The organism is Actinoallomurus sp. NBC_01490, from assembly GCF_036227085.1.
GTDB classification, from domain to species: Bacteria; Actinomycetota; Actinomycetes; order Streptosporangiales; family Streptosporangiaceae; genus Actinoallomurus; species Actinoallomurus oryzae.
Window position 1 is genome coordinate 1,244,399 of sequence record NZ_CP109433.1, and the last position, 57,671, is coordinate 1,302,069.

The following is a 57,671-nucleotide window of genomic DNA, read 5'->3' on the forward strand; positions in this document are numbered from 1 at the left end:
GCGTGGCGCCTGGGCGCCGGCCGCGCCCGCAAGGAGGACCCGGTGTCGCACGCGGCGGGCATCACGTTGCACGCGAAGCCGGGCGACCGCGTCCGCGAGGGCGAGCCGCTGCTGACCCTGCACGCGGACACGGCCGACCGCTTCGGCCGGGCTTTGGAGGCGTTGGAGGGCGCGTACGAGGTCGGCGAGGCGTTCACCCCGCCCCCACTGATCATCGACCGCATCGCTTGAGAACCTGAGCGCGCCCCCGCCCCGTCGCGGTATCGATCTGGAGAATGCTCAGGTGACCCGTTTCCGCGTCGCCGCATACGTGATCAGACACCGCTCCGTCTCCGAACTCCTGGTCTTCGACCACGTCGGCCTGCCGCAGGCGGGCACCCAGGTGCCCGCGGGCGGTGTCCGTCCGGGTGAGGAGCTGGAGCAAGCCGTATTGCGCGAGGTCGCCGAGGAGACCGGCCTGCTCACCACCTCGGTGATCAGGCCGATCCTCGTGGAGGACAAGCCCCATCCCGACACTCATCAGCCGCGCCGGACCACCTACTTCCACCTTCGGGCGCCCGCGGACACGGCCGACGCATGGCAGCACACCGTCGGCGGCGGTGGAGACGACGCCGGTCTGACGTTCGCCTGCCGTTTCCTGCCACTGCCGCTCGAACGACCGCTGACGGACGATCAGGACGCATGGCTGGGTCATATCGATCCCCGGTGGAGGACCCCGACCGGCGACCGTCGATAACTTGTGGATAACTCCGCCCTCCGGACCGCTGTGGCGGGGGACAAGGCACTCCACAGTCTGTGGATAACTTGTCGCGCGGGAGAGCGGCCGAGGATGCGGGATACGGCCGTTCAGCCTGGTGGTCAGGGCTTTCGCGTGGCTTTCCCCAGGGCTTCGGTAATCAACAGGCTGCGCTGGGAACTGTGGATGAAGGTGGTGATGTCCCCTGTCCCGAGGCCTTCTGTCGCCGGCGGGGAGACTGATCGGCGCCCATCCGGCCTGCCTGCGGGTAATGTGCGACACGTGACCAACCGGCCTTCGCTCGATGACATCCGGCGGGCCCCCAAGGTGCTGCTCCACGATCACCTGGACGGGGGGCTCCGCCCGGCGACCATCGCCGAACTCGCCCGTGAGACGGGCTACGACAGGCTGCCCGCCACCGACCCGGACAACCTGCGCGCCTGGTTCGCCGAGGCGTCCGACTCCGGCTCGCTGGAGCGCTACCTGGAGACCTTCGACCACACCGTCGGCGTGATGCAGACCGCCGAGGCGCTGACCCGGGTCGCGTACGAGTGCGCCGAGGACCTGGCGCGCGACGGGGTCGTGTACGCCGAGGTCCGCTACGCCCCCGAACAGCACACGCGCGGCGTGGGCGGCGACGGGTCGCGCGGGCTGTCGCTGGAGCAGGTCGTCGAGGCCGTGCTCAAGGGCTTCGCCGACGGCGGCCGTGACTTCGGCGTCCGCGTCGGCGTGCTGCTGACCGCCATGCGTCACCAGGCGCGCAGCATGGAGATCGCCGAGCTCGCGGTCCGCTACCGCGACGCCGGGGTGGTCGGCTTCGACATCGCCGGCGCGGAGGCGGGATACCCACCCACCCGGCACCTCGACGCCTTCGAGTACCTCCAGCGCGAGAACGCCCACTTCACCATCCACGCGGGCGAGGCGTTCGGGCTTCCGTCGATCTGGCAGGCCATCCAGTGGTGCGGCGCCGACCGGCTCGGTCACGGCGTCCGCATCATCGACGACGTCACCGACCGCGACGGCGAGCGGCCACAGCTCGGCCGGCTCGCCGCGTACGTGCGCGACAAGCGCATCCCCCTGGAGATGTGTCCCAGCTCCAACGTGCAGACCGGCGCCGCCAAGTCGATCGCCGCCCACCCCATCGGGCCGCTGCGGCGTCTCTACTTCCGCGTCACGGTCAACACCGACAACCGGCTGATGAGCGGCACCACGCTGTCGGAGGAGTTCGCCAAGCTGGTCGAGGCGTTCGACTACGGCTGGGACGACCTGCAGTGGTTCACGGTGAACGCCATGAAGTCGGCGTTCATCGGCTTCGACGAGAGGCTGGAGCTCATCAACGGCGTCATCAAACCCGGATTCGCGCAGCTGAAGTGGCGTTCGCACTCATGAGCGCCGGCGTGTTCCCCAAGGCGGCGCCCGGCGCCCGTACGTTCCGTTCCGGCGGCATCCGGTTCTGCGGCTGGGCCTGGATGGTGTTCGCCGTCCTCAACCTCGCCGACCTGGCCTGGCGGGGCCGCGACATCGCGTCGGCGGTGGCCGCCGCGGTGATGCTGCTGGGCTGCGGCATCGCCTACGCCGTCGCCCTGCGCCCGCGCATCGTCGCCGACGACGAGGCCGTCCGCTTCCACAACCTGCTGCGCGACCTCCACCTGCCGTGGGGGACGGTCGACCGCTTCGAGGGCGGCGACGCGGTCTACGCGTACGTCGGCGAGGAGCGGCACCGCGCCTTCGTACTGCAAACCTCCCCGCGTGCACGGGCCAAACAGGAACTGAAGGCCCGGCGCGAGGACAAGAAGCTGCCCGAGCCCGTAGCCGAGTACATGCGCGGCCGCACGGCCACCGACTTCACCGTAGAGCAACTCCGCGAACTGGCCGCCGAACACAAAGACGCCGAACACACCCCGGTGACCTCAACCTGGGCATGGCCCGCAATCATCGCCCTGGCCGCCCCAGCCATCCTGACCGCGGTAACCATCATCATCGCCTCAACCTGACACAAGACGACAAAAGGCGAGGAAGCCCTTCCCCCGCCCGCGCCAAAAGGCCGTCCTCAGGGGCAAAAAGAAAGGCCATCCTCCGGCAGCAACCCGTAGGGGACATGGGAGGCGTAGCCCTTCACATCGGCCGTGCCAGCAGGCCGTCCTGGAAGGAAAAAAGAAAGGCCCCTCTTCGGGCAGAAACCCGTGGGGGCGTGGGAGGCGTAGCTCTTCACATCGGCCGCGTCAGTAGGCCAGCCTTTCTGGACAAAAAGAAAGGCCATCCTCCGGCAGCAACCCGTAGGGGGAATGGGGGGCGTAGCCCTTCACATCGGCCGTGCCAGCAGGCTGTCCTGGAAGGAAAAAAGAAAGGCCCCTCTTCGGGCAGCAACCCGTGGGGGCGTGGGAGGCGTAGCTCTTCACATCGGCCGCGTCAGTAGGCCAGCCTTTCTGGACGAAAAGAAAGCCCGCCTCCTCCGACAGTAACCCGTAGGGGGAATGGGGGGCGTAGCCCTTCACATCGGCCGTGCCAGCAGGCTGTCCTGGAAGGAAAAAAGAAAGGCCCCTCTTCGGGCAGCAACCCGTGGGGGGCGTGGGGGGCGAAGCCCCTCACATGGGGGGTTCCAGGGGGTCGCCCCCTGGGCTAGCACGAAGAGCGGGCCCCACGGCCCTGCACCAGCAGGGCATAGGCCCCCGGCCCCGCGAGCGGACGACGGGATTCGAACCCGCGACCCTCACCTTGGCAAGGTGATGCTCTACCAACTGAGCCACGTCCGCGTGACCCCGTAAGAATACCGGATCCTCAGACGAGTCCGGCGTCATGGGCGAGCAAAGCGACCTGAACCCTGTTGTTCAGATCCAGCTTGGTGAGCAGCCGTGAGACGTGCGCCTTGACGGTCGCGACGCTCATGTACAGGTCGGCGCCGATCTGCGCGTTCGACTTGCCCTGCCCGATGGCGACCACGACCTCGCGTTCCCGCTCGCTGAGCTGGTCGAGCAGCGCCAGCGCGGGGCTGCGCCGCACCTCGGTGACCTGCGCGATCAGTCGTCGCGTGACGCTCGGGGACAGGATCGGATCGCCGGCCGCGACCTTGCGGATGGCGTTGATGATGTCGGCCGGCGGGGTGTCCTTCAGCAGGAAGCCGCCGGCCCCCGCCCGCAGGGCCCGTACGACGTGCTCGTCCGCGTCGAACGTCGTCAAGATGATGATCTCCGGCGCGTCGTCGCGGCGCCGTACCTGCTCGGTGGCGGCCAGCCCGTCCACCCTCGGCATCCGGATGTCCATGAGCACCACGTCGGGCGCGTGCTCGGCCACCAGCGCGCCGACCTTGTCACCGTCGTCGGCCTCGCCGACGATCTGCAGATCCTCGGCCCCGGCGAGCATCATCGACAGCCCCGTACGGACCAGGGCGTCATCATCAACGATCAGAACGCGGATGGTCACGCCGCACAGACTAGTGCCGTGTCAGTCAACGTTTGCCTCGTTGGGGAGGCGGGGTTGGCTGATCCTCGCTGTGGTGGGCGAGCGACTCCCCACTTTTGGTGGGACGGGCTACGGTCGGCCAGGGGACCCCGGGTGCGGTGCCGTGATGGGGGATCGCCTGGGGTCACGCCGGGACCGGCCGGCACCGGGGAGGTGCCGTCCGGCTCGACGGTGCGTGATCACCACCGGGAAGGGATTGCCGGTGGTGGTGGTGCCGCCCGGTCCATGCCGGGCGATGTTGGCGCCGCCGACCAGGTCGCGGTGCCTGTTGAACCCGCAACGAGTGCAGGTGAAGTTCCGGTTCTTGGGTTTTGGGACCCGCCGGTGGCAGGTGGGGCAGGTCGAGGAGGTGCCCCGCTCATCCACCAGCACCAGGTCGATCCCGGCTTGTTCGGCCTTGTCGGTCAGGCATCGGATCAGGTGCCCGATCCGCCAGGCCTGGACTCGTTGGTTGTGCCTTCGCCCCGCTTTGAGGGTCAGGACGCCGCGCGGGTCACCGACCGCCAGTGTGCCGATCCGGCGTGCGACGGCCCAGTCGATGACGGTTTTGGCGGCCTCGTGCTGGGCTTGGCGGACCCGACGTTTGTGGGCGGGCTTCGAGTTTGCGTTGCCGGGCCCGCAGTCTCCGCCATCGGCGTGACCCGGCCTGGCCCGGTTTGGGTGCCCGCTGCGCCATCGTGCGCTGCCGGTGTTTGGTGTCACGCAGGTGGAGATGGGTTTCGGCGCGGATGGCCCGTCCCGACACCACCAGGCCCTCCCCGTCCGGCCCGGCCACCGCGAACGGGTGAATCACCCCCGGGTCGACTCCCGCCACACGGTGTGGGTCTGGCTCCTGGCCCGATGGATAGGTCGTGACGGGGACTTCGGCGGTGACATCGACGAACAACCGGCCGCCCTCGTACACCAACGTGACCGACCGCACCTGCTCGGGCGGGTAGGGGACCGGCCGGGCCAACCGCACCCACAACGGCAAGTTCCCGCGACCGGTCGGGAGCCGTAGCCGCCGACCGTCGAGGGTGAATGTGCCGTGGTAGTACCGCACCGGCATCAACCGGCGTTTCCGCCGCGGGTACCGTGCCGTTTCCTCGCCGTCTTTGCGGCGTTTGGCCGTGGCGAACCAGGCGTCGCTGCAGCGCCGCAGCACCGACCGTGCCCCGACCGAGTCCAACTCCCCGAACGTGCCCGGCCCCGCCGCCGACAGCTCCCGGCACAACGCCTGATAACCCACAATCGGCGGCAGCTCCCGCTGCCGCCGCCAGCGGTTCATATCCAGCACACACGCCCCGGCCGAGATCCGCAGACCGACACGGGCGGTCCGCAGCAACACCTGCCCAACACCATCGTCACGTCGAGGCACCAGATGATTACAACAGGCGCATACGACAAATCCCGGCCCTCCAAGCCACCGCACAAACTCAACAGCCGACTCGCGCACCGACAGGGCAAACGTTGCCTGCTTACGGCAGGTACTAGTCGTGTCCTCGGCCGATCAGCCCCTTTCGCCCGATCCGGGGAACGGCCCTTTCACTCCGGCGGTTCAGGAGGCGGGCCAGGGGAGCCAGGCGCGGACGCGGAAGTCGCCCTGGTGCGTACGGCCGTGTTCGAGGCGGCCGCCGGCCAGCGTCGCGCGTTCGGTGAGGCCGATCAGGCCCGCTCCCGCGCCCGGGATCTCCGGGGCGGCCTTCACCAGCGGGTTGCACACCTCGACCGTCAGGCCGGTGCCGGCCGCCCCGTCCACCATCACCTGAACGGCCGCGCCGGGCGCGTGCTTGCGGGCGTTGGTCAGCCCCTCCTGCACCGTGCGGTACGCGCTGCGGCCGATGTTGGCCGGGACCATCGTCACGTCGCGGATGCGGTTCTCCCAGCGCACGGCCATGCCGGCGCGGCGTGACTCGTCGATCAGGGCGGGCAGGTCGGTGAGGCTGGGCTGCGGGCGTTCGGGCGCGGCGTCGCTCGCGTCGTCGCGGAGAACGCCGATCACCTCCCGCAGGTCCTGGAGCGCCTGGTGCGCGCTGGCCCGGATCACCCCGGCCGCCTGCGCGATCTCCTCCGAGGGCGCGTCGGGGCGGAACTCCAGCGCGCCCGCGTGCACGCTGAGCAGCGAGATCCGGTGGGCGAGCACGTCGTGCATCTCCCGTGCGATGCGGGCGCGCTCCTGGTGGCGGGCCTGTTCGACGCGGAGCTGCTGCTCGGACTCGGCCCGTACGGCGCGGTCGCGCAGCGACAGGACGAGCTGCCGCCGCGCCCGGACGAACATGCCCCAGGCGACGACGGCGCCGATGACGATGACCGTCCACAGGACGCCGACCCAGTACGACTCTCTCGGATCGGGATAGAACGCCGAGTAGATCGCGCCGCTGACGAAGTGTGCGGCGGCGACCAGCGCGACCGTACGGAACCGCCGGTGGACGGCGACGGTGAACACCAGGATGGCCCCCGCGCCGGTCGAGGTCGTCGAGACGGTTCCCAGCAGCGCGAGGACGAGCGCGATGGGCACCGGCCAGCGCCGGCGCCACCAGAGCAGCAGGCACGCCACCGCGCCGAGGGCGACGTCGGGAAGCCGCGGCGGATGGTGGGCCGGGTGGGGCCCGTGCCCGGTGATGTACAGCATGAAGGCACCGAAGCCGGACGCCAGCAGGAAGCAGAGGACGTCGATCACCCAGTCACGGGCGGACCGGCGCACGCGGTCCTCGCCGCTTGCCAGCAGTGCGGGAAGCAGCCAGGGGTATTCCGGCCGGGGGGCCTCGGTGCCGCTCATGGTCCCCTACGGTAAGCGGGCCGCCGGGCTGCGCCTAGCGACCAAAGTAGGCGCTCGGTTAGCCGGGAGTAGCAGCCGCTGGCCTGCGCGGACGCGCTCCGGACGACCCGGCCGGAAGCCCGCGCGCCGGCGTTCGCCGAACGCCTCTCAGAGACCGCCCGAAACCCCATGCCCCGCCTCGCCGCGTCGACGCCTGGACGGGAGGAGGGTTCCGGGCGGTCGGTCAGAGCCCGAGGGCGTCCGCCACGGCCTCGCGGAGGGCGGTCAGGTCCGCGGCGGCCTTCGTACGGGCCTCGTCCGCCGAGGACGTCACCGGGACGACGACCTCCAGGTAGCACTTGAGCTTCGGCTCGGTGCCCGACGGCCGGACGATCACGCGTCCGCCGCCGGACAGGCGCAGCCGTACCACGTCCGCCGGGGGCAGACCGTCGAGGCCCTCCGCCAGGTCGTCGATCTCGGTCACCGTACGGCCCGCGAGTTCGCCCGGCGGTGACTTCCGTAGCCGCACCATCGCGTCCGTGATGACCGACAGGTCCTCCACCCGTACGGACAACTGTGCCGTCGCGTGCAGGCCGTACCGCCGCGCCTGGTCGTCCAGCAGGTCCAGCAGCGTACGGCCCGACTCTTTGGCCGAGGCGGCCATCGCGGCCACCGTGAGGGCCGCGCCGACGCCGTCCTTGTCGTGTACGGGCACGCCGTCGTCGCCGCCGACCGAGTAGCCCAGCGCCTCTTCGTAGCCGTAGACGAGCCGGTCGCGGTCGGTGCCGGCCTTCATGATCCATTTGAAGCCGGTCAGCGTCTCGGCGTACCGGACGCCGTGCTCGGCCGCGATCTTGCGCAGCAGGGACGAGGACACGATCGTCGTGGCCACGAGCCGGTCGGGCCCGTCGGTGTGCCGCAGGACGTACTCCGCGAGCAGCCCGCCGACCTCGTCTCCGGTCAGCATCCGCCCGCCGGCCGCGACCGCGCACCGGTCGGCGTCCGGGTCGTTGGCGATCACCAGGTCGCGGCCCTTGCCGAGGGCGAGCGCCAGGTCCATGGCGCCGGGCTCCTCAGGGTTCGGGAAGGCCACGGTCGGGAAGTCCGGGTCGGGGACGGCCTGTTCGGCGACGACGCTCGGCTCCGGGAAGCCGCACCAGGCGAACGCCCGGCTCAGCACTTCGCCGCCCACGCCGTGCAGCGGGGTGTACGCGGCCGTCACGTCGCGCGCCGTGCCGAGGGGCAGCCGGGCCAGCGACCGCAGGTACGCCTCCACGATCGTCTCGTCCAGCACCCGCCGGCCGGTGTCCCGCGGCAGCTCGTCCACCCGGCCGACCGCGTCGATCGCCGTGGAGATCTCCCGATCGAGCGGCGGGATGATCTGCGCGCCGTCCTCCCAGTAGACCTTGTAGCCGTTGTCCTGCGGCGGGTTGTGGCTGGCCGTGACCATGATCCCGGCGGCGCAGCCCAGGTGGCGGACGGCGTACGCGAGGACCGGCGTCGGCAGCGGCCGGGGCATCAGGTGCACGGTGATCCCCGCGCCCGACAGCACGGCCGCGGAGTCCTCGGCGAACACGTCGGACTTGTGCCGCGCGTCGTAGCCGATCACGACCGAGACGCCGCCGGAGGACTCTCGGAGGTCGTCGCGAGAGGTCAGCACCGCGGCGAGGCCAGCCGCGGCGCGCATGACCGTCACGCGGTTCATGCGGTTCGGACCGGCACCCAGCGCGCCGCGGAGCCCCGCCGTGCCGAACTCCAGCTTCGCCCCGAACCGCTCGGCCAGCGCCGCCGGGTCGTCGAGCAACGCCCGCAGCTCCGCCCGCGTCTCCGGGTCGGGATCCTGATCCAGCCAGGCTTCGGCCCGCGCCCTGTCGCCGCCGTGCATGTGCGTCTCCCTCACAGGCCGCGGATGAGTTTTCCGAGGAGTTCGCCCATGCGTGTGGCGGAGGCCCGGCCGGCGGCCAGGACCTCCGCGTGGTCCAGCGGCTTTCCGGCGAGCCCGGCGGCGATGTTGGTCACGAGCGAGATCCCCAGAACCGCCGCGCCGCCTTCCCGCGCCGCGATCGTCTCCGGGACGGTCGACATGCCGACGAGGTCCGCGCCGAGCGTCCGCAGCATCCGGATCTCGGCCGGCGTCTCGTACGAGGGGCCGGGCAGCGCGGCGTACACGCCCTCGTCGAGGCTCGGGTCGATCTCCTTGGCGAGGGTCCGCAGGGCGGGTGAGTAGGCGTCGGTGAGGTCGATGAAGTTCGGCCCGGCGATGGGATTGTGGCCGGTGAGGTTCAGGTGGTCGGAGATGAGCACCGGATCGCCGACCTTCTGCCGCTCGGGCCGCATGCCCCCAGCCGCGTTGGTCAGCACGACCGTCTTCACGCCCGCCGCGAGGGCCGTACGGACGCCGTGGGCGACCGCCGCGGGCCCGTGGCCCTCGTACAGGTGCGTGCGGCCGAGGAAGACCAGAGCGGTCTTGTCACCGATCTCGACGAGGCGGATCCGCCCGTAGTGCCCCGGCACCGCCGGCGGCGCGAACCCGGGCAGCTCGGTCATGTTCACCTCGGCCGCGGGCGCACCCAGCGCGTCGGCGGCGGGAACCCAGCCCGAACCCATGACGAGGGCGACGTCGAACGCGTCGGCGGAGATGTGACGGCGCAGCCCGTCGGCTGCCCAGCGGGCGAGATCGTAGGCGTCGTTGCTCACAGCCGCCAAGATTACCCAGGTCTGGCCCGTTTCCGATCAGTCGCCGAGGGACTTGCAGGGCCGGGTGCGGAGTTCTTTGACGTAGTCGTCCGGAGCCCCGGCCTTCTCCGCCGCGTCGGCGAGAATACCCAGGTAGCGGGCGGAGGGCAGGCCGCCCTCGTAGTCGTCGAGGACATAGAGCCACGCGAGCACGTCGCCGTCGAGCGTGGCGATGCGGACGCGGATCTTGCGGTAGACGCCGAGCGCGGCGCCCTCCCACTCGTCCAGCGCCTGTTCGTCGAACTCCGGCACGTCGTACAGCACCACGAAGACGTGCTCGCCGGAGGCCTCGACCACGGTGGCCAGGGCGCCCTCGAAGCCGACGTCCTCGCCCCCGAAGGTCAGCCGCCAGTCCTGGAGCCAGCCGGTGGTGCGCAGGGGCGAGTGCGGAGCCCGCTCCGCCATCTGGTCGGGATCCATGTTGGAGGCGTACGCCGCATACAAGGCCACGATCGCCCAGGGTACGGCCTTGACGGGCGTCGCGGCACGTTAACTCCCGGAGTGCGGGAGAATGAAGCATGTGAGTACACGCATAGCCATCATCGGAGGGGGCCCGGGCGGCTACGAGGCCGCGCTCGTCGCCGCGCAGCTCGGCGCCGATGTGACCGTCATCGAACGCGACGGCCCCGGCGGTGCTTGCGTGCTGACCGACTGTGTGCCCTCCAAGACACTCATCGCGACATCCACCCGCATGGCGACTCTCTCGGAGTCCGCCTCGCTGGGCGTCCGGTTCTCCGGAGGTGCCGACGGCGTCGTCGGCGGCCTCGAGGTCGACCTCCCACTCGTCAACAAGCGCGTCCGTGAGCTCGCCTGGGCACAGTCCGCCGACATCGAGGACCGGGTCTCCGCCGAGGGCGTCCGGATCGTCCACGGCGCCGCCCGCCTCGTCGACCCGCAGATCGTCGCCGTCGGCGACGAGCGGATCCAGGCCGACGTCGTCCTCATCGCCACCGGCGCGACCCCGCGCGTGCTGCCGGGGTCCGAGCCCGACGGCGAGCGCATCCTCAACTGGCGCCAGCTGTACGAACTGCCGGAGCTCCCCGAGCACCTGATCGTCGTCGGCTCCGGTGTGACCGGCGCCGAGTTCGCCGGCGCGTACCTCGCTCTCGGGTCCCGGGTGACGCTTGTCTCCTCCCGTGACCACGTGCTGCCCAACGAGGACGAGGACGCCGCCCGCGTGCTCGAGGACGTCTTCCAGCGCCGCGGCATGGAGCTGCTGGCCCGTTCGCGGGCGGCGGGCGTCCGTCGCGTCGGCGACGGCGTCGAGGTGACGCTGACCGACGGCCGCAAGGTCGAGGGCTCGCACTGCCTCATGACGGTCGGCATGGTGCCCAACACCAAGGGCCTGGGCCTGGAGGAGGCCGGCGTACACCTCGACGACCGTGGCTTCGTCCAGGTCGACAAGGTCTCCCGCACGTCGGCGGCCCACGTGTACGCCGCGGGCGACTGCACCGGCGTCCTGATGCTCGCCTCGGTCGCCGCGATGCAGGGCCGGATCGCCATGTGGCACGCCCTCGGCGAGGCGGTGCAGCCGCTGAAGCTCGGCTGGGTGGCCGCCAACATCTTCACCGATCCCGAGGTCGCCGCGGTCGGCGTCACGCAGGCCCAGATCGACTCGGGCGAGGTGCCGGCCCGCATCGTGAAGCTGCCGCTGTCGACCAACCCCCGCGCGAAGATGCAGGGCTTCCTCGACGGCTTCGTGAAGCTGTTCTGCCGGCCGGCGACGAGCATCGTGCTGGGCGGCGTGATCGTCGCCCCGCGCGCGAGCGAGCTGATCCTAGGCCTGTCCATGGCCGTCCAGCAGCACCTGACGGTCGACCAGGTCGCCCACACCTTCGCGGTGTACCCGTCGGTCTCCGGCAGCATCACCGAGGCCTCCCGCCGCCTGATGCAGGAGTCGGCCTACTAGGACGCTGTGGCGTCCCGGCCGGCGACGTCCCGGTCAGAAGTACGTCGAGGTGAGGTCGCCGGTGGGCCAGGTCTTCACCGCGTTCGCGGCCGTGTGCAGCGCGGGGTCGATGTCGGAGTGGCTCGGGGCGCTGCCCTCCTGCCGCTGGTCGAACAGCACCGCCCACGCCAGCCCGTCGTAGCGGCGCACCAGCAGCGTGCTCGTGCCCGCCAGGCTCCCGTCGTGCCAGGTGTTCATGCCGGTGCCGCCGGTGACCGGTCGTACCATCCAGCCGCACCCGTAGTACCAGCCGTTGCTGTTGACCCCGGTCTCGGGCTTGGCGAACGCCTGCTCGATCGAGGCCGCGGTCAACACGCTCGTCCCGCCGTCGTAGATCCCCGCGCATGATGTCGGCCTGGCTGATCGGCAGCGCGACGCCGAGCGCCTTGGCGATCGTCGCGTCCTGGAACATCGGGTCGGGAGAGATGGCGCGGTCCCAGCCGCCGAGGTGCTGGAGCAACCGCAGCACCGTCACGTCCTTCAGCCGTGGGTCGGCCGTGGTCGACAGCCCGAGCAGCGTCGCGACCTGGTCGGTGAGCTTCAGCTTCTCGTCCTGGACGAGCCGGAGCACGGCCGTCGCGGTCACCGGCTTGGAGATGCTGGCGATGCGGAACAGCGAGGTGGCTGGGTGGTGAGGCTCGCGTCGTCGCTCCACGTGTAGCCGCGGGAGAGCACGAGCTTGCCGTTTCGGACGACCGCGAGCTGCCCACAGGGGATGTTCCGGTCGCGAAGATCATCTACCTTAACGGGATTCGGGGGCTCGACGGCGGCGACGCCGGCCATCCACAGGATGTGGACGACCGTCAGCGTTCGGAGCCGTCGGGGACCGGCCACGACCGTCAGCGTGCGGGGCCGTCGGGGCCGTGACCGTCAGCGTTCGTGGCCGTCGGGGACCGGTAGGCCGTGCTGGCGCAGGCGGGCGCGGCGGATGTCGTTCGAGTTGACCATCACGACGAAGGTGCTGCTCAGCAGGGCCAGCAGGCCGACCGCGACGCGGATGCCCCACGAGGCGGGCAGCAGGCCCAGGAGCACGCAGACCGGCACCATGAGCGCGAGGTGGCGGGCCAGCATGCGGCCGCGCCACCCCGCGTCGGTCAGGTCGTGCCGGACCCAGCTGTGGTTCTCCTCCGGCAGCCGGAACCCCGCGGCGTAGCGGACACGCCGCAGGGGGCCCGGGTCGCCGGGCAGCCGGCTCAGGGCCGGCTCCGGTCGGCGGGTGCCTTACCAGTCGCCCCCGCCGAAGTCGCCGCCACCGAAGTCGCCACCGTCGAAGCCTCCGAAGTCGCCGCCGCCGATGTCGAAACCGCTGTCGCCACCGCCGACGTCGCCGGAGTCGAAGCCACCGTCGAAGCCGCCGCCTCCCCAGCCGCCTCCCCAGCCACCGCCGAGACCGCCGCTGAAGATTGAGCCGAGCGCCGTGCCGATCAGCAGACCACTCAGCATGTCACCACCGCCGAAGCCGGAGTAGTAGCCCCCGGCGTACGGCGCGTACATCGGACCGGCGTCCCAGTAGGGCCGCTGGTAGCCGCCGACGGTCACCATGCGCGCGTCCGGGGCCTGCCCGGACAGCACCCGCTGGGCGTCGGCCGCGCACGCGGGCACCGAGCGCGGCGCACCGCCCGGCGGCGCCCAGGAGACGTCCTGGACCGAGGGGCCGTGCTGCGGGTTGAAGAAGCAGGGCGCGCGCCGTTCGGGCACCGGCCGTCCGTCGACCCGCGCGCGTACGGCGGTCATGAAGTAACGGCCGTCCTCCAGCGCCGTGGTGACGTTGCGCATGTCCTCGGGCCGCTGGGCGGCCTCGACCGCGGCCTTCGCCTGGTCGTAGGAGTTCAGGGCCTTCTGGTAGTCGTCGCGGGCCGCCGGGTCGAGGGCGGGGTCCATGACGTTGAGGTTGAGGGCGGAGATGTCCTCACCGAGCCGCGTGACGTCCTCGTACACGCTCTGCTTGAGCTCGGCCATCTCCTGTTCCTTGCGCCGCTTGCGCCGGCGGGAGACGAAGAAGATCCCGAACACCGCACCGAGGACGAGGAGGACGAGGACGCCGAGCAGGACCAGCCCGGCGGTGGTGCCGGAGCTCTTCTTGTCCTTGATCGCCTTGTTGAACTGCTGGTTGAGGTTGAGCAGGAGGTCCTTGAGGCTGGACGACTGGCCGCGCGCCTGCGCGACGAGGTCGCTGACCTTGCTGGTGCCCAGGCCCTCGTGGGATCCGGCGATCACCTTGGAGCCGCGGCCGTCGAGCAGGATCAGCGTGCCCTTGCGGCCCAGGGCGCGGTCGAGCTGGGTGAGGCCGCTCGCGCTGACACGCTCGGTCTTGACGACCGCGATCCGGATCGTGGAGTCGTCGTCCTTGAGCGCGCTGATCACGGCCTGCCGGTCGGAAGAGGACAGCGACGCGCCGGCGTCCTGGGACAGGTAGAACCGCTGGGACTTCAACCCCTGCACGACGCTGTTGAACGGATCCGCGCCGGCCGGCGACGCGAGTCCGAAGAGCATGGCGACGACCACGGCCAGTACGGCGGGGATCGTCAGACGGCGTATCTTCATGAGGCCTTCAGGTGAGCAGTTTTTGCCTTTGTTTTACTATGACGGACGAACGCACGGGTCGGTTCCGGATCAGCGGGGGTGAAGGTCACCGCGCAGAACCCGCTGCACCAGGTCCCCCCTGAACTGACCGTAGCCGGTTGTAGCCCACACGCTACGCGCGGGATCCACCTCGTAGTACGGAGTCGCGCCGTCCCGCAGCACGTCGGGGGTCTCCCGCGCCCGTACGGCCTTCGCGCAGGCCGCGCAGGCGCGTACGGTGATCCGCTCCCGGCCGCCGACCGCGCGCCACCGCACCGACACGGGCCCGTCGCCGTGCAGCGGGTTGAAGAAGCACAGCGGCGTGGGTCCTCGCCCGCCGCGTGCCGCCTCCGACGCGTCGTGCCCCATGTCGATCAGTACCAGCACGCCGGCCAGATCCGGCACCGTACGGGCCGCGTCGAGCGCCTTGCCGGCCGCGCTGTAGGCGTCGAGCGCCTCGCGCAGGCGGCCGGCGTCGCCCTGCGCGTCCTCCAGCGCCTCACCCAGCTTGACCAGTTCGGCCTCGGCGTGTTCACGCAGCGAGGCGACCGAGCGGGCGTCGGTCAGCACCGGCCGCGGCCGTCGCCGCCGGACGACACGCGTGCGCCGCCACCGCCAGACCGCGAGCGCCGCGACGGCGGCCACGGCGACCGACCCGCCGCCGAGGGCGTACGCGGTGGCGTGCCCACCGCTCCCGCTCTCCCGCTGCGGCTCGCGGATCCGCTGGTCGAGCGCCTTGGACTGCTTCTCGTACGCCGCGTGCGCCTGGCCGGAAGTGATCAGCTGGACGCACCGGATCAGCCGGTCCGTGAGCGAGGCGCTGTCCAGGTCCGGGTCCAGGTTCACCGCCCCGGCCGCCTCGATGGAGTCGCGGTCGACGCCGTACTCCTGCGCGCTGATGTCGTTGGGCGAGTCCTCGTCCAGGGTCAGGATGACGCAGTCGCGGGCGAGCCGGTGGTGCACCGCGTCGGCGAGATGCTCGGCGTCGGGGAACTCACCGCCGGCCGCCAGCGGCACGATGACCGCGAACACCGGTACCGGCGCCCCCTTCACCGCCGCCACCAGCCGCCGCGGATCCGGCACCGCGGAGGTCAGCGACGGCGCGACGTACACCGGAGACCGCCGCAGCGACGCGACGATCTTCGTCAGGTCACTTGCCAAGGACCCTCCCGACCAGGTCGCCGAGCTGCCCGTACCCGGTCTCGGCCCAGGGCGTCGCGGCCTCGTAGTACGGGCGGCCCCGGTCGAGGAGGACGTCGGGCGCCCGCCGGTCCCGTACGGCCTTGGCGCACGTGGCGCACACGCTCACCTCGAGCCTCGGGCGCGTGCCGGGCGCCCGCCAGCGCACCGTGATCGTGCCCTCGCCGTGCCGGGGGTCGAAGTAGCACAGCGGCGGGCCGCCCCGGCCCTTCTGGACGAGGGCGAGCACGCCCGCGAGGTCGGCGGTGGAGCGCGCCCGGTCGAAGGCCCGGCCCGCGGCCGTGTAGGCGTCGAGGGCCGGTTCGAGGGGCGGGCCTGCCTCCAGCGACTCGCCGAGCGCGACCAGCTCCGCCTCGGCGCGGGCGCGCAGTTCGTCCTCGCCCGCCTCCCGCGCGGTGCCGAACACGGTACGGGGCAGGCGCAGCGCGTCCACCGCCGCGCGGGCCCGGCGGCGGCGCAGCCACAGCAGCCCGGCCGCCGCGAGCACGACGGCTCCGGCCGCGGCCGGTACGACGACCGGGAAACCGCCGTCGTCTTTCGCGTGCGGGCGGGTCTGGGGCCGGGCGGAGGGGCGTGGGGTGAACGCCGCGTCGTGGTCCTTCTCGTACGCCTCGGAGCCCTTGCCCGTCGCGATCAGGTCGACGCAGCGGGCGAGCCGCGCCGCGAGCGTGGTGTAGCGCTTCTCGTACGAGACCGCCCACCCCGCGTCGTTCGCCGCCTGCCGCTGCTCGTCCGTGCCGCCCCACATGGTGACGTCTAAGACGTCGCCGAAGTCCGTGTTGAGCGTGACATAGGCCCCGTCGCGGCCCAGGTACGACTGCACGACCGTCGTGACCTGCGGTGAGCTCTGCCACGTGCTGCCCGCGACGATCGGGACGAGGATCACGAATATGGGGGTCTGCGAACGCCGGATCCGTTTCACGATCGCGTCGCGGCGCGCCTTCGGCAGCGCGCTCTCGTACGCCGGGTCGACGTAGATCGGCGTACGGCGCAGCGCACGGGCGATCGCGGCTCCGTCACTCGACACCGAGGTACTCCAGTACGTGTTCGGGCAGGTCCTTGTTCGTCCCTCGGATCTTCTCCCAGAGACCGGGAGCCTCGTAGTACGGGCGTTCGCGGCCGTCGATCACCAGCGCCAGCGGCCGGTGCCGGTTCGCCTTGGCGCACTCCTCGCACATCGGCTGCCGCCTGCGGGCCAGGCCGCCCAAGGCCGTCCGTACGCGGCGCGCCGCAGTGCCGTGGAGCGGGTTGACGACGCAGCGCGGCTCGGGATCGGCGGTCCCGCTCCGCAGCGCGTCCTGCCCGTCCAGGCTGAGCACGACCACGGCGAACCGGCTGCCCGGATCCTGCTTCTCGTCCCACAGCAGCTTGGCGGCGTCGTAGTCGGCCATCGCCCGCGGGTACCCCGGGTCGTCCTCAGCGGCGGCACCGATCGCCCGCGCCAGGCGTACGAGCTCCGCCCAGGCCATGCGCCGCAGCCGCCGTGGGCGCAGCGTCGTCGCGGAGCGGCGCGCGCTACGGGCGACGCCGATCACGGCGGCGACGATGCCCCACAGGAACGCGAGCAGCACGCCGCTCATGGCCAGCGCGGGAAAGAACGTCTTGAAGAACTGCCCGGCCAGTCCGACCTTGCCGGGTCTCTTGTCGGATGAATCGGCCTCGGGCGCGTCCGGCACCGGCGGGTCGGAGGGCTTGGCGGCGGGCGCGCGGGCGAACGCGTCGATGACGTCGTGCAGCCGCTCCGGAAGCGGCTTGCCGTTCGTCACCTGGGAGAACTCCAGACTGTCGTCCCGCGGCACCTGGTAGGAGGTCCAGTCGAGGCTGCCGCGCTGGTCGGAGATCAGGTAGATGCCGTTGCGGCCGAGCCGGCGGTGCAGCAGATAGGTGAGGTAGTCGGCGTCGCCGGCCGACTCGTCGTCGGAGTCCAGCGGGACGACGGCCAGGTAGATCGGCACACCGGCGCCGGCGATCTGCCGGCGGAGCGCGGTACGTTCACGCGCGTCGAGCAGGGAGGACACGTCGGGATCAACGAACACCGGCGACTGCCGCAACGCCGCCGCGACCCGATCGACCCGCACCATCGAGACGGGCGCCCCCACGTCCGCGAACGCGACCGGCGCGGGAGCGAGTGCTGCGGGAGCGAGTGCTGCGGGGGCGAGTGCTGCGGGGGCGGGGGCGAGAGCAAGGGCGAGTGCGGCCGCCGCGATCAGCCTCATCGTGTCTTTCCGCTCTTCGCGCCGTGGGCGATCCGGGTGCTCTTCCTGCTCTTGCGGCGCAGCCGGACGAGCAGGATCCAGAGTGCGGCGAGCAGTGCGACGCCCATGCCGGAGTACACGCCCGCCTGCTGGGCCAGGTCGTTGTCGTCGTCGGCCTCGCGGTACGGCTTGGGGTGCCGGCCGGCCCGGTCCTTGGCGTATGCCTTCTCGTACCGCTGCTGCGCCTGGCCGGACCGGATGTCGTCGACGAACCGTTCGATGACCCGCGCGAGGCCCGCGTTGTACGGCTCGGCGAAGGTGACCTCGCGCTCGGCGGCCGTCACCGGGAGGTTCGTGCCGAACTGCTCGACCGTCAGGCCGATGCCGCTCGGGGGCACGACGAGATACACGCCGCCGCGGTCGAGCTTGTCGTGCAGCAGTGCGATGAGTCGGTCGGGTGTCCCCTGCGGATCATTCTCCGCGGTCGTGTCGGACACGACCGCGAGGTACGTGGGCACCGGCATCCGCTTGATCGCCGTACGGACCCGCGCCGCGTCACGCGCCGTGATGGCACGTGGCGCCAGATCGGTGATGAACACCGGGTCGCGAGCGAGTCGCGCGGCGACATAGTCGGCGCGCGTGGTGACCGGCGGGGCGGGCGGTGCGGTGACCGTGAGCGCCGTTCCGATGATGAAGGGGATCATCGGAACGGCTCACGCGTCTTTGATCTCGCAGATCACGGCCCCGCTGGAGACGGTCTGGCCCACCTCGGCGCCGAGCCCGGTCACCGTACCGGCCTTGTGGGCGGTGAGCGGCTGCTCCATCTTCATCGCTTCGAGCACCACGATCGGATCACCGACCGCGACGGTCGCGCCGTCCTGCGCGACGACCTTGACGATCGTGCCCTGCATCGGACTGACCAGAGCATCGCCGCCGGCCTGCTGTTTGCTGGACTTCTTCTTGCCCTGGCGCTTCGCGGGCCCCTTGCTCGCCGTCGTGGTGGTCGCCGCCCCGAGCCCGGCGGGCAGCACGACCTCGATCCGCTTGCCGCCGACCTCGACCGTGACCTTCTCACGCTCTTCGGGCTCGGCCGCCTCGGCCGCACCCTCGTACGGCGGGATCTTGTTGTCGAACTCGGTCTCGATCCACCGCGTGTGCACGCGGAACGGCTCGTCGGTGAACGCGGGATCGTCCACGACCGCCCGGTGGAACGGAATGACGGTCGGCATCCCCTCGATCTGGAACTCCTTCAGCGCCCGCCGGGCCCGCTGGAGCGCCTGCGTCCGGTCCGCCCCGGTGACGACCAGCTTGGCGATCATCGAGTCGTACATCTGGGGAACGGTCATGCCCTGCTCGAACCCGGTGTCGAGCCGCACACCGGGCCCGCTGGGCGGGCTCCAGGTCCGTACGGTGCCGGGAGCGGGGAGGAAGTTGCGCCCGGCGTCTTCGGCGTTGATGCGAAACTCGATGGAGTGCCCGCGCAGCACGGGATCGCCGTACCCGATCGTCTCCCCGTCGGCGATCCGGAACTGCTCGCGTACGAGGTCGACCCCCGCCACTTCCTCGGTCACCGGATGCTCGACCTGCAGGCGCGTGTTGACCTCGAGGAAGGAAATGGTGCCATCCTGGCCGACGAGGAATTCACAGGTGCCCGCGCCGACGTATCCGGCCTCTTTAAGAATGGCCTTGGAACTGTCGTACAGCGTCTGCATCTGCTCGTCGCTGAGGAACGGCGCCGGCGCCTCTTCCACCAGTTTCTGGTGGCGGCGCTGCAGCGAGCAGTCACGGGTCGACACGACGACGACGTTGCCCTCTTTGTCGGCGAGGCACTGCGTCTCGACGTGACGCGGCCGGTCGAGGTACCGCTCGACGAAGCACTCCCCACGCCCGAACGCGCCCACGGCCTCCCGCACGGCGGAGTCGTAGAGGTGGGGGATCTCCTCGATCGTCCGCGCGACCTTCAGCCCGCGTCCGCCACCGCCGAACGCCGCCTTGATCGCGATCGGCAGGCCGTGCTCCTGCGCGAACGCGACGACCTCGTCGGCGTCCTTGACAGGATCTTTGGTACCGGCGACGAGGGGCGCCCCGACCTTCTGCGCGATGTGCCGAGCCTCAACCTTGTCCCCGAGCGCCTGAATGGCCCGGGGCGGCGGCCCGATCCAGGTGAGCCCGGCGTCGATCACGGCCGTGGCGAAGTCGGCGTTCTCGGCGAGGAAGCCGTACCCGGGGTGAACGGCGTCGGCACCGCTCTCTTTGGCGATGTTGAGCAGCTTGCCGATGTCGAGGTAGCTCTCGCCCGCACTCTGCCCGCCTAGCGCGTACGCCTCATCGGCCACCTTGACGTGCAACCCGTCGAGGTCCGGCTCGGAGTACACGGCCACACTGGAAATGCCGGCGTCCGAACACGCCCGCGCGATGCGAACGGCGATCTCACCTCGGTTGGCGATCAGGACCTTGCGCACGTTGCCGCTCCTCGCTCTCGCTGGATCGCCAAGAGTTTAGTGCCGCCTCAGTGAACGCTTACAGGGCGGTGTCGGAGCCGTCAGCTGGCACTACTGGGTCCTTTCGCGGGGTCATCACCAGCTACCGCCGCCTCCACCGCCGTCTCCTCCGCCGACGTCTCCTCCACCGCCGGAACCCCCTCCGCCGCCGGAGAAGCCGCCACCGGACGACCACCCGCCCGACGAGCTTGAGGACGTCCACGACGATGTGGTGTAGGTGGTGCGATACGAGCCGGAGCGGCGAGGTGAGGCCCCGTTACCACGTCGTACGGGTGAGGGCAGGGGCGGAGGTGGCTCGTTGACGACGTCGGCGAGGGCGCTGATCCGCCTGGGCGCCTGGTCGCTCGCGTCCTCCGCCGGGACGTACCACGGCAACTCGTCCTCGAGCAGATCGAAGATCTTTCCCCAGTCGCTCATTGCCCCGTCGGCCTGCCCGAATGCCACGGCGTACGGGAAGATGAACGAGACCAGCGCGGCGTCGACCTCCAGATCGCCCGGCTCCTTCGCCCATGCGCTCAGCGTGTCGGCGTAGTCGTTCACCTCCGCTGTGGCCCGCACTCCAGCGGCCGTGCGGGCGGGCCGCCGGCCGATGACCCCGACGACCACCGCACTGGCGAGGAAGGCGACGGAGACCCAGCCGAAGCCGGCCGCCGGCACGCCGCCGACCGTACCGGCGCTCACCGACAGCAGGGACACCACGCCGACAACGACGAGTCCCGCGACGACCCAGGCGGCGAAGGCACGCTGAACGCCGATCCGCCACGGGAACCACCCACGATGGCACGCCTCCTCCTCAAGGAGGTCGTAGGCCGCCTTCCACCGATCCCAGCCGCGCCTTCGCAGCGTCGCGAGGGTGACCTCGTCGCTTCGGCCGATGGCGACGTCGATCACCTTCGCCTCGTACGGGGCCAGGTCGTCGGCGGGGCCTTCGCCGCGGACGAGTTTCGTGCTGATTCGCCTCTTGGAGACCTTCGCCTCCTCAAAGCGGATATATCCCCGCGTGGCCAGGTCGAGGAGGGTCGCGCCCACGAGACGGGCACGATTGGAGCCGTTGTCGCGCAGCAGTCCGGCGAGCCCGGGACTCATCCCGGCCGGAGGGGAGTCCGCGGTGGCACCTGTCACGTTCGTGCGTCGCCGTACCGTTCCCGCCAGGCACAGCCAGCAGAATCCGGCGACGATCCCCAGCGCGAGTAGGACCAGAACAGCGGCCGCGAGGGTGAAGGCGAACGGCGCGGCTCGCCGTACGAGAGGTGGCGGAACGACCGCCGGCATGGCGGTCTGCGGCAACTCGACCTGGAGGGTGATTCCCTCACCTCCGCTGAGGCCTCGGTCACCGGCCCTGAGCGTCGCACCCGTGATGGCCGAGTCGGTACACGAGGAGGTGTCGCCTTCGAAACCGCGGTAACAGCCGGCGGAGGAGATGCCCACCGGTGCCGTCATGGTCACGGTCGCCTTGCTGATGGGTACGGTCCACCGGGTGCCGATCGCGTCCCAGTAGAGTTCGTCGGTCCCGCCATTGCGTGGGTTGAGCGCGTGGTGAACGTCGTAGTCGATGACATAGGTCTTGACGCCGCTGACGGTCGTGTCGGGATTCCCGATCTTCAACACTTCGTCGTCGCCGGAGCGAGAGACCTGAAGGTCCCCGGGACCGATGCCTTCCCCGCGTACGTGCGGATGCAGAATCTGGATCACCCGGTCGTACCGGTCGTCGACCTGCCGGTGAGTGGGAATTTTCCGGATGATGCCGTGGTGCTCACTGGCCGTGAGATCGGGGTTCGGCCCGTCACCGAAGTTGTACTTGATGGCCTCGCTGACATGCATACTGCCGTCGCGCCGCACTTGAAGCGTCACGTCGTAGGACTCGATGTGCTCGGTGTAATCGTTCGGGTCGTACGAGGGCGGCGACCAGACCGGCGTGTCGCGCGTGGCCTTGGGAGTGGGGGTGGCCTTTGGTTTCGCGCCTGCGTACGCCGGGCTGGAGACGACGGCCACCATCAGCCCGCTCAGAGCGACGAAGTGCACTGCCGCGGCCCAGCTCCGACATTGCAACGCATCGCGCACGGTTACTTCCCTTGGCCGGGGATGATTTCCGTTCGACCTCCGCACCGCCACGATCGGTTCCCCCATAAGCGACGCAGACCGAACCAACAAGTGGGATGACGCCGACCACCTCGGTTCGGCATTGGATCGAGGCAGGTCGGCCAAGCCGCTGCCAACGATCGTCCATAAAGGTCCTTGGCGGTCAGGAACTATCCGAACAAGCGATCGCGACCTCGACACAATCGCTCTCGTTGGGGCTGTAGCTGCTCTTACGCCAGTCGGAGGCGCGTGCGACTTCCCTAGCCTGGTCGAGACGGTGATTGATGCGCCACTGAACAGGGGTCGACGTCGCCACTGAGTCCTCCGGCTAGGTGTAGTTACGTGCCACCTCGTTGATCAGCTCAACGGAGTTGACCGCAGTGTGCGCCGTCGTCCGCAGATGGTCAAAGCAGAGCGCCGCACGCCTGATGTCAGCATCGCGGTCGAGATACAGCGTGCCGGTAACCGCCTCCACAGAGAGGACGTCTGGATCGTCGGCGAAGGAAAAGATGCTGAATGCCCCTGCCATGGCCACGTGGCCCCCAGCGCCGTACGGAATCACTTGCAACGTGATGTCCGGAACCCTGGCTACAGCGGCGAGGTGTGCGAGCTGCTCGCGCATGACCTTGTCTCCGCCCACCCGCCGATGAAGTGCGGCCTCGTCGATGATCGCCCATAGGCGAAGCGGCGGGTCTTTCGCTATGACCGTCTGCCGATGGAGGCGCAACTCGACACGCCGTTCGATCTCCTCTGCTGTGAGTTCGAGCGGTCTCGCGGTCGCGATGATCGCTCGTGCGTAGCCTTCGGTCTGAAGCAGGCCGGGGATCGTGAGTGGCGTGTAGATGCGCAGAGACGAGGCAGCGGACTCCAGGTCGATGTAGTTGGCGAGGTTCTTGAATGAGGCGAGGACGTCGTTATAGGGCTGCCACCAGGCCTGTTGCTTGGAGTCCTTGCAGAGCTGGATGAGCGCGGCACGCGTCGCGTCGTCGACGCCATAGACGTCGAGCAGGTCGGAGACGTCGCTCCACGGTACGGCGGCCCGAGCCTTCTCGATGCGTGACACCTTGGACACTGACCAGCCGAGTTGCTTGCCGACCTCTTCGCCCGTCAAGCCGGCAGCCTCGCGGAGACGCCGCAGCTCAAGCCCGAGCCGACGACGCCGCGACGTTGGCGACGATCGATCGCTCAAATTTCCTCCTCGAAATTTCGCGAAGCGCATTGCGATCACGACATGTAGACGACCACACTCAGTGTGCACTACGTCACGCTGCGAAATATGAGGTTCTTCCAGATGGATGCTCGTAAGTTCACCGAGCGGCTGCCAGGAGCGCCGGAACAAGTAAGAAACGCCCGTCTGATCATTGCCAAGCTCCTCGGAGACGCCCACCCGTGCATCGACGAGGCTGTGCTTCTTGCGAGCGAGACCGCCACCAACGCAATTCGGCATACCGACTCCGCGCTGCTGGGAGGCGGGTTCGCGCTGACCGTCGAGCACACTGACGTCTGGGCGCGCGTCACCGTCCGCGACGACGGGTCCTCGCGGACGCCATGCCTCTGTCCGTCGGCCCCAACGGTGGAAAGCGGCCGAGGCATCAAGATGCTTGACCTGCTGGCCTTCCGCTGGGGCTTCCGACGCGAGAAGCGTTGCAACGAAGTCTGGTTCGAGGTCGGCCGGTGACCGCGACCCCGAACCATGAGCCAGCGGAATACCTACGCACCCTGGCGTCAGGCCTTACCAAGTGCGGCATCCCTGTCCAACTTCGCACCGACGGCGACCACCGCCCGTACCTACGAGCGTCCCACCCGTCGATACCCTTGGGCACGGACGTCTACTGCGTCGGTGATGACAGCGGAACCTGGTGCTTCCACTCGGAGTGGGGAAGCCCGATCGCTCCAGCAGATGACCAAGTCTCCGCCATCGGATACCTCGTAAGGCTGTTGCGCATCCCACGGTGATGCTCATTCGTGCATCGACGACGCAGCTCTGCTGCGAGATCATGACAAGCGCTATCCCGCGTACCGAATCCGCGCAGCCCGGACAGTGTGTTCGTTCTGCCTGCGAGCACTGGAACATCTGGACGCGTGTGACGGTCCGAAATGACGGATCTGCGCGGTTGTAGAGCATGCACACGGAAGTCGACTGTCAGGCTTGGTCAGAGAGGCCGTCACGGGTAGTTCCGCAGGTCGGTGACCAGATCCGGACATGTATGCGGTGCTGCTCCAAGTCGGTGGTTGCTTAATTGGTCTAGAAAGCGAAGCCAAAGAAGCGTTAAGGTGCTCCTGGGGATGACACGCGGCGATCGTCTCTCGCGGGCGGGTGTCGACCGAGCCGGCGGGGCGGCGGGCGCAAGCGGGGATTATAACGGGGCCGGGTGGTTTGCTGTAGGACTCAGATAGCGCGTGCCATGGGCGCAGCATTTTGGACGTGCGGTGATGAACTGAATACGGTCGTAACACTCTCTCCCAGTAAACCCGGCTCTCCAGACGTAGGCCCCATTCGTTTAGATGAGCGCCTTTGTGGCGAGGCCGAAAAGCACAGTCGAAGAAGTCGCAGAGTAGTCAAGAAAGGGAATGCAATGTCCGATGTAATCGGTGGTAGTCCGGAACAGATGCAGCAGCTTGCCCGGATATTCGGCAAGCATTCACAGGGGCTGCAGGCGCTGATCAAAGACCTGAATGGTCACACCGTCAACAGCGATGCGATCTGGAAGGGTGACCACGCCACAAAATTCCGCGCATCCTGGCAGGAGGCCAAGGCGTCGTTCGACAAGATGGCGTCGGCCCTGCAGGAGGCCGACCGTTTCATCAAATCCAAGGCCCAAAGCCTCGACCAGTGGCAGCACTAACATTAGGATGCGCTACTCCGGGCCCTGACCATATTTTGGCCAGGGCTCGGAGGCGTCGATGGCGACGTGGCTGCGTTAAGCTAACTCGGCCGAGCCATCGGCGCACCGCCCAACCATTTCGTTCACAGCCTACGTATCTTACTGCGGGAGTCGAAGGTGCCGACGCCTAAGGACAAAGACTTTGCGGGAATAAATCCTCAAGCGTTCGGCCAGATGACAAGCAGCCTCGAGCGACGCGCAGCAGATGCGTCGCAGCGCCTGCGAAGCTTGGCCGGCCTTTGCGCCCAGGCCGGCGTTGGCGCAGAAGAAGTAAGCAGGATGCAGCAGAGCATCAACTGGGCTCTTGGGCAGGTGCCGACTCTCAAACGGAGGCAGAGCCTGGCGGCAGCGTGGGACCTCGGGGAGTTTGGCGCCACCGGCTACGTTCCAGCAGGTGCTGGAGACCTCGGCCAGTTCTCATCAAGTGATGCCGCAGGAAAAGCGGGCGCCGCGGACGGCAAAAAGCTGAAACAACTTCTTCGCGAGAATCGCGATAAGGATATAAAGCCGTTTATCGATAAGATCGGCGCCAACAAAGGTGATGCAGATTACGCTGCGGCGCTATACCGGGCTCTGGGTGCATCGGGAATCGCTGGACTGGGCGCATATGTAAGGAGATTGCTGTCGTCGGGCGAGAAAACGAAGGCGGACAGTGCCCAACGAGCGATCGGTGACTCGCTTGGCTTGGCAAGTCATAAGATCAAGATAGACGACAAATGGCTTGCAGGGTTCAACAGATCTGGAGACCGCTATAACTACGAGCTGATGGCTCCCTTGTTGAAATATGGGAGTTTTTCGGACCAGTGGCTTAATCTGCTAGGAAACCACCTGCTTACGGACAACGGGGGAATGCTTCCGCCGAGATCGGATAATATCTGGGAGGCCATGTCGCGTAATCCGCGTTTTGCAACTACCTTTTTTGGTCAAAATTACGGTAAAATCCTTCACATCGCAAATGGCGCTATCTCGGGACCTGACGGCGCCGAACATGGTGTGTCGGATTTCATTCACGCGGCGACCATCAACGGTCGAGATGTAAACCCTAAACAGGCCGAGGCGAACGTGCGGGATATCGCCAGCTATTACCGTACGCATCAAAATGAGCACGCGGCTCCCCAGATACGGCGTACCTATGCGGATATTATAGACGTTTACTGGGACGACCTATTTGCGAGTGTTTCATCGCCATCATTGACGTTCGGTGGCTCAGGCAAGCCGAACGATCCGAATCACGAAACGACGGCTGTCGACAACCCATTCGGTCCGGGTATTGGAATGCCGGATCAATATTGGGGAGTACTACTCCAGGAGACGCTTCGTGATCCGCAAGCTGCGGCGCATGTCCTCGCACGTTATGGAAAATGGAGGGATGATACGACAGGAGAGAGAGATAAGACTTATTGGTATAACTACTCTCACAATAAGCTCTTTCCAGAGTATATGAAAAATCAATTTTTGCAAGCGGCGGGGACTTCGGAAAGCCAGCGTAAGGCATTCAATCAGAGGCTGGAGACTATACTCGGAAAGGGAATAGATTGGTCAACTTCTCCGCAAAGCGCACTCAAAGATATGTCCTTGATGGCGGTTAAAGCGGCGGTTCATGAAGGGATCGCCGAAGTCAATCCAGATGATCCGCCGAAGGTTGATATGGATGCATTTGATCACCGCCGCGAGTGGAGTGCTTTTGCCAATCAGGAGCTCAAGCAGTCCAGCGGCACGCTGGGACATCCGATGGCATATCAGGCTCATTATGGGGTTGGCGGGGATGATGGCTTTATTGATCCGCAAACTGGTGGAGTAAAGGACATAAGTGAGATAGTTAAAAATCCTGCCGCGCTGGCGGCATACAATGCATGGCTTACAGATCCTGCTGTAGTTCAAGCAGTGCAGCCTAGGTTCAGCCCAGGAGACTAGCGAAGGCCTGCCGTGGTGACATCTGCTCTTAGCACCTCTGGTGCTTCCCTGTATAAGACGGCCAGAAAAAAGCAACACTGTATTCTGATGCTGGTGGCTATCCTGAGTCTCTATGGCGGCTTGGCTGGATGCTCGCACAACTCAGGTGATCAATCTGCACTGCAGCGTAAGGAGATCGAGGACAGTAGGGCATCGCTGAATCAGTTCGCGTCAGCATTTCAGCATAACTTTGTTTCGCTCTATGTCTCTGTTGAGGGTACTGGCCGATTCGTTGATTGTTACAAGCTGGCTGGAGGGCGCAGCTATCAAGTCAAGCTCTCCATAGAAGATACCTTCAAACCCAAGAGCTTCCGCCGTGACCTAATCGGCCGTATTATTCAATATCTTAAGGATTCTGAGTGGGGAATGGATGAAGTCTGGGGGCCAGGAACTCTTAATGATGGCAACGCGTGGGAAATATCTGCAGTGAAGGACAAGGACAAGTTTTCTCTAAAGAATGCCGAGAAGGCGTCTGTGGCGAATGTTGAGATAAATGGGCCGTGCCTAAAGCCGCCTTCTGGTGCCGGTACTCTACTAGGTGGTGTGGAAAATTTTCACGGTCCGCGCATTAGTAGTTCACCGACGGCTGGCGATTCTGAATAGAACTTGAACACATTACTTCGATCCTCCTTGAAAGGGAGTTATGGTTGCCCAGCCATTGGTGCCCAATCCTCAACATCAAAAGCTCCAAGCTCTCCTTAATCAGCTGAAAGGCGAGATCGGAGTAATCAGAGGAGCGCTCGATGATGCCAACTCGAAGATCGTGTCAGGGCAGGCGTGGGTAGGGCCATGGGCGAGAAGCTGGGGTGGGGATCTCTCTGTGAAGAGAGGCCAATTGCGATCGTCTGCGGACGACTTGGTGAATAAAGTCCAAGCTGCGCTGAGGAACTGTCCAGAAAAGGTAAGTCCTCAGGCCGCGAGATCCCAGAACGACCCACGGTACTGACCGATGGTGCTCTGTCTGCCCAAATCCTCTCGGCAGGCGGCCTGTCATGCGCTGACTGCAGACTGTATTGGCAGTGTCTTCCCTGGCTGAATAAGCAAGGCTCTGCCGGTAGGTGAGCCGATCGATATGTTGCGAGGCAGTCGAGCACCCAGAAGATCTCCATCGTCCAGTGATTCAATCGCCGTGAGAACTCCGGTCCTTGATTTGGGAACCGATGCGAGGAAGCTCTGGAAGGCTCTCGACAGCTCACTGGCGATTCCGGCAATGATCATCCCGTGCTCGCGATCTCTCGCTTGGCGGAGCAGGTTCGCGAGTGCGTCGTCCAGGGGTGTCTCGTACATGAGCTCCGCATCGTCGACGACGATGACATATCGTTCGTGATCGCTGATTGCCTCTAGCAAAACATCCTCGTCGGCATCCGCGCCGAGAACGGCGAGAACTCCCGGTTGGGATTCCAATGCCCGCAAGGGGGACCGCCTAGGGCAGATTAGGAGCACCGAAACGGTGCCCTCGCCCAATTTGGGATCCAACAATGACAGCACCATCGTCATCAGGAGCGTCGAGCGTCCGGACCTTGGAGGCCCTGCGACAGTAAAGCCAGGGCCCTCGGCGAGCAGATCCACGCCTACCGGCCCCAGTTCGTCACCCCCGGCGCCGACCAGCGCCCACAACGGAGATGGCGCGGTGAACTCAGGGTCCAAGGAGAGTGCCTCGGAATACGTGATACGGACGGGCAGTTCGTCGACGTGCATTGGGCGAAGGTCGATGGACGGGCGGTCATATATCTTCTCAGCCTCACGCCCGAGCCGCTGCAACGCCGCGACCTGAGCAGTCCCCGCTGCGTCACCATCGAGAAGCGCGATCTGCGACTCTCTCAGAGATGCACTGCCTGCGCCGACGGCTTTGAGGGCGCGGCCCGCACACATGTCCGAGGGAACTTGACGTTCGTTGATGCTGGCATAGTGATAGTCGTTCGGATCCGACATGCGCAGGATGAGGCGATCGTCGAACACTGTTGAGGCTTGGCCGCCCAGCCCCGACCGATCGCCGGTGAAGACTGCCCGAAGTCCCGCCGCACTGCCCTCACGAAGAAGCCGTAGGACCGTGTCGATCAAGCGGCCGTAGTCATAGTTTTCGAAGGCGGCTACGAAGCCCTCCCACCGGTCAAGCATCAACACCATCCACGGTAGGCGGTCCGGCGGAGCGACCGCGGCTCGCTGCTCGGTCAGTGACGCAAAGCCCATCGCCGCCAGTACCTGCTGCCTACGCGACACCTCCGAATGCAATCGAGCCAGCAACCGTTCCATGCGTTCGATCTGGTCACGGCTCACCACCGCGCCGCAGTGGGGTAGGGCTACCAACGGCAAAAGCGCGTTAGCCCCGCAATCGATCGCGTACAGGTGTACGTCTGATGGGGCGCATGTTGACGCCAGCGAGCCTGCCATTGTCCGCAGGACCGTCGAGCGACCCGACCGGGCTGACCCGGCCACGTACAGGTGGCCGCCGTGTACCAAGTCCAGCGTCAGAGCCGCGCGGGATTGGGACGACGGCAGGTCGGTCAGCCCGAACGCCAGTGGCGGTACGTCGTCCGAATCGGCGAATACCGCCGGTAGGTCGTCGAGTGTCACCACCGACGGCAGCGGGGGCAGCCACGGCGCCGGCTGCTCCTCGATGCCCGTGCGGTCGCACGCCTCGCTGATCACCTCGACCAGGACTTTCAGGTCGGTCACCATGGTCGACTCGTCGGCTGGCGCGTCCACCGGTAGCGGACGGCCTAGGCGGGGCCACGGCAGTGGCGTGACGCGCGCCGGGATCGACGACGTCGCGCTCCCCGGCCGTCGGCCGCCTATACGCGCTGCCTGAACCATCACCGGCGAACCGACGCCCGACCTCACGTAACACCGGCCCGGCGATGACTTGGAAATCCGCGCGGCCGCCGGATCGTCCAGCACGTCCGACGACTCGTCCGGGTCCGTCACGCGCAGCGCGATTCGCAGGTTCGTGTTGGCCCGGATGTCGCCGGTCACCACACCTGCGGGCCGCTGAGTGGCCAGGAGCAGGTGAACGCCCAAAGAACGGCCTCTCCGGCCGATGTCCACCAGGCCCTCGACGAAGTCCGGCAGTTCGCCCACCATCGCCGCGAACTCGTCGATCACCAGCACCAGCCGCGGCATGCGAGTGGACGCGCGCCGGTCGCCCGCGTCGAACAGATCGCAGTAGTCCTCGATGTCCTTCGCCCCCGCGTGCAGCAGCAGTTCCTCCCGCCGCCGCAGTTCGGCCCCCAAAGACTCCAGCGCCCGCTCCGTCAGGTGACCATCAAGATCCGTCACCATCCCGACCACATGGGGCAACGACGCGCAGTCCGCAAAGGCGGCGCCGCCCTTGTAGTCGATCAGGACGAACGTCATCTCGTCCGGACGATTCGCCACCGCCAGGGACGCGATCAACGTCTGCAGCAGCTCCGACTTGCCCGCGCCCGTCGTCCCCGCAATCAGACCGTGTGGTCCGTCCAAACGCAGGTCGACCGAGAACACCCCGTCAGAAGACACCCCGATCGGCACCACCGTCGTGCGGCCCCCGGACTGCCATGCCGCCTGGATCTGGGCCGCCGACGGTGTCGGCATGTGCAGAAGCTCCAGCAACCGGGCCGACGACGGGATCATCGCCTCCGTGTCGTCGCGCGAGACATCCCGTACGGGCGCCAGAGCGCGGGCCAGGCGATCGCACCACGCCGGCGTGACCTGGTCGGCCAGGACCGCGCCTACCGAGTCCAGACCGTTCCCGTGCAGGCGTACGTGCGTCGGGCGGTCCCAGTCCCACACCGCGACCGCCGTGCACTCCTCCGGCAGCAGGCGTTCGTCGTCGTCGATGCAGATCGCGTGCAGGCCGACCGACGGGCCGCCGCTCAGTACCTGCGGCATGCCCGGCACGCGGCGCAGCTGGCGGGCGCCGTCCAACACCAGCAGGATGTTGTACGGCCCCTCAACAGGAGCGCCGCCGCCGAAGCCCAAGCTGAGCGATGCCGCCGGCTCAGCGGCACGGCGGCGTTCGGTGATGCGGATGGCCAGCTCCGTCACGCGGCGGGCCACCGTGTCCGGGTCGGCGCCGACCAGGGCGACGCAGTCCTCGCCCTCGCGCGGGGCGCAGTGCGGCAGCCAGCGCACCCAGTTCCAGTGGGCGCCGGCGGAAGGGTCCGCCGACAGGACGACGATCGCCAGGTCGCGTGGGCTGTGCAGCGCCGCGGCCTGGGCGACCAGCCAGCGGGCCAGAGCCCGGGAACGGTCGCGGGCGCCCGACAGGCCGACCACGCCCAGCTCGGACAGCGGCAGGGGGACGGGTACGGCATGGGCGACCGGGGCCGGTGGCATGACCGGCTCGTCGCCGCCGCCACGGCCGGGCTTGAGCTCGATGCGGGCGGGCAGGTCGGCCAGGCCGATGCGCAGGTGGAGCGTGTCCGGGTCGCCGACGCGGCGTTCCCACAGGCGGCGGCGCGGGCCGGTCGCGGTGAGCAGGACCTCGGCCGGGTCGGGGGCGAGGGCGCGCCACTCGGCCTGGTCGGCGCGGCGCATGCTCTCCAGCGCGCCCTCGAACTCCGCCTTCTTCGCGCGGTACTCCTTCAGCGCCTTCTTGTACGACTTGCGGCCATAGAGGCGGTCGGCGATCCACTCGCCGACCTGGATCACCGGGTACGCCAGGGCCATCAGCGCCCAGTACCACTGCCCGGTGAAGACGACCATGACGACGCCGGTAGCCGCGAACAGCAGCGAGCCCAGCAGCCGCAGGCGCTCGCGCTGTCCTTTTTCGGGCTCCTGCGGCACCTCGATGCGGCGTGGCCCGGACTGCGGGCGGATGCGCGGCGGCCGGTTGTAGGCGAGGCCGCCGTCGTCGAGCGGTGACAGGTGGGCGTCCGGCGCGGCGGTGAGGGCCAGCGTCAGCACGGTCGTGCCGACCGAGAGCACGCCGCCGGGCGGCCACTCCACCGTTCCCTCGAGAGGCGTCTGGTCGAGGACGCCCGAGCCCGACACGGTGACCCGGCGGGACTCGACCGTGACCGTGAGCGCGTGCGGGGGCACGGACGGGTCGGCGAGGCGTACGTCCACGTCGGGCGAGGTGCCGATGGTGGTCTGGCCGATGCCGAGGCGATGGACGGGGCCGGCCGCCGGGCCGCCGCTCACCCGGATCTCGGCGATGCCGGTCGGCTCGCCGAGCACCGTCGCGGGCGCGGCGCCGGGATGCACGGCGACGAGGGCGCCGTCGCGGAGGACCCGGCTCGCCGGGGCCGCGGGGTCGAGCATCCGGCCGCCGGCCCAGAGCGGCTGCGGCGGATCCTCCACCCAGCGGGCGCTCGGGAGGCGTACGACTTCCGCCATCGGTTCCTTGGCGGTGTCGGCGTTCAATGTGGCAATAAGTGACCGCGCAACGGTTCCGACCGTCATATCGGAATCGCCGTTGACGACTACGTCACGGGGACCTTGATCGGTCAGCGCCGTGAGCGAGATTCGCATTCACCCCTCCACATCCCCAGCGTGCGGGACCAGGATAGAGAGGAGGCAGGATGGGAGACAGCGGCTCGGGTCGAGTCGTTTCTTGATCACTTGACAAGCCGCAGGACTCGCTGCGCAAACAATCTGTCGTCTCCACATTGACGCGCGGCGTTATGAGGCGGAACGATGGTTCGCCGCGTCCCCGTCGAACGCGATCAGCCCCCGACAGCCGAATTGGCGGAGAGCCTGTGACCACGAGCAGTGATCGCAAGACCGACGGACGTCCCTCGCTCGGGACGGCCACCGGTCAGCGCATCCCCGTTCCCCGGCGGGAGCGCAAGCCCGCGATGGCGGCACTGGCCGTGCTGCTCATCGTCGGTGGTGCGCTGATCAGCGCGTACCTCGTGATGGCGAGCGGCCAGCGCGTCCCGGTGATCAGCATCGCCCAGCAGGTCGCGGCGGGTCAGCGGATCCCGGCGTCGGCGCTGCGTGAGGTACAGGTCTCCTCGACCGGCGGCCTGGACTACATCCCGTGGGGAGACCGCGCCAAGGTGACGCAGACCTTCGCGACGGTGACGCTGGTCAAGGGCGCGCTGCTCACCAACGGCATGATCTCCACCGGCTCCTCGGTCGCCAAGGGCACCGTCGTGGTCGGTCTCGCGCTGAAGCCGGGCCAGCTGCCCGCGGGCGGCCTCCAGCCGGGCGACCGCGTCGCGCTGTACGCCGTCTCATCCCAGGGCGGCCAGAGCGGCACGCAGAGCGGCACCGTACTCGCCCCGGTCGCCACGGTGTACGACGTGGTGCAGCCGGGCCAGAACGACATCCAGGCCGACCAGGTCGCGGTCTCGGTGACCGTCCCGGTCGACCAGGCGCCCGAGGTGACGCAGGCGTCCTCGGCCGGCGCCGTGGCGGTCGCGCTGCTGCCGGCCGGGGAGAAGGCCCCGCAGACGCCGCCGCGGCAGACGGCGCCCCGGCAGTCGACCACGCCCTCCGCGGGTGAGTCGCCCGGAAACCCGCCCGCGTCGCCGCGCGACCGATCGACGGGTAACCCCTGATGGGGCTCATCGCCCTCGCGGCGGACAAGGGGGCGCCGGGCGTCACGACCGCGGCGATCGCGCTGGGCGCCGTCTGGCCCCGCCCCGTCCTGCTCGCCGAATGCGACCAGGCCGGCGGTGACCTGGTGTACCGCCTGCCCGCCGAGGGCGGTGGCATGCTCAACCCGGCGCACGGCATGCTCAGCCTCGCCGCGACCGCGCGGCGCGGGCTGCGGGCCGAGCAGGTCTGGGAGCACACACAGCGGCTCGAGGGCGGGCTCGACGTCCTCGTCGGCCTGACCCGCGCCGAGCAGGCGCAGGGCCTGACCTGGCTGTGGAGTCCTCTGGGCCGGGCCTTCGCCAACCTTCCGGGTGCCGATGTGGTGGCCGATTGTGGCCGTCTGGGCGCCGGATCGGCCTTGACCGATCTGCTGCGTGAGTCGTCAATGATCGTCCTGTTCACGCGGGCGACGCTCGAACAGGTCGCTCACCTGCGTGAACGCATCGGTTCATTGTCGAATGACCTCGGTGGGCACTCCGCACCGCCGATCGGCATTGTCGTCGTCGCCGATCCGAGCGAATACCGCACCGCCATAGCGGAGGTCGGCCGGATCATTTCGAACGCGAAACTTCCCGCTGCCGTCCTCGGGGGTTTCGCGATGGATCCCAAGGGTGCTGAAATGCTGAGGGGCCAGTGGGGCGGGCGGCTCGACCGTTCACTGCTGATCCGTTCGGCACGACAGCTCGCGGGGGGACTCGCGACGCGGGTCGCGCCCACATCGGGGGTTGATCGCGAAGCGCAGGGAGTGGCAAGTGGACCACAGCCTCGTTAAGCGCCTTCGCCAGGACGTCGGGGCCCGGCTCGCCGACCAGCGGCGGCTCGACGCGGCGAACGGCGTCGCCCCGATGAATCCCGAGGACGAGCGGCAGTTCGCGCGCGCTCTCATCGGGCAAGTGCTGGAGGAGTTCGCACGGGCGGAGATCGCGGCGGGCCGGCGTCCGCCGAACGCCGAAGAGGAGGAGCAGCTCGCCGCCGGCGTGCACGCCGCGCTGTTCGGTGTCGGCCGCCTCCAGCCCCTCCTCGAGGACCCCGAGATCGAGAACATCGACGTCAACGGCTGCGACCGGGTCTTCATCGGGTACGCCGACGGCCGTGAGGTGATGGCCGAGCCGGTCGCCGAGTCCGATGAGGAGCTCGTCGAGCTCATCCAGATCCTGGCGGCCTACAGCGGTCTGTCCAGCCGGCCGTTCGACTCCGCCAACCCCCAGCTCGACCTGCGGCTGCCCGACGGTTCGCGGCTGTCGGCGGTCATGGACGTCACCGTACGGCCCGCGCTGTCGATCCGCCGCGCCCGGCTCGGCAAGGTGTTCCTCGCCGACCTGGTCGGCAACGGCACGATCAGCACGGAGATCGGCCTGTTCCTGCGCGCCGCGGTGGCCGCCCGCAAGAACATCATGATCGCCGGGGCCACCAACGCCGGAAAGACGACGCTGCTGCGCGCGATCGCCAACGAGATCCCGACCGCCGAGCGGCTCATCACCGTGGAGCGCGCCCTGGAGCTGGGCCTCGACCAGTTCGCCGAGCTGCACCCCAACGTCGTCGCGCTGGAGGAGCGGCTGCCCAACTCCGAGGGCCAGGGCACGATCACGATGGCCGAGCTCGTCCGCCGGTCGCTGCGCATGAACCCCTCGCGCGTGATCGTCGGCGAGGTGCTGGGCGACGAGATCGTCACCATGCTCAACGCGATGACCCAGGGCAACGACGGCTCGCTGTCGACGATCCACGCGAACTCCTCCTGGGAGGTGTTCAACCGCATCGCGACGTACGCCCTGCAGTCCGACGAGCGGCTGCCGATCGAGGCGACGCACATGCTCATCGCGGGCGCCATCGACTTCGTCGTCTTCATCGAGAAGCGCAACGACTACGCGCACGGCGGGCGGCTGCGCCGGTTCGTCTCCAGCATCCGCGAGGTGACCGGCTGCGACGGCCGGGTGCTGTCCAGCGAGATCTTCGAACCCGGACCCGACGGCAGCGCCCGCCCGGCGGCGCCGATCGCCTGCGTCCAGGAGCTCGTGCCGTACGGCTACGACCCATCGCATGGAGCGGTCTGGTGACAGGGGCGTTCTCGGGGGGCCTCGCACTCGCGATCGTCGCGGGCGCGCTGATCGGTGGCGGCGTGATGCTGCTCATCGTGGCGATCCGCGGTGTACGCCCGCGGCCCGGCCGGCCGTCGGCGCGCAGCCGTGAGGAGATCGTCCGTACGCTGACGACCCGTACGGCGCTGGCGGTCGTCGCGGGCGTCCTCGTGCTCATCGTCACCCGGTGGCCGGTCGCCGGCATCGGTGCGGCGCTGCTCGTGCTCGGGTGGAACAGCATCGGCGGCGGCGCGGCCGAAGAGCGCCGCTCGATGGCGCGCCTGGAGGCGCTCGCCGCGTGGACCGAGTCGCTGCGCGACACCATCGCGGGCGCGGTCGGCCTCGAACAGGCCATTCCCTCGTCGCTGCGCGCCGTGGCGCCGGCGCTGCGCCCGAAGGTGCAGGCCCTGGTCGACCGGCTGCACACGCGGGTGCCGCTCGCCGACGCCCTGCGGATGTTCGGCGACGACCTCGACGACGCGTCCGCCGACCTCGTCGTCGCCGCGCTGATCCTCAACGCGCGGCTGCGCGGGCCCGGCCTGCGCGACATGCTGGGCGCGCTGGCCGACTCCGCGCGGGCCGAGCTCGACATGCGCCGCCGGGTCGAGGCGAACCGCCGCACCACCCGCCGCAGCGTCCAGATCGTCGTCGGGGTCTCGGTGGGCACCGCGCTCCTGCTCGCCGTCGTCAACCGCACGTACGTCGCGATGTACGACTCCGTGACCGGACAGCTCGTGCTGGCGGTCGTGGTCGGGCTGTTCGCGGTCGGGTTCATCTGGCTGCGGCGCCTGGCGAAGTACGAGACGCCGCACCGGTTCCTGGCCGCGGCCGATTCCGATAAGCCGGATGTGCAGGACAAGCCGGGCGTGCCGGGCGAGGTGCCCGAGACCGTCGCGCGCTGGCAGGGGCAGACGCCCGCGGGCGGCAGCCCCACCGTGCCGGGCCCGCGAGGAGGTACCCGATGACCGTCGCCCTGCTGGCCGGCGCCTTCTTCGGACTCGGCGCTTACCTGCTGTTCCGCGCGCTCTTCCCGCCCCGTCCGGGCCTGTCGGCCCGGCTCGCCGCCTTCGACGCCGCGCGCCGGCGCGGGGAGGCCGAGCCGACCGGGCGCGGCGCGAGCACGGCCGAGCGGGTCACCGGGCTGCGCGCGCGGTTCGGCCGTTCGCTGGCCGCCGTCTACGAGGCGCGCGGCTGGCAGCAGCGGTCCGTACGCGCGGACCTGACGCTGCTGGACCGATCGTTCGAGACGTTTCTGGCCACGAAGTTCCTGCTCGCGATCGGGGCGATCGTGTTCATCCCGATCCTCGTCGCCTACTTCGCCGTGCTGGGGCTCCACGTCGTGGTCGCCGTACCCGTGTGGCTCGGCCTCTTCTTCGCGCTGATCTTCTTCCTGCTGCCGGACATGCAGCTCCGCCAGGAGGCGGGCTCCCGCCGGCGCGACTTCCGGCACGCGGTCAGCGCCTTCCTCGACCTGGTCGCGATGAACCTCGCCGGCGGCCGTGGCGTGCCCGAGGCGCTGATGACCGCGGCGAACGTCGGCGACGGCTGGGCCGTACGCCGCATCCGCGACGCCCTGTCGAACGCCCGGATCACCGGGATCACGCCCTGGCAGGCGCTGGGCCGGCTCGGTGACGACGTCAACGTCGACGAGCTGCGCGACCTGTCCGCCGCCCTGGCCCTGGTGGCCGACGACGGGGCGAAGGTGCGCCAGTCGCTCTCCGCCCGCGCGGCCAGCATGCGCAGCCGTCAGCTCGCCGACATCGAAGGAAAGGCCGGTGAACGTTCCCAGTCCATGCTCGTCGCCCAGCTTCTGCTGTGCGCCGGTTTCCTGGTCTTCCTTGCCTACCCGGCGGTGATGCGCGTGGTCGCCTCCTGACTCGTTTCCCGTCCGTTCTTTTCCCCCGACTGCGAGGTGCCTCATGCAGTGGCTGAATCCGATGAACGACCCCCTCGTGACCTACATCCGGTCACACGTTGAAATGCGAATTCAACGGTTGCGTCAGGAGACCGACCGTACCCGTGGTGCGTCCGCCATCGAGTGGGCGATCATCACCGGAATTCTCGCTCTCATCGCCATCACCGTGGGCTGGGTCATCTACCGGCGCGTCACGGCCGCGGCGAACAAGATCAACGTCAACAACGGCCCCGGTAACTGACGCGGAGGCAACCAGATCGCGGGAGCGCGCGGACGTGCGCGTCATGGCGGCGCCGTTCCTCCCGGCCGTTCTCTGGTCGAGGCGCCTGAAATGTGCGTACGCCGATATGCCGGTGTTTCCACGCTGAGAACGGCCTGTACCGGCGGCCGGTCGCGGCCATCGATAAATGGTTGACAGCTTTTAGAGCTAATTCGTAGGATTTGATGTGACAAGAATGCGCGGCAAGCATGGGGGCGGGAAGTACGGGGTGCGTACGGCCGGCCGCGCGTCGACCCGCGGGCGGCGCGATCGGGGTGCGAACACCCTCGAACTCGCCCTGCTGACGCCCGTTCTGCTTCTCGTCATTCTGTTCGTCGTCCAGTTCGCCCTCGTATTCAACGCCCGGCACGTCGCGCTCGCCGCCGCGCAGTCGGCCGCGCGGGTCGCCCGCGAGCAGCGCACGGGTGACTGGCGGTCGGCGGCGAGGTCGGAGGGGATCGACTACGTCAACAAGATCGGCCCGCAGCTGCTGACGAAGGTGGATGCGGTCCCGGAGGAGAACGTGGGGGAGCACGTGCGCGGAGTCACCGTCGGCGGTTACGCCGTGCCCGTCGTGCCGTTCTTCCGGTTCTACGTCAGCGAGCACTCGAGCGGCCCGGTCGAGTGCTATCGGCCCGACAACGGTCTCGACCAATGCGAATAGCCAAGAGACGTGACGCGGGGACGATGGCCCTCGAGCTGGCGCTGCTGACGCCGGTGCTCGTGGCCTTCATGATGGTCATGGTCGGGCTGGGCCGGGTGGTCGAGGCGCAGAGCCAGGTCGACGGTGCCGCCCGCGACGCCGCGCGGGCCGCCTCCCTCGCCCGTACGACCGCGGGCGCGAACAAGGCCGCGGAGGACGCCGCAGGCGAGACGCTCAGCGGCCGCAAGTGGTGCCGCCGGCTGCCGGACACCACAGTCGACTTCTCCCAGTGGCGTCGAGGCGGCCAGGTCTCGGTGGCGGTCCACTGCGACATCGACCTGACCGGCCTGTCGCTCATCGGCTTCCGGCCCTCCCGCACGATGACCGGCACCGCGACGGCGCCGATCGACACGTTCCGGAGAATCGAATGAGCGAGCGAAGCGAGCGAATCAAAGAACACCGCGCCTGGTCTCTCCTCCGACGAAGGAGGGCTCATGAAAGCGCGGGGTGACCGGGGAACGGTCGCGCTGTTCACGACGATCTTCGCCGTGTTCGTGCTCGTCCTGGCCGGGCTGCTCGTCGACGGCGGCCTGACCATCCACGCCCGCCAGCGCGCCGCGGACATCGCCGAGCAGGCCGCCCGCGCCGCCGCGGACGACATCGACGTCGCCTACCTCCGCCGTACCGGCAAGGCGCGAATTCTGGCCACCGACGCCCCGTGCCGTCGCGCGCGGCTGCTCGCGAGCAAGTATCCCGAGGTGACGGGCCCGATCCAGTGCGACACCTCCGGCGGTGAGGCCGCGCGGGTGATCGTCCACATTCGGGTGAAGTTCCAACTGCTTAGCGCTTTCGGCTTCTCGGACATGACAATGTCCTCAGCGGCATCGGCCCATCCACAGGAGGGGATCTGACATCCCGGCCCCGCCCAGACGGGGCTCGCCATCCGGTCCTACGCAGAGGAGTGATCAGGTTGAGGTTCGCGGTTCGCCGGTCGGCCGTCCCGCGCGGCCACCACCCGTCCGAGGGCGGCCTTCCCGCCTTGCGCGACGGGCACCTGACCCCGGCCCCGGCGGCGGACCGGTCGTGGCTCCGCGACGACCGCGGCCTGCCGGTCGCCGCTCCGGGCGGCGGGATGCTCACGGCTTCGGGCCGCGGCACCTTCACCGGCCCGGGCCGCCGGACGCTGGCCCGTCTCCTTCTCACCCCCGTCGCCGGCCAGGAGACCTACGCCCCGGCCTCCGGCCTGCCATGGGCGGCGAGCGCGCCGGCCGTCCGGCCGCGCCGCGTCCCGGCCGGCCTCCTGGAGCCCGCTTCGACGGCACGGCCCGTCTACGGTCCGTGCACGGCGGCCCGGCCGGTGGCCGTCGAAGAGGCGGAACCCGCGATTACAGGGGCGGCCGACCCGGAGGCGGCGTCGTACGGTCCGTGCTCGGTGGCCGTGGTGGAGCCGGGTGGCGGGTCGCTCGTGGCTGAGGGCCGTCGGATGCCCGCGAGGCCAGGTCGTCGGATGGCGGCGCGTTTCCTCGTCGCTCCGGCCGATGACGTCGAGTGTTCTGGCGACCAGGGAGCGTACGCCTCGCGTGTCCTGGTGGGGCGGCCGGTGGTCCGCCGTGCCGAACCGGGCGTTCTTCACCTGGGTGAGGTCACTGCCGGGCTGCTGGCGCGGCATGTCTCCCGAGGGCGGCCGGCCGCTGCCCGGCGTCCGGCACTGGGCACGCCTTCGGCCGCTTCCGGGATTCCCCCCTCGGCCGTCTCCGAGATTCCGAGGAGGGAGCGGCGTTCTCTCCCCGGCCGGCGGGCCGGAGTCCTGACGCCGCGCGTCCGATGAGCTCGATCCAGCGGCCCCCGGTCCGCATCGACCGGGGGCGGAGCACCGGTGACGTCCTGGCCGGGATCCTTGCGATGGCCGCGCTCGCGGCGTTGCTTCTCGGCGTCCCCTTCGCCCTGCTGACCTTCTTCGGCTCGCCCATCCCGCACAAGCTGCCCTCGACCGAGACGCTCACCCAGCGGCTCGACGCGACCGCGCTCATGCACGTGCTGGTCATCGTCGTGTGGCTCGCCTGGATCCAGCTGACCGCGTGCGTGCTGGTCGAGGCGTACGCCGGGATCCGTGGCGTCGGAGTGCCGGCCCGTGTGCCGCTCGCCGGTGGCCCGCAGGCGCTCGCGCACCGGCTGGTCGTCGCGGCGTTGCTGCTGTTCACCGCGACCACGGCGGTCATGCCGGTGATCACCGGTGTCCGTTCGACACACATCCAGCAGCACGTGACGCCCCAGCACCGCGAGCCCCCGCGCACGGCCGAGCCCGCGGCCGACCAGGACCAGGGCCAGAGCCAGGACAACCCGGCCCTGATGGAGAAGAACGCCGTCCGGAAGATCTACCGTGTCCGCCCGCCGGCCGGACGGCACCACGAGAGCCTGTGGGAGATCGCCGAGAAGTGTCTGGGCGACGGCCGGCGCTACCGCGAGATCTACTCGCTCAACAAGGGCAAGCTGCAGCCCGACGGCACGCGTCTCACCATGGCCAGCCTGATCCGCCCCGGCTGGGTGCTCGACATGCCCGCCGACGCGACCCACGTGGAGATCATCGATAAGGGCCCGCACGACGGGCAGCACGAGCACGGCGTCCCGCACTCGCAGGTTCCGGGCGGCGTCCACCACCACGGGTACGTCAACACCGAGCAGCAGGCCGTCGAGGCCGCGCGGCACGCCGCGCAGCAGGAGGCGCGCGACGACCGCGCCGACCGCGAGGCCGGTCGGCCCCCGATCGACGAGGGACCGGACGTGACCGTCCCCGGCGACCCGGCGCAGGGCCCGCCCGCCCAGCAGCCCCCGGCCCAGCAGCCGCCCGCGCACACGCCGCGGCACGAACGGCCGCCGGAGCAGGAGCCGACGGGGCAGCCCTCCGTCCACGCGCCCGCGTTCGGCTGGCCGCAGGAGCTGGCCGTGGCCTCGCTCCTGGCCGCCGGTCTGCTCGCCGGGCTCGGCCGGCGGCGGCGCGAGCAGCTCTGGCGGCGTGCCTTCGGCACGATGATCGCCCGCCCGGAGGGCGAGGCGGCCACGGCCGAGCACGCGCTGCGCCTCGGCGCCGACACCGAGGCGACCCGCCTGCTCGACCTGGGCCTGCGGCAGATGTCGGCCGCGCTCGCCGCCGACGACCGTACGCTGCCCACCGTGTACGGCGTGCACCTCGGCGCCGACAGCCTCGACCTGTGGATCGCGCCGGCCGACCGCAACCCGCCCGCGCCCTGGCAGGAGTACGACAACGGCCAGGTGTGGCGGCTGAGCATGACCGCGCTCGACGGCATGGCGACCGCCGACTTCGCCGACGTGCTCGCGCCGTACCCGGGTCTGGTCTCCATCGGCACCAACGAGACCGGCCGCATCCTCGTCGACCTTGAGGCGGCGCACGGTCTGATCGCGCTGCACGGCCCCGACGACGTACGCCGCGCGGTCCTCGCCGCGGTCGCCGTCGAGCTCGCCACCAACCGCTGGTCGGACCACATGCGGATCACGCTGGTCGGCTTCGACGAGGAGCTGGCGCTGGTCGCGCCCGACCGTATCCGCGTCGTACGGTCGCTGGCCGAGGCGCTGCCCGAGCTGGAGGGGCGGAGCGAGGAGGTCCGTCAGGCGCTCGCGGCCTCGGGCGCCGACTCCGTGCTGACGGGCCGCTGCCGCGGAGTGTTCGGCGAGGCGTGGATGCCGCACTACCTGATCATGGCCGAGCCGCCCACATCGGAGGAGGCCGAGCGGCTCGTGGCGCTCGCCCGCACCGGTCAGCGCATGGCGGCCGGCTACATCGTCGCCGGCGACACTCCGGGCGCGACCTGGACCTGGGACGTCGCCGCCGACGGCCGGCTGCGCGCCGGTGTGCTCGGCTTCGACGTCGACGCGCAGCTCGTGCCCGAGCCGCACTACCGCGCGGTCGTCGAGCTGTTCCGCACCGCCGGACGCACCGAGGGAGTGCCGTACGGCGACCCGGACGACCCGCCGCCCGCGACGCCGCTCGGCGGTGAGACGCAGCCCGCGGTCGACATCCGCCTGCTCGGCCCGATCGAGATCGACGCGCCCGAGCCGCTCGACGAGAGCCGCCGCGCGATCTGTACCGAGGTGCTCGTCTACCTCGCGACGCACAGCGAGGGCGTGCACCCGACCGTGCTCGGCGGCGCGGTCTGGCCGCGCGGCGTGTCGGCGAGCGTACGGGACGCGACCGTCGCGCGGGTCGCCGACTGGCTGGGGCGCGACTCGCGCGGCCGGCCGAACCTCTACTACGACGAGCGCGGCCGGATTCGGCTCGGCTCGGAGGTACGCGTCGACTGGGAGACGTTCCGCTGGCTCATCTGGCGGTCCGCGGCCGAGCCGGCCTCGGAGCTGGCGTACATGGCGTACGCGCTGGACCTCGTCCGCGGGCGCCTGATGGACGGCCGTCCGCGCGGCCGTTACGGCTGGCTGGCCTCGGAGGACTTCGAGTACGAGGCGACCGCCCGTGTCGCCGACGTGGCCCACCGGCTGGCGCTGATGAAGCTGGACGAGGGCGACGCGCGGGGCGCCGTGGCGGCGGCACGCGCGGGCCTGCGGCTGGCGGAGGGCGACGAGGGCCTGTGGCGCGACCTGCTCCGCGCCACCCACGCGACGGGCGACGCGGCCCAGCTCCGCGACGTGGTCGACGAACTCCGCGGACGCGTCGCGGCCGACCCGTACACCGACCAGATGCAACCCGAGACCGAGGCACTGGTCGACGAGCTCCTCCCCCAGTGGCGCGGCGTCGCCGCCGGCGGCACCGGCTGACGCGCCCGGTACGCCCCCGCGGCCGGGACTGTCGGCACCGGTGACGGCGACCCGTCGCCGATACTCTTGATTACATCAAGAGTTGTCTGTATAAAGTGATCGTGCAAGAGACGCCTGAGGACAGGTTCTTTCGTGAGCTCGGTGGCGCCTGGGCCGAGCTGCGGCAGGCGTTCGCCCGGCATGTGGGGATGAGCGCCCAGCGCGTGCAGGTGCTCGTCCGGCTGCGGCGTGCGGGCGAGACCAGCCACAGCGACCTGCGTCAGGCGCTGGGCGTCGACGGGGCGAGCGTCACCCGGCTGGTCAAGGAGCTGGAGGCCGAAGGGCTCGCCGGCCGCCGGCTCGACCCGGCGGACAACCGCTACACCCTGGCCGCGCTGACGCCCGCCGGCGAACGGCTGGCCGCCGAGCTGGAGCGGTCCCACCAGGAGTACCAGGAGCGGCTGCTCGACGGCGTCAGCGCGCAGGAGCAGGAGACCGTGCTGCGCGTCCTGCGGCGCGTCCGTGCGAACGTGACCGGACAGGAGACCCCATGACGGAGCCAGGTGCCGAGCAGGTGCGGTCCGCGGCCCGGCGGATGTACGCGGCGTTCAACGCCCACGACCACGCCGCCGCGACCGACATCTTCACGGCGGACTTCTACAGCCATCCGATGGGGACCACGGGGCCCGGCAGCGTCACGCGGTCCTGGCAGCGGTTCCACGAAGCGTTCCCCGAGGCGCAGGTCGTCGTCGAGGACATGGTCGTCGAGGGTGACACCGCCGCCGTCCGTACGAGTGTGCGCGGCGTTCCCGGGCAACCGCCGCCGACCATGCTGGAGATCTTCCGGGTGCGCGACGGTCGCATCGCCGAACTGTGGGGCCTGTCCTCCCTGCGCCGCGCCTGACGAGCCGGACCGGGTCAGCGGTAGTTGCCGGTGTGGCCGAGGGAGAAGCGGCCGGGCTGGGGATGGACGCACAGGCCGTGCGGGCCCGGGCCGACCGCGATCCTGCGGAGCGGGCGGCCCGTGCGGGTCGAGAGGGCGTAGACCGCGTCGTCCGCCTTCGCCGACAGCCACAGCACCCGCCCGGTCGCGGACACGCCGCCCATGTCGGGCGACACCGGCACCCGCCAGCGGGCGGTCACCCGGCGGCGGGCGAACGAGATCAGCGACACCGTCCGCGCGCCGCCGTTGGTGACGTACAGCACGCGGGCGTCGCGGCTGGGGTACAGGCCGTGGGCGCCCCGGCCCGTACGGATGAAGCCGCTCTTGCGGAAGCGGGCCGCGTCGACCAGCCACACCCCGCCCCGCGCGGCGTCGGCGACGTAGAAGGTCCGCCCGTCCGGCGACAGGCGGACGTCCTGGGGGTCGGCGCCGCGCGCCAGCCTCAGGGTGCCGGTCGCCCGGTGCCGCCGCAGGTCCACCCGGACCAGCCGTCCGGACCGCGCGCACCCGACGACCAGCGTGTCACCGGTCGCGGAGAAGTCGGCGCGGGTCAGGCCCGCGCACGGCATCCGCAGCGTGCGGCGGTGCCGCATCGTGTCCGGATCGCGGACGTCGATCCGTCCGCGCCGGGAGTCCAGCAGGAAGGCCTCGCGGCCGTCGACGGAGAAGTACAGGTCCGACGGCGCGGCCACCGGCACGGTACGGCCCGCCCTGCCGGTGCGGGGGTTGATCGGCACCAGGCCGCGCGGCGAGGTCACCCACAGCGTCTTCAGGTCCCACGACGGCACGACCTGCTGCGGAGCGTGGCCGACCGGGATCCGCCGCAGCACGCGGTAGGTCGCCGGATCGATGACCTCGACCGCCGCGCCGCGCGCGTCCGGGACGTACACCCGGCGGGGCATGCCGCGAACGGCCGGGCTCAGCATCCCCGCCCGGGTCGCGGCGTAGACGTCTGGCGGCGCGTCGGGCAGGTCACCGCGCTGGTCGACCACGGGAGGCGAGTGCGTCGGCCGGACGTACGGCACGGGCGCGCCGAGCCCGGCGACGGGGGCATCGGGTCCGGGCCGGCCGCGGAACGGCACCGGCGACCGGCATCCGCTTAACAGCCCGGCGAAGACGACGAGCGCCAGCGGTATGGCGACCGTGCCACCGGGCGTTCGTCGGGACCTCCCCACAAAGGACGGACTCTACTCGCTCGGCGACAGGTTGTGAGCGGTTAACCACGAAGAGGAGGGGAGTGTCGTAGGGGCGGAGACGGGAAGCGCCTGGGTGCCACGTGGTAAGACGGGAGACGGATCCTAGGACGAGGCCGCGGCAGGATCGAACGGATTGAGCGTCCGTACGCCGGTCCGCTCGACGTCCTTGACGTTGCGCGTGACGAACGTCCAGTCGTTGACGTATGCCGTGGCCGCCATGAGACCGTCGGCGACCGGTACCGGATCCGATGCACTCCACCGCCCCCAGACGATCGCGGCGGCCGTGTCCACCGGAATGATCCGAGAGGCGTACTCCTCCTTGATCACGTTGAGCCAGTCACTGAGGCGCGCGGCCTGTGGCGCGTCGCGTCTGGCCAGCTGGTGAATGCCCCGCGTGAGTTCTCCGACGGCCAGGGAACTGATGTACTCGCCCGCACCTTCGATCGAGGTGTACCACTGCCTCACGTTGGCATCGCATCGGGGTTTGCGGAGCTCAGAGATGATGTTCGTGTCCAGGAGATAGGCCACGACCTACTCCTCGAAGAGGCGCGAGACGTCGCGCCCGTAATCCTTGTCGCGCTCGATGAGCGTGTCGAAGTCATCCGGGAACGCCGGGCCGGACAGAAGAAAGTCGTGGAAGCTCATCTTCGTGTCCCGGCCGTGGCGGTATTCGCTCATGTCGATGATGATCGCCACTTCTTCCCCGTGCCGAGTGATGATCTGAGGGCCTTCGTCGTGGACTTTCCGGAGGACCTCGCTGAACCGCTGCTTCGCCTCCTGGACCTGCCAGCGTTGCCCGGGCTCGCGTTCGTGCGCCATCGTCATACGGACCACCCGCCTTCTGTCCAGACAGTCTAGACGGGTAATCCAGTGCGTGTCGAGATGATTACCGGGCGTCCCGAGAGTCGCGAACGCGAGCGTCTTATGGCCGGTCGGGCAGGGCCGAGGCCCGCCAGGCGCCGGGGCCGTGGGGCAGCGGGCGGCGCAGGCGGCGGGAGGGGTCCGACCAGGCCGAGCGTGGCCGGGGCGCGGGCGGGGCGGCCGCCGCGCGGGCGCGCGCGGTCAGCACGGCGACCAGCGCGGCGATCTCCTCCGGCGTCGGATCGCCCCGGACGACCTGCAGGAACGGCGCCATGGGGACCTCCATCTACAGCGGGATGTTGCCGTGCTTCTTCGGCGGCAGCGTCTTGCGCTTGTCGCGGAGGGCGCGCAGGGCCCGGACGATCTGACCGCGTGTCTCCGACGGCTTGATCACCGCGTCGACGTAACCGCGGTCGGCGGCGATGTAGGGGTTGGCGAGCGTGTCCTCGTACTCGGTGACCAGCTCGGCGCGGCGCGTGTCCGGGTCGTCGGCGGCGGCCAGCTCCCGCCGGTACAGGATGTTGACCGCGCCCTGCGCACCCATCACCGCGATCTGCGCGGTCGGCCACGCCAGGTTGATGTCGGCGCCCAGGTGCTTGGAGCCCATGACGTCGTACGCCCCGCCGTAGGCCTTGCGGGTGATCACCGTGACGAGCGGCACCGTCGCCTCGGCGTAGGCGTACAGCAGCTTGGCGCCGTGCCGGATGATGCCGTTCCACTCCTGGTCGGTGCCGGGCAGGAACCCGGGCACGTCCACGAAGGTCAGCACCGGGACGTTGAAGGCGTCGCAGGTGCGCACGAACCGGGCGGCCTTCTCGGAGGCGTCGATGTCGAGCGTGCCGGCCAGCTGCATCGGCTGGTTGGCCACGATCCCCACCGAGCGGCCCTCGACCCGGCCGAATCCGCACACGATGTTCGGCGCGAACAGCGGCTGCACCTCGAGGAACTCGCCGTCGTCCAGCACGTGCTCGATCACGGTGTGCATGTCGTACGGCTGGTTCGGAGAGTCCGGGATGAGGGTGTCCAGCTCGAGGTCCTCGTCGGAGATCTCCAGGGGCGCGGGCGCGTCGTACACCGGCGCGTCGGACATGTTGTTCGACGGCAGGTAGGACAGCAGCGCCTTGACGTAGTCGATGGCGTCCTGCTCGTCCGAGGCCTGGTGGTGGGCCACGCCGGACTTGGTGTTGTGCGTGTGCGCGCCGCCGAGGTCCTCGAACGTCACCTCCTCGCCGGTGACCGTCTTGATCACGTCCGGCCCGGTGATGAACATGTGCGAGGTCTGGTCGACCATGACGATGAAGTCGGTCAGGGCCGGGGAGTACACCGCGCCGCCCGCGCAGGGGCCCAGCACCAGCGAGATCTGCGGGATCACGCCGGAGGCGTGGGTGTTGCGCTTGAAGATCTCGGCGTACAGGCCGAGGGCGACGACACCCTCCTGGATGCGCGCGCCGCCGGAGTCGTTGATGCCGACGACCGGGCAGCCGGTCTTGAGCGCGTGGTCCATGACCTTGACGATCTTCTCGCCGAACACCTCGCCGAGCGATCCGCCCGCGACGGTGAAGTCCTGGGAGAAGATCGCGACGGGCCGGCCGTCGACCGTGCCGTGGCCGGTGACGACGCCGTCGCCGTACGGGCGGTTCTTCTCGACTCCGAAGCCGTGGGCGCGGTGCCGCGCCATCTCGTCGAACTCGACGAAGGACCCCTCGTCGAGGAAGGCGTCGATCCGCTCGCGGGCGGTCATCTTGCCCTTGGCGTGCTGCTTGTCGACCGCACGCGCGGACCCGGCGTGCACCGCCTCGTAGCGGCGCCGCTCCAGATCGGCGATCTTCCCCGCCGTCGTGTGGATGTCGATCTCGGCGGCGGGCAGTGGCTCTGGGGCTTGCGTGGCCATCTCGCCAGAGTAGCCAGCCGCTCTTGAGCGCCGCTGATGGGGGTTGATCTCAGCCCGCGAGACGCCATCCGGCGCACCGACCGTGACTGGCTACGCTGAATCGCGTGTCGACTCGAAACTCCGCCCGCGAGCAGATGCCGGAGCCGCTGCGCGCCGACGTGCGGTTGCTGGGCTCCCTTCTCGGACAGGTCCTCGTCGAGTACGGCGGACAGGACCTGCTGGACGACGTCGAGGCCCTGCGGCACGCGGTGATCGCCGCGCGCAGGGACGAGAAGGACGTCGACGACGTGGCCGCCATCGTCAGCGGCTGGCCGCTGGACCGCGCCGAGCTCGTCGCGCGCGCGTTCACCGTCTACTTCCATCTGACGAACCTCGCCGAAGAGCACCAGCGGATCCGCACGCTGCGCGAGCGCGACACCGGCGAGGAGCCGCTGCGCGAGTCCGTCGCCGACGCGGTCCGCCGGATCGGCGACGAGCGCATCGGCCGGCTCCTCGACGATCTGGAGCTGCACCCGGTCCTCACCGCCCACCCGACGGAGGCGCGCCGCCGCGCCGTGGTCACCGCGATCCTGCGCATCAGCGCCCTGCTGCGCGAGCTGAACGACCCCCGCGCGGGCAGCGGCGAGCGTGAGGAGATCACGCGGCGGCTGCTGGAGGAGATCGACCTGCTGTGGCGCACGTCGCCGCTGCGCCGCACCAAGCCGGACCCGCTGGACGAGGTCCGTACGGCGATGGCGATCTTCGATGAGACGCTGTTCCGCGTCGTCCCGACGATCTACCGGTCCCTCGACACGGCGCTGGCCCCCGGCACCGGCGCGCGGCCTCCGCTGGCCCGCCCGTACCTGCGGTTCGGCAGCTGGATCGGCGGCGACCGCGACGGCAACCCGTACGTCACCGCGCAGATCACCCGCGAGGCGATCGGCGTCCAGGCCGATCACGTCCTGCGCGCCCTCGGCGCCGCCTGCACCCGGGTCGGCCGCACGCTGACCCCGAACGAGGGCACCACGCCGGCCTCGGCCGCCCTGCGCGGCGCGCTGGCGGGCGCCCGCGCGTCCCAGCCCGACCTGATCGCCGACATCGGCAAGCGCTCGCCCGGCGAGCCGCACCGCCAGCTCCTGCTCTACGCCGCCGAGCGCATCGAGGCGACCCGGAAGCGCAACGCCGACCTGGGCTACCGCGCGCCGGCCGACCTGCTCGCCGACCTGCGCATCGTCCAGGACTCCCTGGTCGAGGCCGGAGCCGTACGCCAGGCGTACGGGGAGTTGCAGCACCTGATCTGGCAGGTGGAGACGTTCGGCTTCCACCTCGCCGAGCTGGAGGTCCGCCAGCACTCCGGCGTGCACGAGCAGGCGCTGGCCGAGATCCGCGCGGGCGGCGAGCTGAGCGAGCAGACCGAGGAGGTCCTCGACACACTGCGCGTCATCGCCTGGGTGCAGGAGCGCTTCGGCATCGACGCCTGCCGCCGGTACGTCATCTCCTTCACACGTACCGCCGATGACATCGCCACCGTCTACGAGCTGGCCGAGCACGCGGCCGTCGGCGGCAAGCCGCCGGTGCTCGACGTCGTGCCGCTGTTCGAGACCGGCGAGGACCTCGACCGCTCTCCGGCGGTGCTGGACGGCATGCTGCGCCTGGCGCCCGTACGCCGCCGGCTGCTGGAGACCGGCCGCCGCCTGGAGGTCATGCTCGGCTACTCCGACTCGGCCAAGCAGCTCGGCCCGACGACGGCGACGCTGAAGCTGTACGACACGCAGGCGGCGCTGGCCTCGTGGGCGGCGCGCCACGACATCCGGCTCACGCTCTTCCACGGCCGTGGCGGCGCGCTCGGCCGTGGCGGCGGCCCGGCCAACCGCGCGGTGCTGGCCCAGGCGCCCGGCTCGGTCGCAGGAAGGTTCAAGGTGACCGAGCAGGGTGAAGTGATCTTCGCCCGGTACGGCCACAAGGAGATCGCCCGGCGGCACGTCGAGCAGGTGACCAGCGCGGTGCTGCTGGCCTCCACGCCTGGCATCGAGGAGCGCGCGCTGGAGGCGGCCGAGCGGTTCCGCCCGCTGGCCGACCGGATCAGCGCGGCGGCCGAGCAGACCTACCGGTCGCTGGTCGAGGCCGAGGGCTTCGCCGACTGGTTCGCGCGCGTCAGCCCGCTGCACGAGATCGGCGGCCTGCGCCTCGGCTCGCGCCCGTCGCGGCGCAAGGCGACCGCCTCGCTGGAGGACCTGCGGGCCATTCCGTGGGTGTTCTCCTGGACCCAGACGCGGGTCAACCTGCCCGGCTGGTACGGCCTGGGCAGCGGGCTGGCCGCCGCGGACGGCATGGACGAGCTGCGTGAGGCCTACGCCTCGTGGCCGCTGTTCGCCGCGCTGCTGGACAACGCGGAGATGAGCCTGGCCAAGACCGACCGGGCCATCGCCGAGCGCTACCTCGCGCTGGGCGACCGGCCGGACCTCGCCGCTGCGGTGCTGGCGGAGTACGACCAGACCCGGTCCCTCGTGCTCCAGGTCACCGGCCACACCCGGCTGCTGGAGGACCGCAACGTCCTGTCCCGCGCCGTGGAGCTGCGCAACCCGTACGTGGACGCGCTGTCCCACCTGCAGCTGCGTGCGCTCCAGGAGTTGCGCGCGGGGATCGAGGACGACGCCCAGCGGGCGAAGGTCGAGGACCTCCTGCTGCTCGCCGCGGCCGGTGTCGCCGCGGGTCTGCAGAACACGGGATGATCCCGGCCGAACGGGCGGTTGACTGACGTCATGGGCATCAGGCAGGCCGAGGCCCCCGACCGCGCTGCGGTGGAGGCGATCGTACGCACGGCCTATGAGCCGTGGGTCGAGGCGATCGGCGCGGTTCCGCTCCCGATGGTCGCCGACTACGGCGACCTCATCGAGCGGGGCCGCGTCCACGTCCTCGAGAACGGCGAGGTCGACGCGCTGATCGTGCTGGAGACCGATGGCGACGTCCTGCTGGTGGACAACGTCGCGGTCCGGCCCGACCGGCAGGGACGCGGACTGGGGCGGCGGCTCATGGCGTTCGCCGAGTTCCGGGCCCGGTCGCTGGGCCTGTCCGCGCTGCGGCTCTACACGAACGAGAAGATGGTCTCCAACATCGGGCTGTACGAGTCGCTGGGCTACCGTGAGACGGGACGAGAGTCTCTGAACGGCCGACATGTGGTGCACATGCGCAAGCAGTTGTAGCACCGGTAAAAGGAAGCAACCCGGGACGGAGAGCTCTGTTTAACCTAGAGTCAGGGGTGATGACTGTTCGCGACCCAGTGCCTCACCTCTCGCCGCTTCCGCGGTTCGCCATCCTCGTGGATGTCGGATACCTCTACGCCGCGGCGGGTGACCTGCTGTTCGGCATCTCCTCCCGGCGGTCCTACCGGGTGAACGCCGAAGGACTGATCAAGGCGCTGGAGGATCGCGCCGCCGCCTGCATGCGCGGTGAGCTGTTGCGCGTCTACTGGTTCGACGCGGCGCGCGACCGCGTGCCCACGATCGACCAGCGGGTCGTGGCGCCGCTGCCCCGGGTCAAACTCCGCCTCGGCAACCTCAACAAGCACAACCAGCAGAAGGGCGTCGACGCCCAGATCCGTGAGGACCTGGAGACGCTCGCCCGGCACGGAGCGGTCACCGACGCGATCCTCATCGCCGGCGACGAGGACATGGTGCCCGCGGTGGAGGCGGCGCAGACCTACGGCGTCCGCATCCACCTGTGGGGTGTCGAGCCGCCGTACGGCACCAACCAGGCCGAGCGCCTGATCTGGGAGTCCGACACCGTCGACGTCGTGGACGCCGAGTTCGTCAAGCCCTACTTCGAGCTCGACACCACGCGCGAGGAGACCGAGGAGGCGCCCGCCGCGCCCCCGATCCCGTCGCCCACCGCGGTGTTCGGCGGACGCCCGCCCCGGCCGGTGCCGACTCCGGCGTCCGTGCGCCAGCAGGTCGCCCAGGCGGGGTCGGTCGCCAAGCTCGGTCCGTCGCGCCAGCAGATGGAGGAGATCGGCGAGCACATCGCGCACAAGTGGATCCTCACCCGGGGCCGCGACAACATCCGTGACCTGCTGCCCGGCAAGATGCTGCCCACGGTCATCGACAAGGAGCTGCTGATCGAGGGCGAGAAGGAACTCGGCTACTCGCTGCGCCCGTACAAGGAGGCGCGCGACTGGCTGCGCGAGGGGTTCTGGGCCCGCGTCTACCGCGAGTTCGAGTTCGGCGTCGGCGTCTCGGGCAAGGACCCGCGCTGACCGATCACCTCGCGCGCGAGTGCGGGGTCACCAGGGGACGACGCCCTCATCGTCGAAGAAGCCGCCGCGCGGTCCGTCATCCGGCAGGGTGGCGAGCCGGATCGCGATCGCGGCACCCTGCTCGGGCGTCCGCGGCGCGTTGAAGCCGGTGAAGTCGGTCGCCACGTAGCCGGGGCAGGCGGCGTTCACGATGACATTCGTGTCGGCGAGCCGGCGGGCGTACTGCGCCGTGACGCTGTTGAGCATCGACTTCGACGGTGCGTACGCGGCCATGATCGGGCCCGTTCGGAGCGTCAGCGAGCCCATGTTGCTCGACATGTTGACGATGCGCGGCGAGTCCGCGCGGCGGAGCAGCGGGAGCATCGCGTTCGTCACCCGGACGACCCCGAACACGTTCGTCTCCAGGACGGTGCGGACGACGTCGAGGTCGAGCGTTGTCGGGTCCTGCGCGCCACCGTCGGTCCGGCCGCCGATGCCCGCGTTGTTGACGAGCACGTCGAGCCGTCCCGCCGTCCGCTCGATCGTGACCGCCGCCGCGGCGACGCTGTCGTCGGAGGTGACGTCGAGGGCGACCCCGAACGCGTCGACGCCCGCCGCACGCAGCCGTTCGACGGCCGCCTCTCGCCTGGCGTCGTCGCGAGCCCCCACCGCGACCGTGAAGCCGATCGCCCCGAGGCCCTGGGCGATGGCGAGACCGATTCCCTTGTTCGCGCCGGTGACCAGCGCGGTCTTCGTGTCGTTCACTTGATCGATGCTCGGCGAGCGGCGCACTCGTCGTCCAACACCGCCTCAGTCGGCTGTGATACCCACCGGGTATCAGTCGGTAGGCTGCTCGCGTGGACGATCTCGAGACCCGCGAGCTCCGATACTTCGTCGCGGTCGCCGAGGAACTGCACTTCGGGCGCGCCGCCGACCGGCTCGGGATGGCTCAGCCGCCGCTCTCGCGCGCGATCCGCCGGCTGGAGCGCCGGCTCGGCGTCCAGCTCTTCGACCGGGACCGTCGTGGCGTGGCGCTCACCGACGCCGGGAGAGTGCTACTGCGGGAGGCCGGAGCGGCGCTCGACGCGGTCGCGGCCGCCGCGCGCCGGACCCGGCGCGCCGGGGACGCCAAGCGGTCGCTGGTGCTCGTGACGAAGGCCGGGGCGTCCCACGAACTGCTGCGCCGGCTCCTCGACACCCTCGCGAACGAACCCGGTGCGGCACCGGTCGAGGTCCTGCTGTGCGAGGTCGGCGAGCAGGCGCGGCTGCTCCGCGACGGGCACGCCGACGTGGCACTCATGCATCGCCCGTTCGACGACCTCGCCGGGTTCGACACCGAGGACCTCTACGTCGAAGGCCAGGTCGCGATCCTTCCCGCGGGGCATCCGCTCGCGTCACGCGATCGGCTCACGCTGGCGGAGGTCCGCGACGTGCCGGACCTGCCGATCGCTCGATGGCCCCGGCTCGACGGGTCCTATCCGGACGGGCCCGGGCCGGAGGTGCGCACCCAGTCGCAGCTCGCCCAGCTCGTGGCGCTGGGCAAGACGCTGCTCGTCATCCCCGCCTCCAGCCGTGCCTGGCAGTGGCCCGAACACGTCGCGGTGCCCGTCGTCGACGCGCCGGACGTCACCACGGTGATCGCCTGGCCACCGAGCAGCCGCTCCCCGGCGGTCGCATCGCTCGTCCGCTCGGCGACCATGCTCCGCGACACCGCGCCGCCTTCGCCCGCGAGCCGTGTCCCGCCCGGCCCGCCGAGTCCGTCCAGGAGCAACGCCCGTCCCTGAGGACGGGGAGCACGTCAAATCCTCTAGGGTTTCTCCTGTGAGTCACTCCCCGTACACCGACCTTGACCGGCCGCCACTGAACGCGCGGGCGCTGAACCGCGCGCTGGTCCGGCCCGGCGGGCTCTGGCGTGAGATCCGCGTGGTGCAGGAGACCGGGTCGACCAACGCCGACCTGGCGGACCTGGCCCGCGAGGGCGCCGAGCCGGGTCTGGTGCTGGTCGCGGAGGCGCAGACGTCGGGCCGCGGCCGGATGGGCCGCACGTGGTCGGCGCCGCCGAGGTCGGGTCTGGCGTTCTCCGTCCTGCTCCCGCAGGAGGAGTCCGTCACGCGGCTGGGCTGGCTGCCGCTGGTGGCCGGCGTCGCGGTCGTGTCGGCGCTGCGGGGGTTCGCCGAGGTCGAGGGCGTCGGCCGTGGCCGGATGGCCGAGGCCACGCTCAAGTGGCCCAACGACGTGCTGATCGGCGACCGCAAGCTGGCCGGCATCCTGGCCCAGCGGGTGGAGACCGGGGTGGTCGTCGGCATCGGGCTGAACGTCAGCCTCCGTCCGGACGAGCTGCCGGTCCCGACCGCGACCTCGCTGGCCATCGAAGAGACGCCCGCCGACCGCGATCCGCTGCTCCGCGCGATCCTGCGCGCGCTGGAGACCCGCCACGACGAGCTTCGCACGGGTGGGGAGGCGCCGCTGCGCGAGGCGTACCGGGCGATGTGCGGCACGCTCGGCCGGCGGGTGCGCGTCGAGCTGCCCGACGGTTCGGCGCTCGTCGGGGAGGCCACCGACGTCGAGGAGGCCGGCCGTCTGGTGGTCCGCACGGACGATGGCGAGCATTGTCTCAATGCGGGAGATGTCGTACATGTCCGGTAGTTGACGTCAACTGGACCGGCCCCCACCGCGCCGGTTTAATGATTAAGTAATCCGTCCCCCCGGAGGTTCTTGCATGGCCAGTGTTGCGGAGGTCAAGGGCGCCATCGCCCAGGCCGGCGAAGAGGCGGAGCAGGCCGTGCAACTGCTCGTCGAGGCCGGTGGCCGGGCCGAGGCCGCACTGCAGTTCCTGGTGGCCGTGGCGCAGGGCAGCGAGCACGACGCGCTGGAGGGTTCCCTGGGGGCGATGGGGCAGGCGGTGGAGAGCATCGGCGAATGCCAGGCGCAGATCGCCGCAGCGGTGGAAGAGGCCAACAAATACTCCGACGGGCTTTGAGTCGACCGACGCGCGTGCACCGTTCCAGGACCCCAAAATGACATTAAAGCCCGCTGAGCTCCTCGCTGCGGTGCGGCAGGACGTCCGGCGAGCACGCGCGACGATTCGCGCGCGCAGGGACGACCTCGACGAGACGATCGCCGGGTCCGAGGCCGCCGTCGAACGCGCCCGCGCGGAGGCCGAGGCGACGAGCGGCCCGGAGACCGAGACGGTCCTCGAACGCTGGCGCCGGTACGCCGGCGAGGTCGCCCCCGGCGCGGCCTCGGCCCCGTGGACACGGTGGCCGTCCGAGCCGGAGCCGAGCGACGACGGACCCTGTCTCTACCGCGTCGGGTCGATCGACGGCCGGATCCCCGCGCTGGTGCCGCTGCTGGACGCCGGCCACCTGCGCATCGTCGGCGACGACCTGGCCACCGCCGACGCGATCGTGGACTCCCTGCTGGTCCGCATCGTCGCGACGACGCGGCCGGGCACGGTGCGGATCAGCCTGTACGACCCGCGCCGGCTGGGCGCCGGCCTCGGCGGCTTCCACGCGCTGTCCCGGCCCGGCCTGCTCACCGTGTACGGGGTCGAGGAGCTGAAGGACCTCCTGGGGTCGCTCGACCGCGACATCCGGCGGATCCAGCGCGACGTCCTGGGCGGTGGCCACGCCTCGCTCGCCGAGCTCGCCGCCGCCCAGAACGGACGGCGGCCGGAGCCCTGGCGGGTGGTGATCGTGCAGGCCCCGGTACGCGGCCTGCGCGACGACGAGATCGCCCACCTGGAGAGCGTGATGCACGCCGGCGCCGCCTGCGGCATCCATGTGATCTGCCGCGACGTCGCGCTGGAGCACGCACCCGGCCTGGAGACGATCGAGGTCGGCGCGGACGGCGCGGTGCGGACGTCGATGACCGGCGACCTGGACGTCGCCGCCGAGCCGCCGCCGCCCGAGCTCGTCCGCGCGGTCTGCGAGCGCGCCGCGCGGTGGGTCGGCATCGAGCGCGACCCGCCGCGCTTCGCCGAGCTGCTGCCGCCACGGGTGTGGGAGGAGTCGTCGGCGCCGGGCGTCCGCGCGCCGATCGGCGAGGACGTCGACCGGTACGAGGCGGTCGAGGTGCTGCTCGGCGACGACCCGGTGCACGCGCTCGTCGGCGGGCCGCCGGGCTCGGGCAAGACCAACTTCCTGTACGCCCTGATCGGCTCGCTGGCCGCCCGCTACAGCCCGGACGAGCTGGAGTTCTACCTGCTCGACTTCAAGGAGGGCGTGTCGTTCGCGCGGCTGGCCAGCGGGCGCACCGACAAGACGTGGCTGCCGCACGCCCGGCTCATCGGCGTCAACATCAACCAGGACCGCGAGTTCGGCCTGGCGCTGCTGCGCTTCCTCGGCCACGAGCTCGAACGCCGCGGCGCCGCCGCACGCGAGCACGAGGTCACCAAGATCGAGGAGCTGCGCGCCGCCGACCCCGACGGCCACTGGCCGCGCATCGTCGCGGTGATCGACGAGTTCCAGGTGCTGATCCAGCAGTCGGGCCGGATCACCGACGAGTCGCTGTACCTCCTCAACGACCTCGCCCGCCGCGGCCGGTCACAGGGCATCCACCTCGTCCTCGCCAGCCAGAACGTCGGCGGCGTGCAGGCACTTTGGGGACGCGGCGCGATCCTCGACCAGTTCACACTGCGCGTCGCGCTGCCCAAGGCGCGGCGCATCCTGGCCGATGACAACCTCGCCGCCCAGCAGGTCGCGCGGTTCTGCGCCGTGGTCAACGCCGAGTCGGGCGCGCGCCAGGCCAACCGCGTGGCCCGGCTGCCTGACGCCGGGGCGCCCGGCACCTTCGACAAGCTCCAGCGCGAGTTGTGGCAGCAGCGGCCCGAGCAGCTCGCGCCGCCGCGCATCTTCGACGGCGCCCACGTGCCCGAGCTGATGAGCGTGCCGGTCCGGCCTCCGGGCGAGGGCGTCGTGGGCCAGCTGATCGACCTGGCCGGCAGCGCCGCCACCGTGCGCTTCGACCGCAACCCCGGCCGGAACCTCGCGGTGATCGGCACCCGCGCCGACGAGGCGTACGACGTGCTGTCCTCGGCGGTGATCTCCCTGGCCCGCGGGCACGCGCCCGGGTCGGCGGAGTTCGCCCTGTTCGAGGGCGAGGCGGACCCACGCGTCGCGCGGCTGGCGCGCTGGCTCGCCGACGAGGGGCACCGGGTGGAGGTCGTGACCGAGCTGCCCGAGCCGGGCGACCGGCCGGTGCCGGTGTACTTCGCGCTGTTCGCGGTGGACGCGGCGACCGCGCGCTCGGCACCGCTGCGCACCGCGGTGCGGCGGCTGGCCGAGCACGGGCCCGACGGCCAGATGCACGTGCTCGGCTGGTGGCGCACGGTCGACCGGCTGCGCTCCGACGTCGTGGAGCGCACCGGCCCGGTGCGCACGGTCGACGCGTGGGTCGC

The 57,671-nt window shown here is 70.0% G+C and carries 54 protein-coding genes, 1 tRNA gene and 1 pseudogene (2 of these 56 running past the window's edge); 29 read left to right on the forward strand and 27 right to left on the reverse strand.

Going from position 1 to position 57,671, the window contains the following annotated elements; genetic code table 11:
• The 4 genes from OG417_RS06385 to OG417_RS06400 all read left to right on the forward strand — a co-directional run.
• On the forward strand, positions 1–231 hold the 3' end of the coding sequence (locus tag OG417_RS06385; RefSeq protein WP_329251096.1) for a thymidine phosphorylase. Its footprint begins 1,047 nt before the window's first position; 231 of the gene's 1,278 nt are visible here — the last part of the coding sequence; its start codon lies beyond the left edge, outside the window; it ends in the stop codon at positions 229–231.
• A 52-nt stretch (positions 232–283) separates the two neighbouring features.
• Complete coding sequence (locus tag OG417_RS06390) at positions 284–736, forward strand: NUDIX hydrolase (RefSeq protein ID WP_329251099.1); 453 nt, start codon at positions 284–286, stop codon at positions 734–736.
• A gap of 282 nt (positions 737–1,018) precedes the next feature.
• Positions 1,019–2,125: an adenosine deaminase gene (locus OG417_RS06395; protein WP_329251102.1), complete on the forward strand. Its 1,107-nt coding sequence runs from the start codon at positions 1,019–1,021 to the stop codon at positions 2,123–2,125.
• On the forward strand, positions 2,122–2,730 hold the full coding sequence (locus OG417_RS06400) for a hypothetical protein (protein ID WP_329251105.1): 609 nt from the start codon (positions 2,122–2,124) through the stop codon (positions 2,728–2,730). The genes OG417_RS06395 and OG417_RS06400 overlap by 4 nt, the downstream gene beginning before the upstream one ends.
• Before the next feature lie 686 nt (positions 2,731–3,416).
• Here the strand turns inward: OG417_RS06400 and OG417_RS06405 are convergent.
• The 8 genes from OG417_RS06405 to OG417_RS06435 all read right to left on the reverse strand — a co-directional run bounded on the left by OG417_RS06405 (position 3,417) and on the right by OG417_RS06435 (position 10,118).
• A tRNA-Gly gene (locus OG417_RS06405) sits at positions 3,417–3,489 on the reverse strand.
• 25 nt (positions 3,490–3,514) lie between these two features.
• Positions 3,515–4,156, reverse strand: coding sequence for a response regulator transcription factor (locus OG417_RS06410; RefSeq protein WP_329251108.1), 642 nt, complete (start codon positions 4,154–4,156; stop codon positions 3,515–3,517).
• A gap of 108 nt (positions 4,157–4,264) precedes the next feature.
• Positions 4,265–4,735, reverse strand: coding sequence for a zinc ribbon domain-containing protein (locus OG417_RS54220; RefSeq protein WP_442875741.1), 471 nt, complete (start codon positions 4,733–4,735; stop codon positions 4,265–4,267).
• Positions 4,689–5,522 carry a hypothetical protein gene (locus OG417_RS06415; RefSeq protein ID WP_329251111.1) on the reverse strand — a complete coding sequence of 278 codons (834 nt, stop codon included), beginning with the start codon at positions 5,520–5,522 and terminating at the stop codon, positions 4,689–4,691. Before OG417_RS06415 ends, OG417_RS54220 begins: the two co-directional genes overlap by 47 nt.
• Before the next feature lie 210 nt (positions 5,523–5,732).
• Positions 5,733–6,953: a sensor histidine kinase gene (locus OG417_RS06420; RefSeq protein ID WP_329251114.1), complete on the reverse strand. Its 1,221-nt coding sequence runs from the start codon at positions 6,951–6,953 to the stop codon at positions 5,733–5,735.
• 223 nt (positions 6,954–7,176) lie between these two features.
• A complete protein-coding gene (locus OG417_RS06425; protein ID WP_329251117.1) occupies positions 7,177–8,817 on the reverse strand; it encodes a phospho-sugar mutase in 1,641 nt (546 codons plus the stop codon).
• A gap of 11 nt (positions 8,818–8,828) precedes the next feature.
• Complete coding sequence (locus OG417_RS06430) at positions 8,829–9,629, reverse strand: purine-nucleoside phosphorylase (protein ID WP_329251121.1); 801 nt, start codon at positions 9,627–9,629, stop codon at positions 8,829–8,831.
• A 36-nt stretch (positions 9,630–9,665) separates the two neighbouring features.
• Positions 9,666–10,118: a gamma-glutamylcyclotransferase gene (locus tag OG417_RS06435; protein ID WP_329251124.1), complete on the reverse strand. Its 453-nt coding sequence runs from the start codon at positions 10,116–10,118 to the stop codon at positions 9,666–9,668.
• Between the two features lie 70 nt (positions 10,119–10,188).
• Between OG417_RS06435 and OG417_RS06440 the strand changes: the two genes are divergently transcribed.
• Positions 10,189–11,577, forward strand: coding sequence for an NAD(P)H-quinone dehydrogenase (locus tag OG417_RS06440; protein ID WP_329251126.1), 1,389 nt, complete (start codon positions 10,189–10,191; stop codon positions 11,575–11,577).
• A gap of 33 nt (positions 11,578–11,610) precedes the next feature.
• On the opposite strand, the gene OG417_RS06445 is transcribed toward OG417_RS06440, so the two are convergent.
• The 12 genes and pseudogenes from OG417_RS06445 to OG417_RS06495 all read right to left on the reverse strand — a co-directional run bounded on the left by OG417_RS06445 (position 11,611) and on the right by OG417_RS06495 (position 23,342).
• Positions 11,611–11,931, reverse strand: a complete 321-nt coding sequence (locus OG417_RS06445) for a hypothetical protein (protein WP_329251127.1) — start codon at positions 11,929–11,931, stop codon at positions 11,611–11,613.
• A gap of 133 nt (positions 11,932–12,064) precedes the next feature.
• A pseudogene (locus OG417_RS54225) lies at positions 12,065–12,271 on the reverse strand (serine hydrolase); the annotation flags it as partial.
• Between the two features lie 215 nt (positions 12,272–12,486).
• Entirely contained in the window at positions 12,487–12,813 is a 327-nt protein-coding gene (locus tag OG417_RS06455) for a DUF5313 family protein (protein ID WP_329262136.1), read from the reverse strand.
• A 24-nt stretch (positions 12,814–12,837) separates the two neighbouring features.
• Complete coding sequence (locus OG417_RS06460) at positions 12,838–14,160, reverse strand: hypothetical protein (RefSeq protein ID WP_329251134.1); 1,323 nt, start codon at positions 14,158–14,160, stop codon at positions 12,838–12,840.
• A 69-nt stretch (positions 14,161–14,229) separates the two neighbouring features.
• The gene (locus tag OG417_RS06465) at positions 14,230–15,339 is read right to left on the reverse strand and encodes a hypothetical protein (RefSeq protein ID WP_329251137.1); all 1,110 of its coding nucleotides are present in this window, start codon (positions 15,337–15,339) and stop codon (positions 14,230–14,232) included.
• Positions 15,329–16,126, reverse strand: coding sequence for a hypothetical protein (locus OG417_RS06470; RefSeq protein WP_329251140.1), 798 nt, complete (start codon positions 16,124–16,126; stop codon positions 15,329–15,331). Before OG417_RS06470 ends, OG417_RS06465 begins: the two co-directional genes overlap by 11 nt.
• Positions 16,127–16,394: 268 nt before the next feature.
• Positions 16,395–17,594 carry a hypothetical protein gene (locus OG417_RS06475; RefSeq protein WP_329251143.1) on the reverse strand — a complete coding sequence of 400 codons (1,200 nt, stop codon included), beginning with the start codon at positions 17,592–17,594 and terminating at the stop codon, positions 16,395–16,397.
• Complete coding sequence (locus tag OG417_RS06480; RefSeq protein WP_329251145.1) at positions 17,591–18,277, reverse strand: hypothetical protein; 687 nt, start codon at positions 18,275–18,277, stop codon at positions 17,591–17,593. The genes OG417_RS06475 and OG417_RS06480 overlap by 4 nt, the downstream gene beginning before the upstream one ends.
• A 9-nt stretch (positions 18,278–18,286) precedes the next feature.
• Positions 18,287–20,035 carry an acetyl/propionyl/methylcrotonyl-CoA carboxylase subunit alpha gene (locus OG417_RS06485; RefSeq protein ID WP_329251148.1) on the reverse strand — a complete coding sequence of 583 codons (1,749 nt, stop codon included), beginning with the start codon at positions 20,033–20,035 and terminating at the stop codon, positions 18,287–18,289.
• A 114-nt stretch (positions 20,036–20,149) separates the two neighbouring features.
• Positions 20,150–22,096 (reverse strand): DUF2207 domain-containing protein, encoded by a 1,947-nt coding sequence (locus tag OG417_RS06490; RefSeq protein ID WP_329251151.1) that lies wholly within the window; start codon positions 22,094–22,096, stop codon positions 20,150–20,152.
• Positions 22,097–22,316: 220 nt separating this feature from the next.
• A complete protein-coding gene (locus OG417_RS54230) occupies positions 22,317–22,469 on the reverse strand; it encodes a DUF397 domain-containing protein (RefSeq protein ID WP_442875660.1) in 153 nt (50 codons plus the stop codon).
• Positions 22,470–22,481: 12 nt separating this feature from the next.
• Positions 22,482–23,342, reverse strand: a complete 861-nt coding sequence (locus tag OG417_RS06495) for a helix-turn-helix domain-containing protein (protein ID WP_329251153.1) — start codon at positions 23,340–23,342, stop codon at positions 22,482–22,484.
• 87 nt (positions 23,343–23,429) lie between these two features.
• Between OG417_RS06495 and OG417_RS06500 the strand changes: the two genes are divergently transcribed.
• From OG417_RS06500 to OG417_RS06515, 4 genes are all read left to right on the forward strand, one after another.
• On the forward strand, positions 23,430–23,831 hold the full coding sequence (locus OG417_RS06500; RefSeq protein ID WP_329251156.1) for an ATP-binding protein: 402 nt from the start codon (positions 23,430–23,432) through the stop codon (positions 23,829–23,831).
• A gap of 898 nt (positions 23,832–24,729) precedes the next feature.
• Positions 24,730–24,999, forward strand: coding sequence for a WXG100 family type VII secretion target (locus tag OG417_RS06505; RefSeq protein WP_329251159.1), 270 nt, complete (start codon positions 24,730–24,732; stop codon positions 24,997–24,999).
• A gap of 318 nt (positions 25,000–25,317) precedes the next feature.
• Complete coding sequence (locus OG417_RS06510) at positions 25,318–26,952, forward strand: hypothetical protein (protein WP_329251162.1); 1,635 nt, start codon at positions 25,318–25,320, stop codon at positions 26,950–26,952.
• Between the two features lie 87 nt (positions 26,953–27,039).
• Positions 27,040–27,594: a hypothetical protein gene (locus OG417_RS06515; RefSeq protein WP_329251166.1), complete on the forward strand. Its 555-nt coding sequence runs from the start codon at positions 27,040–27,042 to the stop codon at positions 27,592–27,594.
• Positions 27,595–27,981: 387 nt separating this feature from the next.
• Here OG417_RS06515 and OG417_RS06520 read toward each other — a convergent pair whose 3' ends face one another.
• Positions 27,982–32,442: an FtsK/SpoIIIE domain-containing protein gene (locus OG417_RS06520; protein WP_329251169.1), complete on the reverse strand. Its 4,461-nt coding sequence runs from the start codon at positions 32,440–32,442 to the stop codon at positions 27,982–27,984.
• A gap of 227 nt (positions 32,443–32,669) precedes the next feature.
• Between OG417_RS06520 and OG417_RS06525 the strand changes: the two genes are divergently transcribed.
• From OG417_RS06525 to OG417_RS06585, 13 genes are all read left to right on the forward strand, one after another.
• Entirely contained in the window at positions 32,670–33,476 is an 807-nt protein-coding gene (locus tag OG417_RS06525; protein ID WP_329251172.1) for a hypothetical protein, read from the forward strand.
• Positions 33,476–34,288 carry a hypothetical protein gene (locus OG417_RS06530; RefSeq protein ID WP_329251175.1) on the forward strand — a complete coding sequence of 271 codons (813 nt, stop codon included), beginning with the start codon at positions 33,476–33,478 and terminating at the stop codon, positions 34,286–34,288. The genes OG417_RS06525 and OG417_RS06530 overlap by 1 nt, the downstream gene beginning before the upstream one ends.
• On the forward strand, positions 34,269–35,570 hold the full coding sequence (locus OG417_RS06535) for a CpaF family protein (RefSeq protein WP_329251178.1): 1,302 nt from the start codon (positions 34,269–34,271) through the stop codon (positions 35,568–35,570). Before OG417_RS06530 ends, OG417_RS06535 begins: the two co-directional genes overlap by 20 nt.
• Positions 35,567–36,556, forward strand: a complete 990-nt coding sequence (locus OG417_RS06540) for a type II secretion system F family protein (RefSeq protein WP_329251181.1) — start codon at positions 35,567–35,569, stop codon at positions 36,554–36,556. The genes OG417_RS06535 and OG417_RS06540 overlap by 4 nt, the downstream gene beginning before the upstream one ends.
• Positions 36,553–37,467 (forward strand): type II secretion system F family protein, encoded by a 915-nt coding sequence (locus tag OG417_RS06545; protein WP_329251184.1) that lies wholly within the window; start codon positions 36,553–36,555, stop codon positions 37,465–37,467. The genes OG417_RS06540 and OG417_RS06545 overlap by 4 nt, the downstream gene beginning before the upstream one ends.
• Positions 37,468–37,543: 76 nt before the next feature.
• Positions 37,544–37,747 (forward strand): hypothetical protein, encoded by a 204-nt coding sequence (locus OG417_RS06550; protein ID WP_329251187.1) that lies wholly within the window; start codon positions 37,544–37,546, stop codon positions 37,745–37,747.
• A 214-nt stretch (positions 37,748–37,961) separates the two neighbouring features.
• Complete coding sequence (locus tag OG417_RS06555) at positions 37,962–38,429, forward strand: TadE/TadG family type IV pilus assembly protein (protein WP_329251189.1); 468 nt, start codon at positions 37,962–37,964, stop codon at positions 38,427–38,429.
• A 23-nt stretch (positions 38,430–38,452) separates the two neighbouring features.
• Complete coding sequence (locus OG417_RS06560) at positions 38,453–38,839, forward strand: TadE family protein (RefSeq protein WP_329251192.1); 387 nt, start codon at positions 38,453–38,455, stop codon at positions 38,837–38,839.
• 63 nt (positions 38,840–38,902) lie between these two features.
• Complete coding sequence (locus OG417_RS06565) at positions 38,903–39,319, forward strand: pilus assembly protein TadG-related protein (RefSeq protein ID WP_329251195.1); 417 nt, start codon at positions 38,903–38,905, stop codon at positions 39,317–39,319.
• 59 nt (positions 39,320–39,378) lie between these two features.
• Positions 39,379–40,236, forward strand: coding sequence for a hypothetical protein (locus tag OG417_RS06570; RefSeq protein ID WP_329251198.1), 858 nt, complete (start codon positions 39,379–39,381; stop codon positions 40,234–40,236).
• Complete coding sequence (locus OG417_RS06575) at positions 40,233–43,193, forward strand: bacterial transcriptional activator domain-containing protein (protein ID WP_329251201.1); 2,961 nt, start codon at positions 40,233–40,235, stop codon at positions 43,191–43,193. The genes OG417_RS06570 and OG417_RS06575 overlap by 4 nt, the downstream gene beginning before the upstream one ends.
• 101 nt (positions 43,194–43,294) lie before the next feature.
• The gene (locus OG417_RS06580) at positions 43,295–43,726 is read left to right on the forward strand and encodes a MarR family winged helix-turn-helix transcriptional regulator (RefSeq protein ID WP_329251204.1); all 432 of its coding nucleotides are present in this window, start codon (positions 43,295–43,297) and stop codon (positions 43,724–43,726) included.
• Positions 43,723–44,076: an ester cyclase gene (locus OG417_RS06585; RefSeq protein WP_329251206.1), complete on the forward strand. Its 354-nt coding sequence runs from the start codon at positions 43,723–43,725 to the stop codon at positions 44,074–44,076. The genes OG417_RS06580 and OG417_RS06585 overlap by 4 nt, the downstream gene beginning before the upstream one ends.
• A 14-nt stretch (positions 44,077–44,090) precedes the next feature.
• Here the strand turns inward: OG417_RS06585 and OG417_RS06590 are convergent, their stop codons facing one another.
• The 5 genes from OG417_RS06590 to OG417_RS06610 all read right to left on the reverse strand — a co-directional run bounded on the left by OG417_RS06590 (position 44,091) and on the right by OG417_RS06610 (position 48,063).
• Positions 44,091–45,197 carry a YncE family protein gene (locus OG417_RS06590; RefSeq protein ID WP_329251209.1) on the reverse strand — a complete coding sequence of 369 codons (1,107 nt, stop codon included), beginning with the start codon at positions 45,195–45,197 and terminating at the stop codon, positions 44,091–44,093.
• Between the two features lie 216 nt (positions 45,198–45,413).
• Positions 45,414–45,839 (reverse strand): type II toxin-antitoxin system VapC family toxin, encoded by a 426-nt coding sequence (locus tag OG417_RS06595; RefSeq protein WP_329251212.1) that lies wholly within the window; start codon positions 45,837–45,839, stop codon positions 45,414–45,416.
• A gap of 3 nt (positions 45,840–45,842) precedes the next feature.
• On the reverse strand, positions 45,843–46,136 hold the full coding sequence (locus tag OG417_RS06600; RefSeq protein ID WP_329251216.1) for a type II toxin-antitoxin system Phd/YefM family antitoxin: 294 nt from the start codon (positions 46,134–46,136) through the stop codon (positions 45,843–45,845).
• 97 nt (positions 46,137–46,233) lie between these two features.
• Positions 46,234–46,446: an acyl-CoA carboxylase subunit epsilon gene (locus OG417_RS06605; protein WP_442875661.1), complete on the reverse strand. Its 213-nt coding sequence runs from the start codon at positions 46,444–46,446 to the stop codon at positions 46,234–46,236.
• A 12-nt stretch (positions 46,447–46,458) separates the two neighbouring features.
• Complete coding sequence (locus tag OG417_RS06610) at positions 46,459–48,063, reverse strand: acyl-CoA carboxylase subunit beta (protein WP_329251220.1); 1,605 nt, start codon at positions 48,061–48,063, stop codon at positions 46,459–46,461.
• 134 nt (positions 48,064–48,197) lie between these two features.
• On the opposite strand from OG417_RS06610, the gene OG417_RS06615 reads away from it, so the two are divergent.
• From OG417_RS06615 to OG417_RS06625, 3 genes are read left to right on the forward strand one after another with little or no spacing between them, the layout of a single operon-like run.
• Positions 48,198–50,774 (forward strand): phosphoenolpyruvate carboxylase, encoded by a 2,577-nt coding sequence (locus OG417_RS06615; protein WP_329262139.1) that lies wholly within the window; start codon positions 48,198–48,200, stop codon positions 50,772–50,774.
• A gap of 30 nt (positions 50,775–50,804) precedes the next feature.
• Positions 50,805–51,245 (forward strand): GNAT family N-acetyltransferase, encoded by a 441-nt coding sequence (locus tag OG417_RS06620; RefSeq protein ID WP_329251223.1) that lies wholly within the window; start codon positions 50,805–50,807, stop codon positions 51,243–51,245.
• 59 nt (positions 51,246–51,304) lie between these two features.
• A complete protein-coding gene (locus OG417_RS06625) occupies positions 51,305–52,294 on the forward strand; it encodes an NYN domain-containing protein (protein ID WP_329251228.1) in 990 nt (329 codons plus the stop codon).
• Between the two features lie 27 nt (positions 52,295–52,321).
• Here the strand turns inward: OG417_RS06625 and OG417_RS06630 are convergent, their stop codons facing one another.
• Positions 52,322–53,047 (reverse strand): SDR family oxidoreductase, encoded by a 726-nt coding sequence (locus OG417_RS06630; protein WP_329262142.1) that lies wholly within the window; start codon positions 53,045–53,047, stop codon positions 52,322–52,324.
• Between the two features lie 83 nt (positions 53,048–53,130).
• Here OG417_RS06630 and OG417_RS06635 point away from each other — a divergent pair, with 83 nt between their 5' ends.
• The 4 genes from OG417_RS06635 to OG417_RS06650 all read left to right on the forward strand — a co-directional run.
• Complete coding sequence (locus OG417_RS06635) at positions 53,131–54,057, forward strand: LysR family transcriptional regulator (protein ID WP_329251231.1); 927 nt, start codon at positions 53,131–53,133, stop codon at positions 54,055–54,057.
• Positions 54,058–54,094: 37 nt separating this feature from the next.
• Complete coding sequence (locus OG417_RS06640; RefSeq protein WP_329251234.1) at positions 54,095–54,919, forward strand: biotin--[acetyl-CoA-carboxylase] ligase; 825 nt, start codon at positions 54,095–54,097, stop codon at positions 54,917–54,919.
• 73 nt (positions 54,920–54,992) lie between these two features.
• The gene (locus OG417_RS06645; protein ID WP_285579353.1) at positions 54,993–55,253 is read left to right on the forward strand and encodes a hypothetical protein; all 261 of its coding nucleotides are present in this window, start codon (positions 54,993–54,995) and stop codon (positions 55,251–55,253) included.
• Between the two features lie 37 nt (positions 55,254–55,290).
• Positions 55,291–57,671: the 5' portion of an FtsK/SpoIIIE domain-containing protein gene (locus OG417_RS06650; protein ID WP_329251237.1), read on the forward strand. 157 nt of this gene lie beyond the right edge of the window; the window shows 2,381 of its 2,538 coding nt (coding positions 1–2,381); the start codon lies at positions 55,291–55,293; the stop codon falls past the right edge of the window.

Excerpts from the sequence above, each read along its gene's own strand:
- OG417_RS06400 (WP_329251105.1), top strand. The coding sequence starts at position 2,122 with ATGAGCGCCGGCGTGTTCCCCAAGGCGGCGCCCGGCGCCCGTACGTTC.
- OG417_RS06420 (WP_329251114.1), bottom strand. The coding sequence starts at position 6,953 with ATGAGCGGCACCGAGGCCCCCCGGCCGGAATACCCCTGGCTGCTTCCC.
- OG417_RS06425 (WP_329251117.1), bottom strand. The coding sequence starts at position 8,817 with ATGCACGGCGGCGACAGGGCGCGGGCCGAAGCCTGGCTGGATCAGGAT.
- OG417_RS06460 (WP_329251134.1), bottom strand. The coding sequence starts at position 14,160 with ATGAAGATACGCCGTCTGACGATCCCCGCCGTACTGGCCGTGGTCGTC.
- OG417_RS06470 (WP_329251140.1), bottom strand. The coding sequence starts at position 16,126 with ATGTGGGGCGGCACGGACGAGCAGCGGCAGGCGGCGAACGACGCGGGG.
- OG417_RS06475 (WP_329251143.1), bottom strand. The coding sequence starts at position 17,594 with ATGAGGCTGATCGCGGCGGCCGCACTCGCCCTTGCTCTCGCCCCCGCC.
- OG417_RS06480 (WP_329251145.1), bottom strand. The coding sequence starts at position 18,277 with ATGATCCCCTTCATCATCGGAACGGCGCTCACGGTCACCGCACCGCCC.
- OG417_RS06500 (WP_329251156.1), top strand. The coding sequence starts at position 23,430 with ATGAGGTTCTTCCAGATGGATGCTCGTAAGTTCACCGAGCGGCTGCCA.
- OG417_RS06505 (WP_329251159.1), top strand. The coding sequence starts at position 24,730 with ATGTCCGATGTAATCGGTGGTAGTCCGGAACAGATGCAGCAGCTTGCC.
- OG417_RS06510 (WP_329251162.1), top strand. The coding sequence starts at position 25,318 with ATGCAGCAGAGCATCAACTGGGCTCTTGGGCAGGTGCCGACTCTCAAA.
- OG417_RS06515 (WP_329251166.1), top strand. The coding sequence starts at position 27,040 with ATGCTGGTGGCTATCCTGAGTCTCTATGGCGGCTTGGCTGGATGCTCG.
- OG417_RS06520 (WP_329251169.1), bottom strand. The coding sequence starts at position 32,442 with ATGCGAATCTCGCTCACGGCGCTGACCGATCAAGGTCCCCGTGACGTA.
- OG417_RS06530 (WP_329251175.1), top strand. The coding sequence starts at position 33,476 with ATGGGGCTCATCGCCCTCGCGGCGGACAAGGGGGCGCCGGGCGTCACG.
- OG417_RS06545 (WP_329251184.1), top strand. The coding sequence starts at position 36,553 with ATGACCGTCGCCCTGCTGGCCGGCGCCTTCTTCGGACTCGGCGCTTAC.
- OG417_RS06555 (WP_329251189.1), top strand. The coding sequence starts at position 37,962 with ATGCGCGGCAAGCATGGGGGCGGGAAGTACGGGGTGCGTACGGCCGGC.
- OG417_RS06560 (WP_329251192.1), top strand. The coding sequence starts at position 38,453 with ATGGCCCTCGAGCTGGCGCTGCTGACGCCGGTGCTCGTGGCCTTCATG.
- OG417_RS06565 (WP_329251195.1), top strand. The coding sequence starts at position 38,903 with ATGAAAGCGCGGGGTGACCGGGGAACGGTCGCGCTGTTCACGACGATC.
- OG417_RS06575 (WP_329251201.1), top strand. The coding sequence starts at position 40,233 with ATGAGCTCGATCCAGCGGCCCCCGGTCCGCATCGACCGGGGGCGGAGC.
- OG417_RS06585 (WP_329251206.1), top strand. The coding sequence starts at position 43,723 with ATGACGGAGCCAGGTGCCGAGCAGGTGCGGTCCGCGGCCCGGCGGATG.
- OG417_RS06600 (WP_329251216.1), bottom strand. The coding sequence starts at position 46,136 with ATGACGATGGCGCACGAACGCGAGCCCGGGCAACGCTGGCAGGTCCAG.
- OG417_RS06605 (WP_442875661.1), bottom strand. The coding sequence starts at position 46,446 with ATGGCGCCGTTCCTGCAGGTCGTCCGGGGCGATCCGACGCCGGAGGAG.
- OG417_RS06610 (WP_329251220.1), bottom strand. The coding sequence starts at position 48,063 with ATGGCCACGCAAGCCCCAGAGCCACTGCCCGCCGCCGAGATCGACATC.
- OG417_RS06615 (WP_329262139.1), top strand. The coding sequence starts at position 48,198 with ATGCCGGAGCCGCTGCGCGCCGACGTGCGGTTGCTGGGCTCCCTTCTC.
- OG417_RS06620 (WP_329251223.1), top strand. The coding sequence starts at position 50,805 with ATGGGCATCAGGCAGGCCGAGGCCCCCGACCGCGCTGCGGTGGAGGCG.
- OG417_RS06625 (WP_329251228.1), top strand. The coding sequence starts at position 51,305 with ATGACTGTTCGCGACCCAGTGCCTCACCTCTCGCCGCTTCCGCGGTTC.
- OG417_RS06645 (WP_285579353.1), top strand. The coding sequence starts at position 54,993 with ATGGCCAGTGTTGCGGAGGTCAAGGGCGCCATCGCCCAGGCCGGCGAA.